General features: G+C 60.3%; 55 protein-coding genes and 2 pseudogenes (1 of these 57 running past the window's edge). 31 read left to right on the top strand and 26 right to left on the bottom strand.

Features of this window, described 5'->3' with window-relative positions; all coding sequences use genetic code 11:
* Window positions 1–295, bottom strand: partial view of an anthranilate 1,2-dioxygenase large subunit gene (antA, locus tag DK871_RS14910; RefSeq protein WP_161905565.1) — the beginning only. Its footprint begins 1,097 nt before the window's first position; the window shows 295 of its 1,392 coding nt (coding positions 1–295); it begins with the start codon at window positions 293–295; the stop codon falls past the left edge of the window.
* 311 nt (window positions 296–606) lie between these two features.
* Between antA and DK871_RS14905 the strand changes: the two genes are divergently transcribed.
* The gene (locus DK871_RS14905; protein WP_161905564.1) at window positions 607–1,599 is read left to right on the top strand and encodes a helix-turn-helix domain-containing protein; all 993 of its coding nucleotides are present in this window, start codon (window positions 607–609) and stop codon (window positions 1,597–1,599) included.
* A gap of 146 nt (window positions 1,600–1,745) precedes the next feature.
* Here DK871_RS14905 and DK871_RS14900 read toward each other — a convergent pair whose 3' ends face one another.
* Window positions 1,746–2,621 (bottom strand): LysR family transcriptional regulator, encoded by an 876-nt coding sequence (locus DK871_RS14900; protein ID WP_161905563.1) that lies wholly within the window; start codon window positions 2,619–2,621, stop codon window positions 1,746–1,748.
* 114 nt (window positions 2,622–2,735) lie between these two features.
* On the opposite strand from DK871_RS14900, the gene DK871_RS14895 reads away from it, so the two are divergent.
* The 3 genes from DK871_RS14895 to catA are packed head-to-tail and all read left to right on the top strand — an operon-like array spanning window position 2,736 to window position 5,135.
* On the top strand, window positions 2,736–3,863 hold the full coding sequence (locus tag DK871_RS14895; RefSeq protein WP_161905562.1) for a muconate cycloisomerase family protein: 1,128 nt from the start codon (window positions 2,736–2,738) through the stop codon (window positions 3,861–3,863).
* Window positions 3,864–3,875: 12 nt separating this feature from the next.
* On the top strand, window positions 3,876–4,166 hold the full coding sequence (gene catC, locus DK871_RS14890; protein WP_161905561.1) for a muconolactone Delta-isomerase: 291 nt from the start codon (window positions 3,876–3,878) through the stop codon (window positions 4,164–4,166).
* Between the two features lie 39 nt (window positions 4,167–4,205).
* Window positions 4,206–5,135, top strand: coding sequence for a catechol 1,2-dioxygenase (gene catA / locus DK871_RS14885; RefSeq protein WP_032895323.1), 930 nt, complete (start codon window positions 4,206–4,208; stop codon window positions 5,133–5,135).
* A gap of 94 nt (window positions 5,136–5,229) precedes the next feature.
* Here catA and DK871_RS14880 read toward each other — a convergent pair whose 3' ends face one another.
* Entirely contained in the window at window positions 5,230–5,703 is a 474-nt protein-coding gene (locus tag DK871_RS14880; RefSeq protein ID WP_005791350.1) for an Lrp/AsnC family transcriptional regulator, read from the bottom strand.
* Between the two features lie 144 nt (window positions 5,704–5,847).
* Here DK871_RS14880 and kynU point away from each other — a divergent pair, with 144 nt between their 5' ends.
* Window positions 5,848–7,098, top strand: a complete 1,251-nt coding sequence (gene kynU, locus DK871_RS14875) for a kynureninase (RefSeq protein ID WP_161905560.1) — start codon at window positions 5,848–5,850, stop codon at window positions 7,096–7,098.
* Between the two features lie 132 nt (window positions 7,099–7,230).
* Window positions 7,231–8,658, top strand: coding sequence for an amino acid permease (locus DK871_RS14870; protein ID WP_161905559.1), 1,428 nt, complete (start codon window positions 7,231–7,233; stop codon window positions 8,656–8,658).
* Window positions 8,659–8,673: 15 nt separating this feature from the next.
* On the opposite strand, the gene DK871_RS14865 is transcribed toward DK871_RS14870, so the two are convergent.
* Window positions 8,674–9,585, bottom strand: a complete 912-nt coding sequence (locus DK871_RS14865; RefSeq protein WP_161905558.1) for a LysR substrate-binding domain-containing protein — start codon at window positions 9,583–9,585, stop codon at window positions 8,674–8,676.
* A gap of 185 nt (window positions 9,586–9,770) precedes the next feature.
* Here DK871_RS14865 and DK871_RS14860 point away from each other — a divergent pair, with 185 nt between their 5' ends.
* The 4 genes from DK871_RS14860 to DK871_RS14845 all read left to right on the top strand — a co-directional run bounded on the left by DK871_RS14860 (window position 9,771) and on the right by DK871_RS14845 (window position 14,114).
* Window positions 9,771–10,535, top strand: a complete 765-nt coding sequence (locus tag DK871_RS14860; protein WP_161905557.1) for a sulfite exporter TauE/SafE family protein — start codon at window positions 9,771–9,773, stop codon at window positions 10,533–10,535.
* A gap of 42 nt (window positions 10,536–10,577) precedes the next feature.
* Entirely contained in the window at window positions 10,578–11,474 is an 897-nt protein-coding gene (locus DK871_RS14855) for a LysR family transcriptional regulator (RefSeq protein WP_161905556.1), read from the top strand.
* Window positions 11,475–11,577: 103 nt separating this feature from the next.
* The gene (locus DK871_RS14850; RefSeq protein ID WP_161905555.1) at window positions 11,578–12,471 is read left to right on the top strand and encodes an NAD-dependent epimerase/dehydratase family protein; all 894 of its coding nucleotides are present in this window, start codon (window positions 11,578–11,580) and stop codon (window positions 12,469–12,471) included.
* A 197-nt stretch (window positions 12,472–12,668) separates the two neighbouring features.
* Window positions 12,669–14,114 carry a SulP family inorganic anion transporter gene (locus tag DK871_RS14845; RefSeq protein WP_161905554.1) on the top strand — a complete coding sequence of 482 codons (1,446 nt, stop codon included), beginning with the start codon at window positions 12,669–12,671 and terminating at the stop codon, window positions 14,112–14,114.
* Window positions 14,115–14,255: 141 nt separating this feature from the next.
* Here DK871_RS14845 and DK871_RS14840 read toward each other — a convergent pair whose 3' ends face one another.
* The gene (locus DK871_RS14840) at window positions 14,256–14,630 is read right to left on the bottom strand and encodes a lysozyme inhibitor LprI family protein (protein ID WP_161905553.1); all 375 of its coding nucleotides are present in this window, start codon (window positions 14,628–14,630) and stop codon (window positions 14,256–14,258) included.
* 189 nt (window positions 14,631–14,819) lie between these two features.
* On the opposite strand from DK871_RS14840, the gene DK871_RS14835 reads away from it, so the two are divergent.
* The 4 genes from DK871_RS14835 to DK871_RS14820 are packed head-to-tail and all read left to right on the top strand — an operon-like array spanning window position 14,820 to window position 18,965.
* Window positions 14,820–16,223 carry a gluconate:H+ symporter gene (locus tag DK871_RS14835; protein ID WP_161905552.1) on the top strand — a complete coding sequence of 468 codons (1,404 nt, stop codon included), beginning with the start codon at window positions 14,820–14,822 and terminating at the stop codon, window positions 16,221–16,223.
* 20 nt (window positions 16,224–16,243) lie between these two features.
* The gene (locus DK871_RS14830; protein ID WP_161905551.1) at window positions 16,244–17,104 is read left to right on the top strand and encodes a MurR/RpiR family transcriptional regulator; all 861 of its coding nucleotides are present in this window, start codon (window positions 16,244–16,246) and stop codon (window positions 17,102–17,104) included.
* 1 nt (window position 17,105) lies between these two features.
* Window positions 17,106–18,569, top strand: a complete 1,464-nt coding sequence (locus DK871_RS14825; protein ID WP_161905550.1) for an amidohydrolase family protein — start codon at window positions 17,106–17,108, stop codon at window positions 18,567–18,569.
* A gap of 27 nt (window positions 18,570–18,596) precedes the next feature.
* The gene (locus DK871_RS14820) at window positions 18,597–18,965 is read left to right on the top strand and encodes a glyoxalase superfamily protein (RefSeq protein ID WP_161905549.1); all 369 of its coding nucleotides are present in this window, start codon (window positions 18,597–18,599) and stop codon (window positions 18,963–18,965) included.
* Window positions 18,966–19,593: 628 nt separating this feature from the next.
* Here DK871_RS14820 and DK871_RS29690 read toward each other — a convergent pair.
* The 5 genes and pseudogenes from DK871_RS29690 to DK871_RS14800 all read right to left on the bottom strand — a co-directional run.
* A pseudogene (locus DK871_RS29690) lies at window positions 19,594–20,190 on the bottom strand (methyl-accepting chemotaxis protein); the annotation flags it as partial.
* A 306-nt stretch (window positions 20,191–20,496) separates the two neighbouring features.
* Window positions 20,497–21,513, bottom strand: a pseudogene (locus tag DK871_RS29685) (methyl-accepting chemotaxis protein); the annotation flags it as partial.
* Window positions 21,514–21,678: 165 nt separating this feature from the next.
* The gene (locus tag DK871_RS14810) at window positions 21,679–23,508 is read right to left on the bottom strand and encodes a CocE/NonD family hydrolase (RefSeq protein ID WP_161905547.1); all 1,830 of its coding nucleotides are present in this window, start codon (window positions 23,506–23,508) and stop codon (window positions 21,679–21,681) included.
* A gap of 19 nt (window positions 23,509–23,527) precedes the next feature.
* A complete protein-coding gene (locus DK871_RS14805) occupies window positions 23,528–24,955 on the bottom strand; it encodes a YfcC family protein (protein ID WP_161905546.1) in 1,428 nt (475 codons plus the stop codon).
* Between the two features lie 107 nt (window positions 24,956–25,062).
* The gene (locus DK871_RS14800) at window positions 25,063–25,959 is read right to left on the bottom strand and encodes a LysR family transcriptional regulator (RefSeq protein ID WP_161905545.1); all 897 of its coding nucleotides are present in this window, start codon (window positions 25,957–25,959) and stop codon (window positions 25,063–25,065) included.
* Between the two features lie 184 nt (window positions 25,960–26,143).
* Between DK871_RS14800 and DK871_RS14795 the strand changes: the two genes are divergently transcribed.
* On the top strand, window positions 26,144–27,367 hold the full coding sequence (locus tag DK871_RS14795; RefSeq protein ID WP_178116056.1) for an OprD family porin: 1,224 nt from the start codon (window positions 26,144–26,146) through the stop codon (window positions 27,365–27,367).
* Window positions 27,368–27,470: 103 nt separating this feature from the next.
* On the top strand, window positions 27,471–28,088 hold the full coding sequence (locus tag DK871_RS14790; protein WP_003194089.1) for an FKBP-type peptidyl-prolyl cis-trans isomerase: 618 nt from the start codon (window positions 27,471–27,473) through the stop codon (window positions 28,086–28,088).
* A gap of 123 nt (window positions 28,089–28,211) precedes the next feature.
* Here the strand turns inward: DK871_RS14790 and DK871_RS14785 are convergent, their stop codons facing one another.
* The 3 genes from DK871_RS14785 to DK871_RS14775 all read right to left on the bottom strand — a co-directional run bounded on the left by DK871_RS14785 (window position 28,212) and on the right by DK871_RS14775 (window position 30,110).
* Window positions 28,212–28,469: a hypothetical protein gene (locus tag DK871_RS14785; RefSeq protein ID WP_003194088.1), complete on the bottom strand. Its 258-nt coding sequence runs from the start codon at window positions 28,467–28,469 to the stop codon at window positions 28,212–28,214.
* Window positions 28,470–28,629: 160 nt separating this feature from the next.
* The gene (locus DK871_RS14780; RefSeq protein WP_161905544.1) at window positions 28,630–28,971 is read right to left on the bottom strand and encodes a zinc ribbon domain-containing protein YjdM; all 342 of its coding nucleotides are present in this window, start codon (window positions 28,969–28,971) and stop codon (window positions 28,630–28,632) included.
* Window positions 28,972–29,141: 170 nt separating this feature from the next.
* On the bottom strand, window positions 29,142–30,110 hold the full coding sequence (locus DK871_RS14775; RefSeq protein WP_003194086.1) for a polyprenyl synthetase family protein: 969 nt from the start codon (window positions 30,108–30,110) through the stop codon (window positions 29,142–29,144).
* Window positions 30,111–30,349: 239 nt separating this feature from the next.
* On the opposite strand from DK871_RS14775, the gene rplU reads away from it, so the two are divergent.
* From rplU to DK871_RS14740, 7 genes are all read left to right on the top strand, one after another.
* Window positions 30,350–30,664: a 50S ribosomal protein L21 gene (gene rplU, locus DK871_RS14770; RefSeq protein ID WP_161905543.1), complete on the top strand. Its 315-nt coding sequence runs from the start codon at window positions 30,350–30,352 to the stop codon at window positions 30,662–30,664.
* A gap of 34 nt (window positions 30,665–30,698) precedes the next feature.
* Complete coding sequence (gene rpmA, locus DK871_RS14765) at window positions 30,699–30,956, top strand: 50S ribosomal protein L27 (protein WP_003176049.1); 258 nt, start codon at window positions 30,699–30,701, stop codon at window positions 30,954–30,956.
* A gap of 192 nt (window positions 30,957–31,148) precedes the next feature.
* Window positions 31,149–32,372, top strand: a complete 1,224-nt coding sequence (gene cgtA, locus DK871_RS14760) for an Obg family GTPase CgtA (protein ID WP_003194084.1) — start codon at window positions 31,149–31,151, stop codon at window positions 32,370–32,372.
* Window positions 32,373–32,481: 109 nt separating this feature from the next.
* Window positions 32,482–33,600 (top strand): glutamate 5-kinase, encoded by a 1,119-nt coding sequence (proB, locus tag DK871_RS14755; protein WP_003194083.1) that lies wholly within the window; start codon window positions 32,482–32,484, stop codon window positions 33,598–33,600.
* Between the two features lie 16 nt (window positions 33,601–33,616).
* On the top strand, window positions 33,617–34,081 hold the full coding sequence (locus DK871_RS14750) for a CreA family protein (protein ID WP_003194082.1): 465 nt from the start codon (window positions 33,617–33,619) through the stop codon (window positions 34,079–34,081).
* 102 nt (window positions 34,082–34,183) lie between these two features.
* Window positions 34,184–34,666, top strand: coding sequence for a glutathione peroxidase (locus DK871_RS14745; RefSeq protein ID WP_161905542.1), 483 nt, complete (start codon window positions 34,184–34,186; stop codon window positions 34,664–34,666).
* 218 nt (window positions 34,667–34,884) lie between these two features.
* A complete protein-coding gene (locus tag DK871_RS14740; RefSeq protein WP_161905541.1) occupies window positions 34,885–35,988 on the top strand; it encodes an NADH:flavin oxidoreductase in 1,104 nt (367 codons plus the stop codon).
* On the opposite strand, the gene DK871_RS14735 is transcribed toward DK871_RS14740, so the two are convergent.
* Window positions 35,957–37,159 carry a glycosyltransferase family 1 protein gene (locus DK871_RS14735; RefSeq protein WP_161905540.1) on the bottom strand — a complete coding sequence of 401 codons (1,203 nt, stop codon included), beginning with the start codon at window positions 37,157–37,159 and terminating at the stop codon, window positions 35,957–35,959. The genes DK871_RS14740 and DK871_RS14735 overlap by 32 nt on opposite strands.
* A gap of 54 nt (window positions 37,160–37,213) precedes the next feature.
* Complete coding sequence (cysZ, locus tag DK871_RS14730; protein WP_019817478.1) at window positions 37,214–37,978, bottom strand: sulfate transporter CysZ; 765 nt, start codon at window positions 37,976–37,978, stop codon at window positions 37,214–37,216.
* 294 nt (window positions 37,979–38,272) lie between these two features.
* Here cysZ and trxB point away from each other — a divergent pair, with 294 nt between their 5' ends.
* Window positions 38,273–39,235, top strand: coding sequence for a thioredoxin-disulfide reductase (gene trxB / locus DK871_RS14725; protein ID WP_003194076.1), 963 nt, complete (start codon window positions 38,273–38,275; stop codon window positions 39,233–39,235).
* A 185-nt stretch (window positions 39,236–39,420) separates the two neighbouring features.
* Here the strand turns inward: trxB and DK871_RS14720 are convergent, their stop codons facing one another.
* The 9 genes from DK871_RS14720 to DK871_RS14680 all read right to left on the bottom strand — a co-directional run bounded on the left by DK871_RS14720 (window position 39,421) and on the right by DK871_RS14680 (window position 46,191).
* Entirely contained in the window at window positions 39,421–39,759 is a 339-nt protein-coding gene (locus DK871_RS14720; RefSeq protein ID WP_161905539.1) for a HopJ type III effector protein, read from the bottom strand.
* Window positions 39,760–39,851: 92 nt separating this feature from the next.
* Entirely contained in the window at window positions 39,852–40,628 is a 777-nt protein-coding gene (locus DK871_RS14715; RefSeq protein WP_161905538.1) for a TorF family putative porin, read from the bottom strand.
* Window positions 40,629–40,734: 106 nt separating this feature from the next.
* Window positions 40,735–42,477, bottom strand: coding sequence for an amidohydrolase (locus tag DK871_RS14710; RefSeq protein ID WP_161905537.1), 1,743 nt, complete (start codon window positions 42,475–42,477; stop codon window positions 40,735–40,737).
* A gap of 179 nt (window positions 42,478–42,656) precedes the next feature.
* On the bottom strand, window positions 42,657–43,541 hold the full coding sequence (locus DK871_RS14705) for a helix-turn-helix domain-containing protein (RefSeq protein WP_161905536.1): 885 nt from the start codon (window positions 43,539–43,541) through the stop codon (window positions 42,657–42,659).
* Window positions 43,542–43,598: 57 nt separating this feature from the next.
* Window positions 43,599–43,895: a DUF1244 domain-containing protein gene (locus DK871_RS14700; RefSeq protein WP_161905535.1), complete on the bottom strand. Its 297-nt coding sequence runs from the start codon at window positions 43,893–43,895 to the stop codon at window positions 43,599–43,601.
* Between the two features lie 15 nt (window positions 43,896–43,910).
* Window positions 43,911–44,282 (bottom strand): dihydroneopterin triphosphate 2'-epimerase, encoded by a 372-nt coding sequence (gene folX / locus DK871_RS14695; protein ID WP_003194073.1) that lies wholly within the window; start codon window positions 44,280–44,282, stop codon window positions 43,911–43,913.
* Window positions 44,283–44,284: 2 nt separating this feature from the next.
* Entirely contained in the window at window positions 44,285–44,845 is a 561-nt protein-coding gene (folE, locus tag DK871_RS14690) for a GTP cyclohydrolase I FolE (RefSeq protein WP_003194072.1), read from the bottom strand.
* A gap of 20 nt (window positions 44,846–44,865) precedes the next feature.
* Window positions 44,866–45,576, bottom strand: a complete 711-nt coding sequence (folM, locus tag DK871_RS14685) for a dihydromonapterin reductase (protein ID WP_161905534.1) — start codon at window positions 45,574–45,576, stop codon at window positions 44,866–44,868.
* 57 nt (window positions 45,577–45,633) lie between these two features.
* Window positions 45,634–46,191, bottom strand: a complete 558-nt coding sequence (locus DK871_RS14680) for an antibiotic biosynthesis monooxygenase (protein WP_032895348.1) — start codon at window positions 46,189–46,191, stop codon at window positions 45,634–45,636.
* 213 nt (window positions 46,192–46,404) lie between these two features.
* Between DK871_RS14680 and DK871_RS14675 the strand changes: the two genes are divergently transcribed.
* On the top strand, window positions 46,405–47,373 hold the full coding sequence (locus DK871_RS14675) for a MerR family transcriptional regulator (protein ID WP_161905533.1): 969 nt from the start codon (window positions 46,405–46,407) through the stop codon (window positions 47,371–47,373).
* Here the strand turns inward: DK871_RS14675 and DK871_RS14670 are convergent.
* Together DK871_RS14670 and DK871_RS14665 are read right to left on the bottom strand one after the other, a co-directional pair.
* Window positions 47,364–47,969 carry a hypothetical protein gene (locus DK871_RS14670; RefSeq protein ID WP_161905532.1) on the bottom strand — a complete coding sequence of 202 codons (606 nt, stop codon included), beginning with the start codon at window positions 47,967–47,969 and terminating at the stop codon, window positions 47,364–47,366. The genes DK871_RS14675 and DK871_RS14670 overlap by 10 nt on opposite strands.
* A gap of 58 nt (window positions 47,970–48,027) precedes the next feature.
* A complete protein-coding gene (locus DK871_RS14665; RefSeq protein WP_161905531.1) occupies window positions 48,028–48,495 on the bottom strand; it encodes a PAS domain-containing protein in 468 nt (155 codons plus the stop codon).
* 129 nt (window positions 48,496–48,624) lie between these two features.
* Here DK871_RS14665 and DK871_RS14660 point away from each other — a divergent pair, with 129 nt between their 5' ends.
* The 6 genes from DK871_RS14660 (at window position 48,625) to DK871_RS14635 (ending at window position 55,627) form a co-directional block, all read left to right on the top strand.
* Complete coding sequence (locus tag DK871_RS14660; RefSeq protein WP_161905530.1) at window positions 48,625–49,080, top strand: flavodoxin; 456 nt, start codon at window positions 48,625–48,627, stop codon at window positions 49,078–49,080.
* A 175-nt stretch (window positions 49,081–49,255) separates the two neighbouring features.
* A complete protein-coding gene (locus DK871_RS14655; protein ID WP_161905529.1) occupies window positions 49,256–50,038 on the top strand; it encodes a class II aldolase/adducin family protein in 783 nt (260 codons plus the stop codon).
* The gene (locus DK871_RS14650; protein ID WP_161905528.1) at window positions 50,038–50,940 is read left to right on the top strand and encodes an alpha/beta fold hydrolase; all 903 of its coding nucleotides are present in this window, start codon (window positions 50,038–50,040) and stop codon (window positions 50,938–50,940) included. The genes DK871_RS14655 and DK871_RS14650 overlap by 1 nt, the downstream gene beginning before the upstream one ends.
* A gap of 118 nt (window positions 50,941–51,058) precedes the next feature.
* Entirely contained in the window at window positions 51,059–51,970 is a 912-nt protein-coding gene (locus DK871_RS14645; RefSeq protein ID WP_161905527.1) for an SDR family oxidoreductase, read from the top strand.
* A gap of 480 nt (window positions 51,971–52,450) precedes the next feature.
* Window positions 52,451–54,241 (top strand): DUF1302 domain-containing protein, encoded by a 1,791-nt coding sequence (locus DK871_RS14640; protein WP_047711749.1) that lies wholly within the window; start codon window positions 52,451–52,453, stop codon window positions 54,239–54,241.
* 27 nt (window positions 54,242–54,268) lie between these two features.
* Window positions 54,269–55,627, top strand: a complete 1,359-nt coding sequence (locus tag DK871_RS14635; protein ID WP_161905526.1) for a DUF1329 domain-containing protein — start codon at window positions 54,269–54,271, stop codon at window positions 55,625–55,627.
* The last annotated feature ends 175 nt before the right edge of the window (window positions 55,628–55,802 follow it).

Here is a 55,802-nt window from a genome sequence, read left to right as displayed (position 1 = left end):
TACCGCGATGCTGGCAGGCGTTGATCAACGCGTTGAGCCGGCCTTCGCCGTCACGGGTAATGATCATCGGCTGGCGCCCGGCGCGCATCGTCACGAAGTCGTGGTTATTGGCCAGTTCGCTTTCGTGGCAGGCGTAGATCCAGTTCTTCTCGAAGATCAGCTCCATCTCCAGGTCAAACAACTCGGGCTCGGTGAACATGTCCCGGGCGATGCGGAACACTGCATCCGCCGGGCGAAAGTCCAGGCAGCTTTCGATAAAGGCTTTCCACTGCTCGACGGTTCTTGCACCACTCATGGGAGGCACCTTTTGATCATGGCTAAACGGTGAGCCATTAAGCGGCTGCGATGCGGTGGCGGGCTATCCGCTTAATGGGGGAACGTAGGCCGCAAAGTTGGGCAGCAAATACCCATGGCGGTGCGCGCCGGTGACGGCATGCGCTACTGTGATGGCAGGCGATGGTGGTAAAACCTTGGGGTTTATCCACATAGTCGACTGTTGCTATCCACCCAGTGAGCACTGCGCTGGCGTGGCCTGGAACTTGCTGTCGAGGTTCAACGACGCGCCGTCAGAGCGCGCAAACGCCTAACCGCCGTGGGTGCACCCTGATGACTAGTCAGACACGCGATATTCATATTCAACGCTTCGACCTGGAAGGCGCGCGCAGCTGGATGTCCGGCATCTGCGGGCCCCATCGCCTGGCGACGGCCACCCCCGAGCGCCTGCGCTTTCACCACAGCGCCAACGTGTTCAAATCCCGCGCCACCACCCTGGGCGTGATCGAGTACGGCACCGACGTGACCATCGACATCGAAGACGCCGAGCACTTTCGCAGCTACAGTTTGAGCCTGCCGTTGGTGGGCGAGCAGGAGCTGAGCAAGAACGGCGAGCGTCTCAGCTCCAACCGCGATCAGGGCGTGATCATTTCACCCAATGAGCATCAGGTGCTGGCGATTTCCGGTGATTGCCGCAAGTTGCAGGTGGTGATCACCCGCGCGGCGATGAGCGAGTCGCTGGAAGGTTTGCTGCAACGGCCCATCGATGCACCGCTGCGCTTTGAGTCGGTGATGGATGCGGTGGACGGGGCCCCGGCCTCGTGGTGGCGCATGGCGCGTTACTTCATCGCCGAACTGGAATGCAGCAGCGAACTGTACGAACAGGCGGCGTTTACTCGCGACCTGGAAAGCTCGCTGATCAAGGGCCTGATCCTGGCGCAACCGAATAACTACTCCGAAGAACTGCGCGACGTGCTGGGGGTGAAACTGCCGCACTACCTGATCCGCGCGCGGCAATTTATCCATGACAACGCCCGTGAAGCGCTGCACCTGGAAGACCTGGAAGCGGCGGCGGGGGTGTCGCGGTTCAAACTGTTCGATGCGTTTCGCAAGTACTTCGCGCTGTCGCCCATGGCGTATCTGAAGAAGCATCGGTTGGGGGCGGTGCGCCAGGAGATTCTGGAACAGGGCTCGATCCGCACCATCTCTGAAATCGCCCTGGGTTGGGGGTTTACGCATTTGGGGCGGTTTTCGGCGGAGTACCGCAAGCTGTTCGATGAATCGCCCAGCCAGACATTGCAGCGCAAGCGCCTGCGCAGCCTCTGAAACCAAATGTAGGAGCGAGGGGGACGCCTAGTTCTTGCTCGCGAAAAACGTCAACGATAACGCGTGCTTGCTGAATGAACGCGGTGCCTGTGAGTTTTTCGCGAGCAAGCTCGCTCCTACAAGGGAATTGCGGTGTTTGGGAAAATTCAGATCAACTCTTCAACCAGTTGCAGGCAATGAGTCAGCCCCGGCGACCGGTCATTCACCCGCCGGCTGAGGATGATCGGCGAACTCGCCGTCGTCTCCACCACCGGCGTATAGCCAATATCCGCCCGATGCAGCACCTGCACCGACGCCGGCACCAGCGTCACACCCATGCCTGCACCCACCAGGCCGATAGCGGTCTGCAATTCGTTGGTCCACTGCACCACCTTCAGGCTCAAGCCATGGGCGTCGAACAGCGCGATCACATGGTCGGCATAACTGGGGCGCGGGTTGCCGGGGTAGAGCACAAAGGGTTCGGCGGCCAACTGGGCGAGGGTGGCCGGGGCGTCCAACAACGGGTGACCGCTGGGCAGCACTGCCACCAGACGGTCTTCCACCAATACACGCTGGACGATGGCCGGGTCGTCGATGCGAATACGCCCGAAACCCACGTCAATGCGCCCGGCCTTGAGCGCTTCGACCTGCTGCAAGGTGGTCATCTCCGACAAACCCAACTCAAGCTCCAGCGCTTCGTGAGTGCGCAGGCGCCGAATCAATTCCGGCAGCACGCCGTACAAGGTCGAAGGCGCAAAGCCGATACCCAGCCAGGTTTTCTCGCCTTGGCCAATGCGCCGGGTGTTGTCGCAGACCTTGCCCAGTTGTTCGAGCAACACATTGGCATGCTCATAGAAAAACCGCCCGGCCTCGGTCAGGCGCAAGGGGCGGCTGCGTTCCAGCAACACCACCCCGAGTTCATCCTCCAGTTGCTGGATCTGCCGGCTCAACGGCGGCTGGGCGATGTGCAAGCGTTCGGCGGCGCGGGTGAAGTTGAGGGTCTCGCCCAACACCTGGAAGTAGCGCAGGTGACGCAGTTCCATATCGACTCCTTTTATACCTTGAGGGTATTGCTTGAGACCAATTCTATATTGGAAGCCCGAAAAAATGCGGCACAGAATCGGCGCAAATCTATAAAGAACCCAGCGGGTATTGCCATGCCGATTTGCGCCATCGAGTCGATCGAAACCATCATCGTCGATCTGCCCACCATTCGCCCGCACAAGCTGGCAATGCATACGATGCAAAACCAGACCCTCGTCATCATCCGCCTGCGTTGCACCGACGGCATCGAAGGCATCGGTGAAGCCACCACCATCGGTGGCCTGAGTTACGGCAACGAGAGTCCCGACAGCATCAAGGTCAACATCGACCGCCACTTCGCGCCGCTGCTGATCGGCCAGGACGCGAGTAACGTCAATGCCGCCATGTTGCGCCTGGAGCGTAGTATTCGCGGCAACACCTTTGCCAAGTCCGGTATCGAAAGCGCCTTGCTCGACGCCCTCGGCAAACGCCTCGGGCTGCCGATCAGCGAGCTGCTTGGCGGGCGTGTGCGTGATGCGTTGCCGGTGGCCTGGACCCTGGCCAGCGGTAATACCGAACAAGACATCAACGAGGCCGAGAAGATGCTCGACCTGCGCCGTCACCGCCTCTTCAAATTGAAGATCGGCGCGGGCGAGGTCGACCGCGACCTGGCCCATGTGATCGCGATCAAAAAAGCCCTGGGTGAACGCGCCAGTGTGCGCGTTGACGTCAACCAGGCCTGGGATGAAGCCGTGGCCCTGCGGGCGTGCAAGGTGCTCGGCGACCACGGTATTGACCTGATCGAACAACCGATCTCACGCAATAACCGTGGCGGCATGGCCCGGCTCAACCTGTCGAGCCCGGTGCCGATCATGGCCGATGAGTCCATCGAATGCGTCGAAGACGCCTTCAACCTGGCGCGTGAAGGTGCGGCCACGGTGTTCGCCCTCAAGATCGCCAAAAACGGCGGCCCTCGCGCCGTGTTGCGCACGGCGGCGATTGCCGAAGCGGCTGGCATCGGCCTGTACGGCGGTACCATGCTTGAAGGTGGCATTGGCACCCTGGCCTCGGCCCATGCCTTTCTCACGCTGAACACCCTGGCGTGGGGCACCGAATTGTTCGGCCCGCTGCTGCTTACCGAAGACATCCTCACCGAGCCACCGGTGTACCGCGATTTCCAGCTGCATGTGTCCACTGCGCCGGGCCTGGGCCTGACGCTTGATGAAGAGCGCCTGGCGTTCTTTCGCCGTGACAAACACTAAGAGGCCCTTGCCATGTTGTTCCACGTAAAAATGACCGTGAACCTGCCCCTCGACATGCACCCCGAGCGCGCTGCCAGCCTCAAGGCCGAGGAAAAAGCCTTGGCGCAACGCCTGCAAGAGGAGGGCAAATGGCGCCACCTTTGGCGCATTGCCGGGCACTACGCTAACTACAGCGTGTTCGATGTCGATAGCGTGCAGGACCTGCACGACCTGCTGATGCAACTGCCGTTGTTCCCCTACATGGCCATCGAAGTGAATGCGCTGTGCCGCCATCCGTCGTCGATCCATGCGGGCGACCGCTGAGCCGACTTGCACCTATAACTACAAGATGAGGAATGCACCATGTCCATCCGCCTGTCCCAGACTGCCCACGCCCAACAGTTTCTCGAAGAAGCCAGCGGTAACCTCAATGACGCGGGCAACCCACGCACCAAGGCGCTGATCTATCGGATCCTGCGCGACACCGTGAACATCATCGAAGACCTGGAAGTGACCCCGGAAGAGTTCTGGAAGGCGGTCAATTACCTCAATGAACTGGGCAAAAACCAGGAGGCTGGCCTGCTCGCCGCCGGCTTGGGCCTGGAGCATTACCTGGACCTGTTGATGGACGCCGCCGACGAGCAGGCCGGCAAGTCGGGCGGCACGCCGCGCACCATCGAAGGCCCGTTGTACGTGGCCGGTGCGCCGCTGTCCAAGTACGAGGCACGGCTGGATGATGGCAAGGACGACGCGGTGCCGTTGTTCATGCGCGGCCAAGTACGCGATACCGAGGGCAAGCCGTTGGCAGGGGCGATTGTGGATGTGTGGCAGGCCAACACGGGCGGGACCTATTCGTGGTTCGACCCGAATCAGTCTGAGTTCAACCTGCGCCGGCGCATCGAGACCGACGCCCAGGGCAACTACCGTTTTCGCAGCATCGTGCCTTCGGGCTACGGCTGCCCACCGAGCGGGCCGACGCAACAGTTGCTCGACCAACTGGGGCGCCATGGGCAGCGGCCGGCGCATATCCACTTCTTCATCTCGGCGCCGGGGCACCGGCACCTGACCACGCAGATCAACCTGTCGGATGACCCGTACCTGCACGATGACTTTGCCTATGCCACCCGGGATGAACTGATTGCCGAGATTCGCTTCAGCGACGACCCACAACTGGCGCGCGAATTTGGCGTGCAAGGGCGGTTTGCGCAGATTGATTTTGACTTTGAGTTGCAGGTGGCGGATGCGCCAATAGAGCAGCAGCGCATGCAACGAGTGCGTGCTCTGGAAGACTGATCTGTGGGAGCTGGCTTGCCTGCGATAGCGGTGGAACATTCACCACCGCTATCGCAGGCAAGCCAGCTCCCACATTGGTTTTGGGGTGTTTGTGTTATTTGCGCACGACCAGGTCCAACACCTCATCCCGGTCCTTGATCTTCTGCAGCACAATCTCCGAACGGATATCCATCACCCCCGCCGTGCGGTTCAGGTGATTCACGATAAAGTCCGAGAAGTGCTTGAGGTTGCGCGCCTGCACTCGCAGCACATAATTGCTGGCGCCGGTGATCACATAGGCGCTCGCCACCTCCGGCCAGCCTTGCACCTTCTTGATGAACGTCTCATGCCAGTCCTCGATATCCTGGCGCAGCGACAGGTGCACGATGGCTTCAAGCTCGATTCCCAGCTGCTCGGCATTCAATACCGCGCGGTAACCGCTGATGATTCCCTCGCTCTCCAGCAGGCGCAAACGGCGCAGGCATGCAGACGGCGACAGCGCGACTTTTTCCGCCAGTTCCTGGTTGCTGATGCGGCCATCCTGTTGCAAAAAATGCAGGAGGCGCAGGTCGGTGGCGTCGAGAATCATGCTTGGAAGATATCCGCGTGTTTGGAGGTTTAATTCGAATTTCCTACAGCTTAAATAGCCGTTTACCCACCACTTTGCACGAAAATTCTCTAAAAGTTCGTTCATTATTTGGTCCATCCTCACCTATAAAAATCAGGACGACCCATGACCACTAAAAGCCATTGCCAAGCCCTCGACGCCCAGGACCCGTTGGCCCCCCTGCGTGCCCAGTTCGCCTTGCCTGAGGGCGTGATCTACCTCGACGGCAACTCCCTCGGCGCGCGCCCGGTGGCGGCGCTGGAGCGGGCACAACAGGTGATCGCCGAAGAGTGGGGCAATGGCCTGATTCGTAGCTGGAACAGCGCCGGCTGGGCGGATTTGTCCCAGCGCCTGGGCAATCGCCTGGCGCCATTGATCGGTGCGCGTGACGGCGAGGTGGTGATCACCGATACCACCTCGATCAACCTGTTCAAAGTGCTCAGCGCCGCCTTGAGTGTGCAGCGCCAGCGTAAGCCGGCGCGTAAGGTCATCGTCAGTGAAGCGAGCAATTTCCCGACCGATTTGTATATCGCCGAAGGCTTGGCCGAACTGCTGCAACAAGGCTATTCCCTGCGCCTGGTGAACAGCCCGGCCGAACTGCCCCAGGCCATCGATGCAGACGTGGCGGTGGTGATGCTCACCCACGTCAACTACAAGACCGGCTACATGTACGACATGGCGGCACTGACCGCACTGAGCCACGAGTGCGGCGCGCTGAGCATCTGGGACCTGGCGCATTCAGCGGGCGCGGTGCCTGTCGACTTGCACCAGGCCAATGCGGATTATGCGATTGGCTGCACTTACAAATACCTCAACGGCGGCCCGGGCTCCCAGGCGTTTGTGTGGGTCAACCCGGCGTTGGTTGACGTGGTGCGCCAGCCGTTATCCGGATGGTTCGGGCATACCCGGCAGTTCGCCATGGAGTCCACCTACGCCCCCAGCGCCGGCATTGGTCGCTACCTGTGCGGTACTCAGCCGATTACCTCGCTCGCCATGGTGGAATGCGGCCTGGAGATCTTTGCCCAGACCGACATGGCCCGCCTGCGGACTAAATCCCTGGCCTTGACCGACCTGTTCATCGCGTTGGTCGAAAGCCGCTGCGCCGCCCACGGCCTGGAGCTGATCACCCCGCGTGAACACGCCCGGCGCGGCAGCCACGTCAGCTTTGAACACCCCGAAGGCTACGCGGTGATCCAGGCCTTGATCGCCCGAGGCGTGATCGGCGATTACCGTGAACCACGGATCATGCGCTTTGGCTTCACGCCTTTGTACACAAGCTTTACCGAGGTATGGGACGCCGTGGAAATCCTCGGTGAAATTCTCGACAAGCGCACCTGGGACCAGGCGCAATTCAAAGTGCGCAACAGCGTCACTTAAGAGCAACACAGATCAAATGTGGGAGCTGGCTTGCCTGCGATAGCGTCGGTGCATTCACTACCGTTATCGCAGGCAAGCCAGCTCCCACAGGTTTAGCGTCAGCCACCACCACAATAATAAAGGGGCACACCAGTGACCACGCCAGACAACGGCTTTGCAGAGATTACCCACCGTGAACTGGGCCTGAGGCGCCAGCTCACTTCCGGCCAGATGAGCATGATCGCCATCGGTGGCGCCATCGGCACCGGGCTATTCATGGGCAGTGCCTACGCCATCGGCTATGCCGGGCCGAGCGTGCTGGTGAGCTACGCCATCGGCGCGTTGATCACCTTGCTGCTGATGGGCTGTCTGACGGAGATGACGGTGGCCCATTCCACCTCCGGCTCCTTTGGCGCTTACGCCGAGTTCTACATCAGCCCATTGGCCGGGTTCCTAGTGCGGTATGCCTACTGGGCGGCGATTGTGCTGGCGGTGGGCGCCGAGGTCACGGCGGTGGCGATGTACATGAAGTATTGGTTTGCCAACGTGCCGGAGTGGGTGTGGATCGTGTCGTTCTCCAGTGTGCTGATTGTGCTCAATGCGATCAGCGTGAAGACCTTTGGCAACTTCGAATACTGGTTCTCGACGATCAAGATCAGCGCCATTGTCGGTTTCATCATCCTGGCAGTGTATGTGGTGTTCGGCTCCGGCAACCCTGACTACGGCGTGCAGAACTACACGGCCCACGACGGCTTTTTCCCCCATGGCTTGAGTGGCATGTGGATCGCGGTGATCGTGTCGATCTTCAGCTACCTCAGCGTCGAGATGATCGCCGTGGCCGCCGGTGAAGCCGCCGACCCGGAGCAGGCAGTGAAGAAAGCCTTCCGCGCTACCATCGTGCGTTTGGTGGTGTTCTACCTGCTGACCCTGGCGCTGATGCTCGCCATCGTGCCCTGGAACCAGGCCGGCCAGGCCCAGAGCCCGTTTGTCACGGTGATGCAGACCATCGGCATTCCCGGCGCCACCGGGGTGATGAATTTCGTGATCCTGATCGCGGCGCTGTCGGCCATGAACAGCCAGCTCTACATCACCACGCGCATGATGTTCAGCCTGTCGCGCGCCGGTTTTGCGCCCAAGTCCATGGGCGCGTTGAGCAAGAACGGCATTCCGCTGAATGCGCTGCTGCTGTCCAGCTCGGGCATTGCCCTGGCGACGTTGCTCAACGTGGTGTACCCGGAAAGCTCGTTCACCCTGATGATGGCGATTTCGATGTTTGGCGCGATCTTCACCTGGTTCATGATCTTCCTCACACACCTGTTTTTCCGCCGCTATCGCAAGCGTCATGGCGGGGTGAAGTTGTCGTTCCAGTTGCGGTTTTTTCCCTACAGCACGCTGCTGGGGTTGGTGCTGATGGGGGCGGTGATGATCACCACCTATTTCACCGACGCGTTCAAGATGACCCTGGTATTCGGCGTGCCGTTTCTGTTCATACTGTCAGTGGTCTACTACACCTTCTTCCACAAACGCGCATCATCTGTAGGAGCGAGCTTGCTCGCGAAAAACCCGAGAGCGCCGCGATAAACCTGATAGCTCGCGTTATCGTTGACGATCTTCGCGAGCAAGCTCGCTCCTACAGGGGGCGGCGAGCGCAGCGAGCAAGGTGCTGGCGTAACCGGGCAATTGCTCGAACGAGCGTGCGCATAACAGCAGTTTGCGGCAGGCCCATTCTTCTTGCAGGGGGTGGGCCTTGAAGCGGCGCGCAGGTGGCCAACGGTCCAAAGCGGCCTTAGGTACGATGCCCATGCCGGCGCCGCCGGCGACCATGCGAATCACCCCGTCAAAGCTATCAGCGCGGATACGCGTGTGCAGGCGAAAGCCTGCGTGCAAGGCCTGTTCTTCCAAGTACACCGCCAACGCGCTGTTTGCTGCCAGGCTGACGTAGTCGTATTGCAAGCTCTCGATAAACCCCGCAGTAGTCAGCGGATGGTCGAGCGGCGTGATCAGCACCAGCGGGTCGTCGCGAAACGCCAGGGTCTGCAAGCCGTGGGTGTCTACCGCATCGGAAATAATCCCCAGGTCGGCCGTGCCCTGGCGCAAGGCGTGGGTGATGCGCAGGCTGGGCAACTCTTGCAGGTCGATATCGAGGTTGGGGTGCTCACGCAAAAACTGCGCGAGCAGCTCCGGCAGGTACTCGCTAAGGGCCGTGGTGTTGCACAGCAAGCGTACCTGGCCTTTGACGCCGTTGGCGTATTCGGCCAGGTCCTGTTGCAGGTGGTCGGCCTGCTGCAACAGCAGGCGAGCATGCCGGGCCAGGGCTTTACCCGCAGGTGTTGGGGTGACGCCACGACGGCCGCGCTCGAGAAACGCAATGCCCAGTGACGACTCCATCGCTCGGATACGTGCGCTGGCGGCAGCCAGGGACAGGTGGCTGCGGGCCGCGCCGGCGGTGATATTGCCGGTGTCCAGGATGTGCAGGTAGAGGCGCAGGTCGATGAGGTCAAAGTGCATGAAGTTTCCCAGTGACTGGAAGGGCCTCATCGCAGGCAAGCCAGCTCCCACACTTGAATGTATTCACACTTCCAAAGGTGGGAGCTGGCTTGCCTGCGATAGCGGTATCAGCCTCACACAAAACAAGAGGCTGCCTCAGTATATGGCGAATTTTCAGCCACTCTCCAGCCCTGCACAATCGGTGCATGAATACCTTCCTCGCCTTCTACCAAAACCTTGGCCCGGCCGTTACAGCGCTGGTCATTACCACTTTTCTGCTGGCCGGTACGGTCAAGGGCGTCATCGGCCTGGGCTTGCCCACTGTAGCCATGGGCATGCTCGGCCTGGCTATGCTGCCAGCGCAGGCTGCGGCATTGCTGATCATTCCTTCGACGGTGACCAACCTCTGGCAACTGTCCTTTGGCGGGCACTTGGGTGCCTTGCTCAAACGCCTGTGGCCGATGCTGTTGCTGATTTTTCTCGGCACCGGGCTGGGCACTTTGTGGCTGGGCATGGGTAGCGGGCCTTGGGTGGTGCGTGCCTTGGGCGCGGCTTTACTGGTGTATGCGCAGAGCGGGTTATTCCTGCCAACCTTTAAGGTCGCGCCCCGAGCCGAGCGCTGGCTGGGCCCCTTGTGTGGGGTGATCACCGGCATCATCACCTCGGCCACCGGTGTCTTCGTGATCCCTGCGGTGCCCTATCTGCAGGCGCTGGGCTTGAGCCGTGATCAGTTGGTGCAGGCGCTGGGGCTGTCATTCACCGTGTCGACACTGGCGCTGGCCGCCGGGCTGGCTTGGCGTGGTGCGTTGGGCGGCGCTGAAGTCGGTGCGTCGGTGTTGGCGCTGTTGCCGGCCTTGCTGGGGATGTGGTTGGGCCAGGTGGTGCGTCGGCGCATCAGTGCCTTGTGGTTCAAACGTGGATTTTTCACCGGCATGGCGTTGTTGGGAGGCCATTTGTTGCTGGCTGGTTAATAATGACCGGGCATTTGTCAGCCGTTTAATGAAGGACTGCCCGTGAAAGCCCGATCTGATGAGCTACAGATTTTTGTCAGCGTGATCGAGTGCGGCTCGATTTCCGCCGCCGCCGAAAAAGTCGGGCAAACGCCATCGGCGGTCAGCCGCACGTTGTCGCGCCTGGAAGCCAAGCTCGACACCACCTTGATCAACCGCACCACGCGGCGCATGGACCTGACCGAAGAGGGCAAATACTTCTTCGAACAGGCCAAGCTGATCCTGGCGCAGATGGACGAGCTGGAAGAGCGTCTGTCCTCGCGCCAGAAAAAACCGGCCGGGCGCCTGCGTATCAACGCCGCCGTGCCGTTCATGCTGCATGGGATCGTGCCGTACATCGCCGAGTTTCGCAGCCTCTACCCGGATATCCAGCTGGAGCTCAACAGCGACGACTTGATCATCGACCTGCTGGAGCAAAGCACCGACATCGCCATTCGCATCGGCGCCCTGGCCGACTCGACCCTGCATGCGCGCTTTTTGGGCAGCACGCCGCTGCATATCCTGGCCAGCCCCGGTTACCTCAAGCAGTACGGCACGCCGACGACCGTTGCCGAGTTGGCTGATCACACCTTGCTAGGCTTCACCCACACCGAAACCCTCAACCACTGGCCGCTTCGCCATGGCGAAGGTGACCGCTGGCTGATCCAGCCCGTCGTCAGCGCGTCCAGTGGGGAAACCTTGCGGCAATTAGCGCTGGAAGGGCAGGGCATTGCTTGCCTGTCTAATTTCATGACGGCCCAAGACCTCGACGCCGGACGCCTGGTGCCCTTGCTGGAGGCGTTCAACAGTGGCTATCGCCAGCCGATCCACGCCGTGTTCTACCGCAACTCGCAATTGGCGTTGCGCATCCAGTGCTTCCTGGACTTTATTCAGGCCAAGCTGGCGCGGTATGCGCGCTGATTCGTGATCTGAGCGCAAGAGTGAATTGGGCCGCACGGGCTTATTCGACAGCGGTGTGGGTTGGATACTGGGTGCATCACTTACCCAGTCAGGAGCAACCTCCATGAATGTATTCGTTACCGGCGCAGCAGGGTTTATCGGCGGTTCGATCGCTACCGGCCTGGTCAAGGCCGGCCACCACGTCACCGGCCTGGTGCGCAGCGCCGAACAATCCGCCGAAATGACCGCCCTGGGCATCACGCCGGTGGTCGGCACCCTCGACGACGCCGCCGTATTGACCGAGCAGGCGCACAAAGCCGATGCGGTAATCAATGCCGCCAGCAGCGACCACCGTGCCGCCGTGGAAGTCTTGTTGGCGGCCTTGAAAGGCTCGAACAAGCCGTTCCTGCACACCAGCGGTTCGAGCATCGTGGGCGATGCCTCAGGCGGCAAGGCCAGCGATGTCATCTACTTCGAGGACAACCTGCCTGAGCCGACCGTCGACAAGGCCGCCCGCGTGGCCATCGACAACCTGATCCTCGCGGCCGCCAACGACGGCGTGAATTCGGCGGTGATCTGCAACACCCTGATTTACGGCCACAGCCTGGGCGTAAAGCGTGACAGCGTGCAATTGCCGCGCTTGCTCAAGCAGGCACGCAAAAGCGGGGTGGTGCGCCATGTGGGCCCCGGCCAGAACATTTGGTCCAACGTGCATATTGAAGACGTGGTGGCCTTGTATCTGCTGGCGTTGACCAAGAACGTACCGGGCACTTTCTATTTTGTGGAAAGCAGCGAAGCGGCGTTCATCGACATGACCACTGCGATTGCCCAAGCGCTGGACATGGGCAAGCCGCAAGATTGGCCATTGGCCGAGGCTGAGGCCGAGTGGGGCTATGAAATGGCCAACTACGGGTTGGGCTCCAACAGCCGGGTGCGTGGCAAGCAGGCCCGTGAACTGTTGGGGTGGGCGCCTCAGCGCACGTCGGTGGTGGAGTGGATTCGCGACGAGATGGTGTGATGTTCCCTTAGCACTGCGGTGCGGCCATCGCAGGCAAGCCAGCTCCCACACTTGAATGTATTCACAATTCCAAATGTGGGAGCTGGCTTGCCTGCGAAAGGGGCGCCTCGGTGCATCGGAGCAGACACTTCACTAGCCCCACCCGCCGCAATTCCGTACCATTCCCCGCCTTATCCCCCGCAATTCCCTGGTACTCCATGAACCTCACCCGTCTGCGCGCCGACGCCCTGGCCGGCCTCACCACGTCTTTCGCCTTGCTGCCCGAATGCATCGCCTTTGCCCTGGTGGCCCATCTCAACCCGCTGATGGGCCTCTACGGTGCTTTCATCATTTGCACCCTCACCGCTTTGTTCGGCGGCCGACCCGGCATGGTGTCGGGCGCGGCGGGCTCGATGGCGGTGGTGATCGTCGCACTGGTGGTGCAGCACGGCGTGGAGTATTTGCTGGCGACGGTGTTGCTCGGCGGCTTGATCATGGTCGCTTTCGGCCTGCTGCGCCTGGGCAAGCTGGTGCGCATGGTGCCGCATTCGGTGATGCTCGGCTTCGTCAACGGCCTGGCGATCATCATTGCGCTGGCGCAACTGGAGCATTTCAAGAGCGGTGAAACCTGGCTCAGCGGCACGCCGCTGTACGTGATGGCCGGGCTGGTGGTGGCAACCATGGCCATTGTGTACCTGCTGCCGCGCCTGACCCGTGCCGTACCGCCCGCGCTGGTGGCGATTCTGAGTGTTGGCGTGGCGGTGTACCTGCTCGGTTTGCCGACCCGTACATTGGGGGATATGGCGCACATCGCCGGTGGCTTGCCGACCTTCGCGTTGCCGCAGATCCCCTGGACCCTGGAAACCCTCGGCATCATCGCGCCCTACGCGTTTTTGATGGCGATGGTCGGCCTGTTGGAAACCCTGCTGACCCTTAACCTCACCGACGAAATCACCGAGACCCGTGGCTACCCCGACCGCGAAAGCGTGGCCCTGGGCGCGGCGAATATGGTTTCGGGCCTGTTTGGCGGCATGGGCGGTTGCGCGATGATCGGGCAAACCGTGATCAACCTCAGCTCCGGCGGGCGTGGGCGTTTCTCCGGGGTGTTTGCCGGGGTGATGATTCTGTTGTTCATTCTGTTTTTGTCGCCACTGATCGAGCGGATCCCGCTGGCGGCGTTGGTCGGTGTGATGTTCGTGGTGTCGCAACAGACCTTCGCCTGGGCGTCGTTGCGGGTGATCAACAAGGTGCCGCTCAATGATGTGCTGGTGATCATGGCGGTGACGATCATTACGGTGTTCACCGACCTGGCCACCGCCGTGCTGTGCGGTATCGTCATCGCCGCGCTGAACTTCGCCTGGCAGCAGGCGCGGGAGCTGTACGCCGATGAACACCTGGAGGCCGATGGCAGCAAGCTCTATCGGCTGCACGGCACGTTGTTCTTCGCCTCGACCACGCCGTTTTTGAATCAGTTCGACCCAGCCAACGACCCGGCCCAGGTCACGCTGGATTGCCGTCACCTGAGCTTTGTCGACTATTCGGCGATTGCCGCGCTGATGACCCTGCGCGAGCGCTACACCAAGGCCGGCAAGCACCTGCGGGTGCTGCATTTATCCGAGCACTGCAAAAAGCTGCTCAAGCGCGCCAAGGTTCACCACGACTGAACCCCTTCCTCTGTAGGAGCGAGGGGGACGCCTAGTTCTTGCTCGCGAAAATCGTCAACGATTACGCGCGCATTCAGGATGTACGCGGCGCCTGCGAGTTTTTCGCGAGCAAGCTCGCTCCTACAGGGGGCGAGGTCGTTATTACGGGCCGACCAGGTCTTCCAGTTCCTGGGCACGGGCTTGGGTCATGTCCAGCACGCAGCCCGTGCCATTGACCTGATCAATCGTGCCGCCGGTAGCACTGCCGGCGAAGGCGCAATTGGCATCGCGGTATTTGATCCACAGGCGCTGCACGTCTTGCAGTTGTTGTTTGCGCGCGCCTTCCTGGGCGGCGAGGGCGGTCTTGTAGGCGCGGTTAAGGCGGTCGTCCTGCACCTTGGTTTGCTTGGCGTTGCAACTGACCATGTCTGCGGTGGTATTGGCGCTGTCCATGCATGTTTTCAAGGCAGGGTTGTCGGCGGCATAAGCGCTGCCGCACAAGAGCAGGACGCTGGCGGCAATTGTGGTGCGAATCATGAGCGGTTTCCTGGGCAATGGATGCGCAGTCTATGACTCGGGCGTGGCGTTTGAGTTTCCGCCTTCTCTGATCTTCATGTAAGAACACCCCCCGAATTTTCATCCACCCACGTCGGGCATATCCCCAAGCGACAGCGCTTATCCATGGACGAAAATTACTTTCATAAAAATTGAAAATGCTCCTCGGGAATGATTTATGAGTTTCACAACCAATTCGACGTGACCCTTTCCGAGGAGTACCGCATGGCCGCATTACCGGGCTTCGGGCTGTTGGCATACGCTGCCATCGCCATCATTGCATTGATCGTGCTGATTGCACGCTACCGACTCAACCCCTTTATCGTGATTACCCTGGTGTCCATCGGCCTGGCGCTGATGGCCGGGATGCCGGCGGACACCATCATGGGTTCGTACGAGGCGGGTGTCGGCAAAACCCTGGGGCATATCGCCCTGGTGGTGGCGCTGGGCACCATGCTCGGCAAGATGATGGCCGAGTCGGGCGGCGCCGAGCAGGTGGCGCGCACGCTGATCAACCGCTTCGGTGAGCGCAATGCTCACTGGGCAATGGTGTGCATTGCGTTCCTGGTGGGGCTGCCGCTGTTTTTCGAAGTCGGCTTTGTGTTACTGGTGCCGATTGCCTTTACCGTGGCGCGGCGCGTGGGCGTGTCGATCCTGATGGTCGGGCTGCCGATGGTTGCCGGCCTGTCGGTGGTGCATGCGTTGGTGCCGCCGCACCCGGCGGCAATGATGGCGGTGCTGGCCTATAACGCCTCGGTCGGGCAGACGGTGCTGTATGCGATCCTGATTGGCATCCCCACGGCGATCATTGCCGGGCCCATCTACGCCAAGTTCATCGTGCCGCATATTCATTTGCCGGCGGAAAACCCGCTGGAGCGCCAGTTTATCGAGCGTGAACCGCGTACGCGCCTGCCCAGTTTTGCACTGACCATGGGCACTATCCTGTTGCCGGTGGTGTTGATGATGATCGGCGGCTGGGCCAACGTGATTTCCACGCCGGGCAGCGGGTTCAACCAGTTCCTGTTGTTTATCGGCAACTCGGTGATCGCCCTGTTGGTGGCAACCCTGGTGAGCTTCTGGACCTTGGGCCTGGCCCAGGGCTTTAACCGCGAGTCGATTCTCAAGTTCACCAACGAATGCCTGGCACCGACCGCCAGCATCACCTTGCTGGTGGGCGCGGGCGGTGGGTTGAACCGCATCCTGGTGGATGCCGGGGTTACCCATGAAATCCTCGGCCTGGCCCATGCGTTCCAGTTGTCGCCGCTGGTGATGGGCTGGCTGTTCGCCGCGTTGATGCGCGTCGCCACCGGCTCGGCCACGGTGGCCATGACCACCGCGTCCGGGGTAGTCGCGCCGGTCGCCTTGGGCCTGGGTTATCCACACCCTGAGTTGCTGGTGCTGGCGACCGGTGCAGGCTCGGTGATCTTTTCCCACGTGAACGACGGCGGCTTCTGGCTGATCAAGGAATACTTCAATATGACGGTTATCCAGACCTTCAAGACCTGGACCGTACTCGAGACCCTGATTTCGTTGGTCGCCTTCGGCCTGACCTACGGCCTGTCCCTTGTTTTATGAGTCTGTAACCCGGAGCCCCTATGGACATCCTCTATCAGATCCGCGCCCGCCAGGCCGCTTTCAGTGCCGGCGAAGGGCGTATCGCCAAGCTGATGCTCGAGGATGTGGGCTTTGCCGCCTCCGCCAGCCTGGAGGAACTGTCTGCGCGGGCCGAGGTGAGTACCGCCACCTTGTCACGCTTTGCCCGCAGCGTGGGCTGCCGTGACTTGCGCGATTTGCGCCTGCAATTGGCCCAGGCCAGTGGTGTGGGCAGCCGCTTCCTCGACCCGGCGGGCAAGCCAGAACAGTCAGCGTTTCATCGGCAGATCCTGGGGGACATCGAGGCGACATTGCGTCAGCACCTGTCGGGCTTCAACCAGCGCAGCTTTGGCGATGCGGTCAAGCTGTTGGGCAAGGCGCGGATGATCCATGCGTTCGGTATGGGCGGGCCGTCGAGCCTGTGCAGCGATGAGTTGCAGGTGCGCCTGGTGCGGCTGGGTTATCCGATTGCCGCCAGCCATGACCCGGTGATGATGCGTGTCACGGCGGCGACCCTGGGGCCCGAACATGCCGTCATTGTCTGCTCGCTCACGGGCCTGACCCCCGAATTACTTGAAGTGGTGACGCTGGCGCGCAACTACGACGCGCGGATCATTGCCATCACCCTTGCCGATTCGCCTCTGGCGCAGTTGGCAGATGTCGTGCTGCCGCTGCAATCGGCGGAAACCAGTTTTATCTACAAGCCTACTGCGGCCCGCTACGGCATGCTGCTGGCTATCGACCTGCTCTCCACTGAGTTGGCGCTGGCCCTGCCGGACGACAACCAGGAACGCCTGCGCCGGATCAAACTGGCCCTGGACGATTACCGCGGCGGCCCTGGCAGCCTGCCGCTTGGAGACTGATATGAAGTACGACACGCTGATTCGCCAGGCGCTGATCATCGATGGCAGTAACAGCCCCGGGTATGTCGCCGATGTGGGCGTGCACGCAGGGCGCATCCGCACGATTGGCGACTTGTCCACAGCCCAGGCCGAGCAGGTCATCGACGCCCATGGCCGAGTATTGGCGCCGGGCTTTATCGATGTGCACACCCACGATGACACGGTGGTGATCCGCCAGCCGCAGATGCTGCCCAAGCTCAGCCAGGGCGTGACCACGGTGATTGTCGGCAACTGTGGCATCAGCGCCGCGCCGGTCAGTTTGCGCAGCGACCCGCCAGACCCGATGAACTTGCTGGGCACTCGCGAGGCGTTCTCTTATCCACGGTTTGCCGATTACCGCGCCGCGGTGCAACGGGCCGGCCCGGCGGTGAACGTCGCCGCGTTGATCGGCCACACGGCGCTGCGCAGCAACCATATGGACGACCTGCACCGCACCGCCACACCCTATGAAATTGCGGCCATGCGCGTGCAGTTGCAGGAAAGCCTGGAGGCCGGTGCCCTGGGTTTATCCACAGGCCTGGCTTACGCGAGCGCGTTCAACGCCGAGACCGATGAGGTGCTGCAACTGACCCAAGAGCTGACGGCCTACGGTGCGGTGTACACCACCCATTTGCGCAGCGAGTTCGAACCGGTGCTGGAGGCGATGGATGAAGCGTTCTTGATCGGCCGAGAGGCGAGGGTGCCGGTGATCATTTCCCACCTTAAATGCGCCGGAGCCGGTAACTGGGGGCGCAGCCCGCAGCTGTTGGCAGCGTTGGAAGCGACGGCAAAAGATCATCCGGTGGGCTGCGATTGCTACCCCTATGCCGCCAGTTCCTCGACCCTGGACCTCAAGCAAGTCACCGACGCCTTTCGCATCACCATCACCTGGTCCACGCCGCACCCGGACATGGGCGGGCGCGATTTGCAGGAGATTGCCGCCGAGTGGGGCGTTTCGCTGATGGATGCCGGCCGCCGTTTGCAACCTGCGGGCGCGGTGTACTACGGCATGGATGAGTCGGATGTACGGCGCATTCTTGCGCATCCGTTATCGATGGTGGGGTCGGATGGGTTGCCTGAAGACCCGTTTCCTCACCCGCGCTTGTGGGGCGCCTTCCCACGGGTGCTGGGGCATTTTAGCCGGGATGTCGGCTTGTTCCCGCTGCACACCGCGGTGCACAAGATGACCGGCTTGTCGGCGGCGCGCTTTGGGCTGGCCGAGCGTGGTGAGATCCGTGAAGGGCACTGGGCCGACCTGGTGTTATTCGACCCGCAGCGGGTGCGGGATGTGGCCGATTTCAAGACACCCCAGCGCGCCGCTGAAGGGATTGAAGGGGTGTGGGTCAATGGCGTATTGAGCTATCGCGAGGGGCAGGCCAACGGTGAGAGAGCAGGCCGGTTCCTGGCACGCAACGGGGATTTGCGTGGCGGGTTTTCGTCTCTATAGTTGGGGTTCTTTTAGATGGAGCTTGCCATGCACTTAGGAAAAGTCACCCCCATCCTGCGGATTTTCGACGAGGCCAAGGCGTTGGAGTTCTACGTCGATTTCCTGGGGTTCAAGGTTGATTGGCAGCATCGCTTCGAGGCGAATTTTCCGTTGTACCTGCAAGTGTCGCTTGGGGAGTGTGTGCTGCATTTGTCCGAGCATCATGGCGATGCTTCGCCAGGGGCGGTCGTGCGGATCCAGGCTCAAGGGGTCGACGTGTATCAGCAGCAGTTGCTGGGCAAAGCGTACCGTTATGCAAAGCCTGGGGTTGAAGACACGCCATGGGGGACGCGTGAGATGAGCATCAGAGACCCGTTTGGGAATCGGTTGGTGTTTGTTGAGGACAGCGAGGGCTGAGTGGCAAATTGCAGGCAATAAAAAACCGCCTTAGTAGGGCGGTTTTTCTTGCAAACCCAGTTAGTGGCTGGGGTTGCGGCTTCACAGGAGCACTGACGTGGTACCGATACTACTGTTGCTTTAGGGCTTTATGCAACACTCGACGACAAGCGGTTTTCCACCGCAGTACACATCTTTTTTATTAGTTAAATCTGCAAAAAACAGCAACAACTTTTAAGGCGAACTGAGGGGCGTTTGTCACACCTTGGCGCAGAGTGCTGAGCTAGTATCGCTCTCGTTCTAGGTACATCGTGAAGTAGGTTGACTGGGTTAGCGCGCAAATTTTGGACCGACCGCCACGGGCTAGTAATCCGTGCCGGATTCATGCGGGAGGACCATAAACCCAGCCGCCTCACAGGAGCACTGGCGTGCATCCAAAGGCTCACATGTTCCGGTAAGTGCGCTGGAGGTAAGGCCCAACTCACGGAGGGCCGAGTATGTCTAAGTTTGCACGACGTACATGGAACCTCGTAGTGAACTGCCTACGTGCTTATCACGTATGGAAGTTCCTGCGGGACAGCTTCGATGACCGTTAGGGTCTAAGAGGTGGGAGCCGCCTCGGTTCAGGCCGAGGCGGCTTTTTGGTGTCTTACACCCGGAAATGACTGACCATCTGCTGTAACTGGCTACCCAATCGAGCCAGTTCCACACTCGACTTGGCCGTCTCATCACTGGCCGTAGCGGTCTGCTCGGACACGTCCCGCACATTCACGATACTGCGGCTGATCTCTTCCGCCACGGCGCTTTGCTGTTCGGCGGCCGCTGCGATCTGCTGGTTCATCGACTGGATATTCGACACGGTGCGCGTGATATTTTCCAAGGATACCCCGGCCTTGCGCGTCAGTTCGACACTGCTGTCGGTCAGGCTGCGGCTGTTGTTCATCACGTTAGCCACTTGTTGGGTACCGTTCTGCAAACCGGCCACCAGGTCTTCGATTTCTTCGGTGGACTTCTGTGTACGCTGCGCCAGGCCACGCACTTCGTCGGCGACCACGGCAAAGCCACGGCCGGCTTCACCGGCACGCGCAGCTTCAATGGCGGCGTTAAGTGCCAGCAGGTTGGTCTGTTCCGCCACGGCTTTGATCACGTCCATCACGCTGCCGATCTTGTTGCTCTCTTGTTGCAGGTGCGTCATGGCGTCGGTGGAGCGGGCGACTTCGGCCGCCAGGCGTTCGATCTGTGCGATGGCTTCAGCCACCACTTTATCGCCTTCGCGGGCTTGGCCGTCGGCGTCGGAAGCGGCTTGGGAAGCCTGCTCGGCATTGCGCGCGACTTCCTGCACAGTGGCCGTCATTTCATGCATCGCGGTGGCGACCTGATCGGTCTCGATCTTCTGGCTGTTCACGCCAGCGCTGGTCTGCTCGGTTACGGCTGACAACTCTTCGGCGGCGCTGGCGATCTGAGTGACGCCGTCGCGGATGCCGCTGATCAGCTCGCGCAAAGTGGTGCCCATGCGCTGGATGCCTTGCTGCAACACGCCCAGTTCGTCACGACGGGTCACCTGGATGTTGTGGCTCAGGTCGCCCGAAGCGATGCGTTCCACCACGGCCAGCGTTTCCTGGATTGGACGGGTGATCTGGCGCGTGATCACCCACGCGGCAATCACGCCGACCAACAGGGCCAGCAAGGTACTGATCAATTGCAGGCTGCGAGCCTGGGAGCTTTCAGCGTCGCGACGTTCCAGTTGGATGTCGTACAGCTTGTCGCTGATCGTCACGATATCGGCGCCCTGGGTGGTCATTTCGGCACGGGCGGTGACAATATTGGCGTTGGCCGCTTTGTAGCTCTGCACGGCACTGCGGTAGTCACCGAGTGCGGTTTCCAGGGCAGTCAATGCGGTTTGCTGGCCCGAACCGAATGCGGTACCGAGGCCCTTCAAACCCTCGACTGCATTCTCCAGTTGCGCGGCAGCGCGGGCTTCGGTTTCTGCGTTGGGGCTATTGGTATAGCCGCGCACTTCGTAGCGAGCCTGCAGGAACTCGTTCTTAGCGTGAGTCACCGCCAGGAACTGCGTGAAGCGCTCCGGGCTATCGGCTGACTGCTGCACACTGGTTTCCAGCGCATTGATTTGTGCGTTGGCGATGTCGGCCTTGGCGCCCATGACATCGCGCGCAGCGTTGCCATTGCGATAAGCCTCGCGCATTTTGCTCAGGGACTGGCGGTAAGCGGTAATCACGTCTTTCTGCTCATTGAGCAGCTTGAGGTTTTCCGGGCTCTTGAAGCTGTCCAGCAGCTTCTGTTGCTGGGCGGCGAAGGCATCGAGGCTGGTCTGCACGTTCTGCGCCACGGCTTCGTCGCCATTGGCCAGCATGTATTGCAAGCGCACGATACGCAGCTTGGTCAACGAGGCGTTGAGTTGAGTGATGTCGCTCATCCAATTGCTACGGTCGATCAAGCCGCCCAGGCTGGTCCAACCCGTGAGTGCCAGGACCGAAGTGAGGACCAACACCAGGCCGAAGCCCAGGCCGAGTTTGAGATTGACACTGATGTTACCGAACCAGCTGTTCATCGAAAGCTCCTTGAAGAGTGATGTCTGTCTGCTGGACGGTGTGTTTTTGTTTGAGCCAGCCAAGATGTGTAGGGCTGTATCGGCGGGAAAGGACGATTCTGAAATACTTTTATTGCTGAGCGACGAAGGGGCGCCATCCCCCAAAAGGGATGGCGATCCAGCGGGTCAGAACATAGTGGTGTCGGGCACCACGGTAAGCCTGAGGCATGAGGCGGCGGTGAGGTTCAGATGCACACGATTATGGGCAACCTGGGGGTGGTTGGCTTGGCCTGAGGGCTCGCCGCTGTTGGGGTTGATGTCAAACCTTGGAAAGTTGCTGCTGGCGATGTCCAGGCGCAGCCGATGGCCGCGCTTGAACAGATTGCAGGTGGCAAACGGCTCGATCAGTACCTTGACCCGTTCACCGGGCGTTAGCGGCGTCGGTTGTTCCCACGAGTCGCGATACCGACAGCGGCGGATGCCATCGGTGATGTTCATCGCAAAACCTTCAGGGTAATCGGCACTGGGCGGATACACGTCCACCAGCTTGGCGGTGAAATCGGTGTCGGGCGCATCGCTGTCGATCCACAGCTCGATCTGTACGTCACCGGCGACGATCAGGTCCTCGTCGAGCGGCTCGGTCTCGAAACTCAGCACGTCATCACGCAGGTTCAGGGGGCGGTTGTCACCCAGGGTGCCGAAAAAGTCCGGGCGTTCCCGTTGATCAAATGCCCCGCCGACAAACACCGGAGCGCCAGACGTCAGCGCGCCGCCGATAGTGGGAACGGGGTGGGCCGGGTCGGCGCGGTAACTCAAACTGGCATCAGTCTCGACAGGCGGGGTGCGGCTCAATTGCCTGCATGCATTGAGGTAAAGGGTGAGTGTCTGGCTGCCGGGCAACGGCCATTGCGTGCTATGCAGCCAGCGGCCACCATGTTGCAAGCGCCCGTTTTGGTCGCGATGACCGCTGCCACCGCCCATCAAAAATACCTGCACGTTGGCCGGTGTGGCGCGGGGTGAGGGCTTGAGGGAGTGTTCGAACCAGGCCAGGCGGCAACTGAGCCAGTCCTGATCGACCTGCCCGTCGAAGGCAGCTTGCGGGCCGAACTCTACATCTCCACTGTGGCTGATATTGCGGTCGCCATGCAGCCAGGGGCCCATCACCAACCGCTGGCGGGCCGTGCCGTTCTGGGTGAAGGCCCGGTAGTTGGCCAGGGTTGAACTGACGTAGGCGTCGTACCAGCTGGACATGAACAGTACCGGGATATCGGGCAGTTGCGCGTAGTGGCCTTCGGCGTAGATGCCGGACTGTTGCCAATATTCACTGAAGGTGCCCTGGGCCCATTGGTCCAACACATAGGTTTCGTATTCCGGCACGTGGCGAAGCGGCGATTGGCCGGGTTGCCATGGCATGCGTGTGAACCACTGATAGATATCCTCTTGCTCTAACGCCTCACGAATCTGAGGGTTGGCCAGGGCCGCCGGGCTTTCCTTGGCCTGGCGAAAGGCCCAGGTCGCTTGCTTGAGTTCGAAGGCGCCGCCCTGACGAATCCCGCACTGGTAGGCGTTGGCGAAGCCGCCGCTGTCCAGCACCATGCTGCCCAGGCCCGGTGGGTGCAGGCAGGCCATCGCCAACTGCGTGTGGGCCGCGTAGGACAGGCCCATGCTGCCGATCCTGCCGTTGCACCAGGGCTGTTGGACGATCCAGGCCAGGGTGTCGAAACCGTCCTCACCCTCGGCCGTGTATTTGGTGAACGTGCCTTCGGAGGCGTAACGCCCACGGCAGTCTTGGAAGATCGCGACAAAGCCTTGCTCGGTAAACCGTGCGGCCATTTGTGCACGGGAAATGTGTTGGCCGTCGAGCTGTTTTTCCGAGCGCGAGGGCTTGCTTTTGTCGTAGGGCGTGCGTTCGATCACCACCGGAAACGGCCCTGTGCCGCCCGCTGGCAGGTAGATATCGGTGGCCAGGTGGATGCCGTCACGCATCGGGATCATTTGGTCAGGCAGAATGTGCATGCAGATAACGCTCATCGATTCAGTACCCGCTCGTTACTGCGATGGCCAGCAACACCATCGCCAGCGCAGCGTAGATCAGGAACAGTGGCAGGATGTAGCGCGCCCACTGGCCCCAGCCGACATTGGCGGTGGCCAGCAGTACCAGCAGGCCGCTGGAGGTGGGGGTGATCATGTTGGTCAGGCCGTTGCCTAGCAAAAAGGCGAACACCGTGGTCTGCGGGCTGACGCCGGACAACTGGCCCAAGGGCCCGAAAATCGGCATGGTCACTGCCGCCTGGCCAGAGGTAGAGGGAATCAGTACATCGAGCCCCAGTTGCGCGAAGAACATGCCATAGGCCGACACGATCGGGCCGTGGTCGCCCACCAGGTTGGCCAGGCTGTTGACGATGGTGTCCAGTACCTGGCCGGTACTGAGGATGATCTCTACGGCGGTGGCCAGGCCGATCAACACGCCGGCGATCAGCACCTTCTTCATGCCATCGACAAAGGCGCTGGCCGCCACGCTTGCGCCCAGCCCTGCGATCACGCTGAAGGCGACTGTCAGCAGCAGGTAAAACGCCGACAGCTCATGGTACTTCCAACCCCAGCGGTTGGAGGCGTAGACCAGAAACGCGATACCTGTGAGCAGCACGATCAGGTTGATCAAGTGGCGCAAAGGCAGCGGTGTACTTTCGAAGGTGACCTTGGCCGTGGCATCGAAACCGTGCTTGCGAATACTCCACAGCACGAAGGCAATCCCCACCAGCAGGAAACTGCAATAAGCGAGTACGCGCATGCTCAGGCCACTGAAAATCGGCAGCCCCACCATCGGCTGGGCGACGGACAGCGCCACTGGATTGGAGATGGAGGCCAGGTAGCCGATCTTCACCGAGATGGTGACGATGGCCAGCCCGATCAGGTTAGACAGCCCCAGCCGGTTGGCCATGGCGACCATCAACGGCACGATCAGGATAAATTCCTTGGCCAGCCCCATGAAGGTACTACCGGCGGAAAACACCAGCATCAGGCAGGGCACCAGTACGTAGATATTGCCCCGGGTCAGCCCCAGCATGCGTTCCAAGCCGGCGTCGATCACCGAGGCTTTGTTCAGGACTCCGAACATGCCACCAATGAATAGCACCATGAAAATCAGCCCCGCACGTTTTTCGATGCCCTGGGGAATGGCCATGAAACCTTCCACCAAGGACACCGGGCGCGCCACGCTGTCGCCGGCTTTACGCGGCTCCAGGGCAAATAGCTGGCCCAGGGAGCCGTGTTTTTCCAGTACCTGGTAAGAGCCCGGTATCACCAGGCCATTTTGGCGCTCGAAGGTGCCGGAGTTCACTGCATAGGTAAATGCCACTGCGAGCAGGACGATGCTCAGCAGGATAATGGCGGGGTTGATTTGTTTGCGTTGCGTGGTGTCGCCCAATGCTTTCTGGGTTGGTATGCTCTGCGATTCGCTCATGCTGGTGGCCCCGGCGTGTGCCGTTGTTGTTATAGGGGTGACATGTGTGGGGCGGACACTAGGGCAAAGTTTTCGCGGCGACAACGTTATGCGAGAGGTGGGTCGGGCTATGCGTTTTGTGCACCCAGGCGCTGCTTGAGATGCTCGGCAAACGCGTTCACCAACTGCGACCTGGGCTCATTGGCGCGAAACGCCAGGCCGAATGCGTAGGGCAGTGTCGGGCGAAACGGGCGGGTGACAATCGGCAAATGCAGGAAGTGACTGGCCAGCAGTCCATTGACGATCGACACCCCCAGCCCCTCGGCCACAAAGCTGCACGCAGCGCCGACCGAGTGCACCTCGATCCGCACCTGCGGCGTGAGGTTGGCGGCACGAAACACCTGGTTCAGCTCGGCCCGCAGGGCGCGTTGCCGGCCTAGCATGACCAGCGGTACGTTGCGCAGGTGCTGCACCTCGATGCAGGCATGACGGCTGAGCGGATGCTCGGCGGGCATCACGCAGACGCCTTCGGTTTGCAGCACCGGCTCTACGTCGAAGTCGGGAATTTCCGTGGGCAGGCGCACAAAGCCCAGGTCGGCGGAACGGTCCAGCACGGCGCGCTCAATCATGTCGTAAGAGCCAGTCAGCAGTTCAACGACCGTGTCGTCATGGGCCTTGAGAAACTGCGCCACGATGCGTGGCAACAGCTCCTGGGTCATGCTGGTGGGTACCGCGACCTTGAGCAGGCTTTTGCGCGAACGCCCCACACGCATCTCGTCAGCCAGGCGCTGGATACGCTGCATCCCATCGACCAGTCCGGCGACTTCGGTGAGCAGTTCCTCGGCCTCTGGCGTGGCCATCAGGCGGCCTTTCTTGCGCAGGAACAAGGCAAAACCCACATGCTCTTCCAACTGGCTCAGCAGGCGGCTGACCGCCGATTGCGAGAGGCCCATGCGCGTCGCGGCACCGATGGTCGAGCCGGTGGACATGATCGCCTTGAAAGCTTCGAGTTGCTTGAGATTCACCGTGTTTTTCCTGTCGGTTGGGAAGGGCGGCGGGTGCTTCACGCATAGCCTGATGCGCTTCTCGCATAACGTTGTGGGGCCGTTGACGAGCCGTTAGTGTCCGCTGCAACGCGACATGCCGTCCAGCCTGTCGCGCTGCGCAACTGCCCATAAAAAAACACAACACGGCATTGAGGAACGGTTTATGTGTGAGTTTTTCACGAAGGGGGGAATAGTCTCGGCGGGGTTGCTGGCGAGCTTGTCACCGGCATTGATGGCCCAGGGCTTCTGGGAGGATGCCCAGGGCCGATTGACCTTGCGCAACTTCTACTTCAACGACGGCTACCGCGACGGTGGCGAAGACCGCAAGGAGTGGGCCCAGGGCTTTCTGCTCAATCTGCAGTCAGGTTATACCGAGGGCACTGTTGGGTTTGGCCTGGATGCCCTGGGGCTGGCGGGCTTGCGTCTGGACTCCAGCCCGACCCACGCCGGCACGGGTTTGCTGCCGGTGCATGACGATGGTCATGCGGCCAGCGAGTTTTCCAGCCTGGGTGTCACGGCCAAGCTGCGCTGGGGCGACGCGGTGGTGAAAACCGGCACGTTACTGCCGAAGATCCCGGTGCTGGTGTACAACGATGGCCGCCTGTTGCCGCAGACTTTCCAGGGTACCCAAGTGGAGTACGCCGGCATTCGTGACTTGTACCTGCACGCCGGGCACCTGGATCAATTCAAGCTGCGTAACTCCACCGACAGCGTGGATATTTATCCCCAGGGCTACAGTGGCAAAAAGGGCAGTGACTTCGATTTCGCTGGCGCCACTTATGCCTTTACACCGAAGCTCAGCGGCACCTGGTACTACGGCGAAATGCGCGAATTCTACCGCCAGCAATTCTTCGGCCTGGTGCATAAGCAGCCGTTGGGCCGGGGCACGCTGACCAGCGACTTGCGCTATTTCATCAGCAGTGAAGCCGGTGAGGCACGTAACGGTGCAGTCGACAGTGACATGTTCAGCGGCCTGTTTACCTATCGCCTGGGTGCGCAGGCGCTGGGTGTGGGCTATCAGAAAGTCAGTGGCGAGACGGCGTTGCCCTATGCGAGTGTGTCGACGGTGTATTCCTTTAGTAACGCGGGTGTGGGCAAGTTCATCCAGGCGGGTGAGCAAACCTGGATGCTGCGCTACGACTATGACTTGGCGGCGGTACTGCCTGGCTTGAGTTTCATGACCCGCTACTACAAAGGGCAAAACGGCGACTTCAAAGGGCGTGAGGCTCGGGAGTGGGAGTCCGACACGAATCTGCGGTACGTGGTTCAGGACAGCACCTTCAAAGGCCTGGGGGTGGAGGTGCGCAAGGCCACTTATCGCTCGACCTATGCCAGTGACCGGGACAACTACCGGTTGTACCTGACCTATGATCTGGCGCTTTGGTAGCCGGGGTGGGGCTGATCACGGCCCGCTCATGTGTGCTAGTCTGCGAGCCCTTTTAGTTCTGGGCGGCGCGGGAAACTGTGGCGTCCTACAGCGGAGCCTCTTCATGTCCGAAGTTAATCTGTCCACCGACGAAACCCGCGTCAGCTACGGTATCGGCCGTCAGTTGGGCGACCAACTGCGCGACAACCCGCCGCCGGGCGTCAGCCTGGACGCGATCCTGGCCGGCCTGACCGACGCGTTCGCAGGCAAGCCAAGCCGTGTTGACCAAGAGCAGATGGCTGCCAGCTTCAAAGTGATCCGCGAAATCATGCAAGCCGAAGCCGCTGCCAAGGCTGAAGCCGCAGCGGGTGCCGGCCTGGCTTTCCTGGCGGAAAATGCCAAGCGTGATGGCATCACCACCCTGGCTTCCGGCCTGCAATTTGAAGTGCTGACGGCCGGTACCGGCGCCAAGCCGACCCGTGAAGACCAAGTGCGTACTCACTACCACGGCACCCTGATCGACGGCACTGTGTTCGACAGTTCCTACGAGCGCGGCCAGCCTGCAGAATTCCCGGTTGGCGGCGTGATCGCCGGCTGGACCGAAGCCCTGCAACTGATGAATGCCGGCAGCAAATGGCGCCTGTACGTGCCGAGCGAACTGGCTTACGGCGCTCAAGGCGTTGGCAGCATCCCGCCGCACAGCGTTCTGGTATTCGACGTCGAGCTGCTCGACGTTCTGTAAGCCCCGTACCTGTAGGAGCTCGCTCGCGAAGAACCTCAACGATAACGCGTAAAACATGGTTTAACGCGGTGCCTCTGATATCTTCGCGAGCAAGCTCGCTCCTACAGTATTGGCTGTTGTCTCTCATGGATGGAACTTGCCATTGAGCTCCGTCGCCGGGCGCAACGCTCGTGCATAGCAGAATAGAAACAGATTCCTTACTACTTCCTTCAGCACCCCAGGCTCACTGGAACTCAGGCCATTGACGTCCAGATCGCCCTGGTCCTGCAGCTCGTTCAGCGCTTCTTCTTCGAGCACCGCACAGACTTCACCGGTTTCCCGATGCAGGATTCGCAGGTAAGGGTGTGGACGGTCCAGCCAGGCATCTATCAAATAAGTCATGGTCGTTCTCCTTGATGGGTTTCAATGAGAATAATTCTTATTCGTAGAATAGCAAGCGTCTATTGGCAGTTTCTGGTTTTTTCTGTGTGGGTATTGCGTTCGATCAACGCAGAGGGCAAAACGCCACCCCGCGGCGGGCGCGGGATGGAATGCAGCAGGATCAGACTTTGCGCACGAACTCGGACTTGAGCTTCATCGGGCCGATACCGTCGATCTTGCAATCGATGTCGTGGTCGCCGTCGCACAGGCGGATGTTCTTGACCTTGGTGCCGACTTTGACCACCAGGGAAGTGCCCTTGACCTTGAGGTCCTTGATCACGGTGATGGTGTCGCCGTCCTGCAGGACGTTGCCCACAGAGTCTTTCTTCACGGCTTCATCACCAGCCACTTCGACCTCGCCAGTGGCGGACCATTCATGGGCGCATTCCGGGCAGATCAGCTGGGCGCCGTCTTCGTAGGTGTATTCGGAATTGCATTTGGGGCAGGGAGGCAACGTGCTCACTAAAGCTCCTAGAAAGTCAGGGATGGCTAAAAGTCGCACATTATATAGGGTTTTAAACGCGGGTGGGGTTGGACTCGTCCTAATGTGGGAGCTGGCTTGCCTGCGATAGCGGCAGTGAATTCACTACACTCATCGCAGGCAAGCCAGCTCCTACATTAAACAGCGCGGAATCAGTGAGTACGGGCCACCGCAAACTCACTCAGCTCAACCAGGGCATCCCGGTATTCACTGGCCGGCAGGGCTTCCAGACACGTAATTGCACGGGCCACGTAGTCACGCGCCAGTTGCGCGGTGTACTCCAGGGAACCCGAGGCTTCCACGGCGGCACGGATGGCTTCCAGGTCTTCGATCCCGCCTTTCTGGATCGCCTTGCGCACCAGGGCGGCCTGTTCCGGCGTGCCTTCGCGCATGGTGTAGATCAGCGGCAAGGTCGGCTTGCCCTCGGCCAGGTCGTCACCGACGTTCTTGCCCAGGGTTTCGGCGTCGCCCTTGTAATCGAGCAGGTCATCCACCAGTTGGAACGCCACGCCCAGGTGGTCACCGAACGTGCGCAGCGCCTCGGCCTGTTCGGCGGTGGCGCCACACAGCGCGGCGGCACTGTGGGTAGAGGCTTCGAAGAGCATCGCGGTTTTGCCGCGAATCACTTCCATATAGGTTTCTTCGGTGGTGCTGGCGTCGCGGACTTTGGACAGCTGCAACACTTCGCCTTCGGCGATGATGCGTGTGGCCTGTGAAAGAATCTTCATCACGGGCATCGAGCCCAGCTCGACCATCATTTCGAACGAACGCGAATACAGGAAATCGCCCACCAACACGCTGGGCGCATTACCCCACATGGCGTTTGCGGTCTCGCGACCACGGCGCATGCCGGACATGTCGACCACGTCGTCATGCAGCAGGGTGGCGGTGTGCAGGAATTCGATGGTGGCGGCCAGCAGGCGCAGGTCATCGCCTTGACGGCCCAGGGCCTTGCCACACAGCAACACTAATAAAGGACGCAGGCGTTTGCCGCCCGCCGACGTAATGTAGTCGCCAATTTTGGAGACCAGCGGCACTTTAGACGTCAGCTGCTGCTTGATGATGCCGTCGACGGCGCTAAAATCGTCCGCGACCGCGCGGTAGAAAGCTTGGGGTTGCATCAGCGACAGTCGCTCCAGAAGGGTTGCGCGGCATGCTAGGACCCTCACCCCGCAGTGTCAAGGCGCGATAGACGGCCCCTTGCAAGCCTCCCATAGCTTGCGTACAATCGCGCACCCTGAACTTCCTGGGCAGCACCTGCCTTACGCAATTGCATTCGGGACGTCCATCCCATGCAGCCATGCCAGCCAATACCTCTTCTTATAAAGCGCTGGGTGAGCAGGATTATCGGAGAAATACCATGTCGTACGCAGTAATTGTTACTGGTGGCAAGCAATACAAAGTCGCCCCAGGTGAATACCTGAAGATCGAGAAACTGGAAGTCGCTACTGGCGATTCCGTTACTTTTGATCGCGTTCTGTTGGTCGCCAATGGCGATGACGTGAACATCGGCGCTCCAGTTGTTGCTGGCGCTACCGTTGTGGCTGAAGTGATCTCCCAAGGTCGTCACGATAAAGTCCGCATCATCAAGTTCCGTCGTCGTAAGCACCACATGAAGCGTATGGGCCACCGCCAGTGGTACACCGAGATCAAAATCACCGGTATTCAGGCTTAATTTCAGCCTAATTCCTCACTAGGAGAATTGACTCATGGCACACAAAAAAGCTGGTGGTAGTACCCGTAACGGTCGCGACTCAGAAGCCAAACGCCTTGGCGTGAAGATGTATGGCGGCCAGAAAATCATTCCGGGCAACATCATCGTGCGTCAGCGCGGCACCCAATTCCACGCCGGTTACGGTGTTGGCATGGGTAAAGATCACACCCTCTTCGCTAAAATCGAAGGCGTGATCAAGTTCGAAGTAAAGGGCGCGTTCAACCGCCGTTACGTGAGCGTTGTCGCAGCTTAATTGCGAGATCGCTGGAAAAGCCCTGTCTTGCGACGGGGCTTTTTCGTTTGTGGAGTGAGTCTCTTGCAAAGCTGTCTGTGATGAGCTCAGGCGCTGGTTTGCGGTCGCTGATTGAGGTCGCTGCGCTCATTTTTGCAAGAGTCTTATGTCTTGGTTTCTTAAGCTCGTCCATGCGGCGAGAGGCGTTTTGTTATGAAGTTCGTTGATGAAGTTTCAATCCGAGTAAAAGCAGGCGACGGCGGTAACGGTTGCATGAGTTTCCGTCGCGAAAAATTCATCGAAAACGGTGGCCCGAACGGCGGTGACGGCGGTGACGGCGGTTCCATCTACATGATGGCCGACGAGAACCTCAACACCCTGGTCGACTACCGTTACACCCGGCACTTCGATGCCGAGCGTGGCTCCAACGGCGGCAGCACCGACTGCACCGGTAAAAAAGGTGAAGACCTGGTACTGCGCGTACCGGTCGGCACCACGATCATCGACTCTGCGACCCAGGAAGTGATCGGCGACCTGACCAAGGCCGGCCAGAAGCTGATGGTTGTGCAGGGCGGCTGGCACGGTCTGGGTAACACCCGATTCAAGTCCAGTACCAACCGCGCACCGCGCCAGACCACGCCGGGCAAGCCAGGCGAGCAGCGTGACCTCAAGCTGGAAATGAAAGTATTGGCGGACGTGGGCCTGCTGGGCCTGCCGAACGCGGGTAAAAGTACCTTCATCCGCTCGGTATCGGCCGCCAAGCCGAAAGTCGCCGACTACCCGTTCACGACCCTGGTGCCAAACCTGGGTGTGGTCAGCGTAGACCGCTGGAAAAGCTTCGTGGTTGCCGACATTCCTGGCCTGATCGAAGGCGCTTCCGACGGCGCAGGCCTGGGTATCCGCTTCCTCAAGCACTTGTCCCGCACCCGTTTGCTGCTGCACCTCGTCGACATGGCGCCGCTGGATGACACCAGTGCTGCCGATGCCGCCGAAGTCATCGTCAGCGAGCTGACCAAGTTCAGCCCGGCCCTGGCCGAGCGCGATCGCTGGTTGGTACTGAACAAGTGCGACCAGATCCTGGAAGAAGAGCACGAAGAGCGCGTCAAGGAGATCGTTGATCGCCTGGAGTGGGAAGGTCCGGTCTATGTCATCTCGGCCATCGCCAAAGAAGGCACCGAGCGCCTGACCCGCGACATCATGCGTTACCTGGAAGACCGTGCCGACCGCCTGGCGGCCGACCCGGTGTACAAGGCCGAACTCGCCGAACTCGACCAGCAGATCGAAGACGAAGCCCGCGCCCAGTTGCAGGCCCTGGACGACCAGCGTGCCCTGCGCCGCAGCGGCGTGAAGTCGGTCCACGACATCGGCGACGATGATTGGGACGAAGAAGACGTGGATGATGAAGACGGTCCGGAAATCATTTACGTGCGTGACTGATCCGTTGCGATAAACTTGAACGCCGCTCCCTGGAGCGGCGTTTTGGTATCCGGGTATAACGTTATGGGCAGCGCTGGGTCGCGCGGCCCTCACTCTAAGGTTGAAGATGATGCGGAGCAAAGTGACAGGTGCGCAGCGCTGGGTCGTGAAAATCGGCAGTGCGCTGTTGACGGCGGATGGCAAAGGTCTGGATCGCGCAGCCATGAGCGTCTGGGTCGAGCAGATGGTGGCCTTGCATGAAGCAGGCGTCGAGTTGGTACTGGTGTCGTCCGGAGCGGTTGCCGCCGGGATGAGCCGCCTCGGCTGGACCGCGCGACCCAGCGCGATGCACGAACTGCAAGCCGCCGCCGCCATCGGCCAGATGGGCCTGGTGCAAGCCTGGGAGTCCAGCTTTGCCGAGCACGGCCGCCACACGGCGCAGGTGCTGCTGACCCACGACGACCTGTCCGACCGCAAGCGCTACCTCAACGCCCGCAGCACCTTGCGCGCGCTGGTGGAGCTCAAGGTCATCCCGGTCATCAACGAAAACGACACCGTGGTCACCGACGAAATCCGCTTCGGTGACAACGACACCCTGGCCGCCTTGGTGGCCAATCTGGTAGAGGCCGACCTGCTGGTGATCCTCACCGACCGCGATGGCATGTTCGACGCCGACCCGCGCAACAACCCCGATGCCCAGCTTATCTATGAAGCCCGCGCCGATGACCCGGCGCTGGATGCGGTCGCCGGCAGTGTCGGCGGAGCCCTGGGCCGCGGTGGCATGCAGACCAAGTTGCGCGCCGCGCGCCTGGCGGCGCGTTCGGGGGCCCACACCATTATCGTCGGCGGGCGCCTGGAGCGCGTGCTCGATCGCCTCAAGGCCGGTGAGCGCATCGGTACGCTGCTGTCGCCGGAGCGCGGCATGCTGGCAGCGCGCAAGCAATGGCTGGCCGGTCATCTGCAAACCCGTGGCACCCTGGTGCTGGACGCAGGCGCAGTAGCGGCGTTGTCCCAGGGCAACAAGAGCCTGCTGCCGGTGGGGGTGAAGTTGGTGCAGGGCAGCTTCCGTCGTGGCGAGATGGTGGTGTGCGTCGCCCCAGACGGTCGCGAGATTGCGCGCGGCCTGGCCAACTACAGCGCCCTGGAAGCACAGAAGATTATTGGACAACCCTCCGACGCCATTGTCGGACTCTTGGGTTATATGGCAGAACCGGAACTGGTTCACCGCGACAACCTGATCCTGGTCTAACCATAGGAAATACACGATGCGCGTGATGAAGGGATTGCTCGGCCTGCTGTTGGCCATGCCGCTGCTGGCCTCGGCCGAAGAGGTCGGCCAGGTGTCGACGGTGTTCAAGTTCGTCGGCCCCAACGACCGGATTGTGGTCGAAGCGTTTGACGACCCCAAGGTCGATGGCGTGACGTGCTACCTGTCGCGTGCCAAGACCGGCGGCGTAAAGGGCGGCCTGGGCCTGGCCGAAGACCGTGCCGAAGCCTCGATCGCTTGCCGCCAGGTGGGCCCGATCCACTTCAAGGGTGAGCTCAAGGACGGCGACGAAGTGTTCAAGGAGCGCACCTCCCTGGTGTTCAAGACCATGCAGGTCGTGCGTTTCCTCGACAAGAAGCGCAACACCCTGGTGTATCTGGTGTACAGCGACCGCCTGATCGAAGGCAGCCCACAGAATGCGGTGACGGCGATTCCGATTTTGCCCTGGCCGACCGCTCAGTAACCTGCAGGCGAGTTTCGTCACCGGCGTCTATGATTGCAGCTTTGCCGGTTGTAAGCTCCGAAGGGCTGCAATGCAAAGAACATGGGATATCTGGAGTTCGTCATGAGTGCTTTCCACGATCTGAAACTCAAAGCCTTGGACGGACAAGCGCTACCGCTGGCGCCTTTCAAGGGCCAGGTTGTGCTGGTGGTCAATGTGGCGTCCAAGTGTGGTTTGACCCCGCAATACGCGGCGTTGGAGAACCTCTACCAGCAGTACAAGGCCCAGGGGTTTACCGTGCTTGGCCTGCCCTGCAACCAGTTTGCCGGTCAGGAACCGGGCAGCGAGGAAGAAATCCGCGAGTTCTGCAGCCTGAGCTACGGCGTAACCTTTCCACTGGGCAGCAAGATCGAGGTCAACGGCCCTGGTCGGCACCAGTTGTACCGCTTGCTGGCGGGCGAGGGCGCTGAATTCCCCGGGGATATCACCTGGAACTTCGAGAAATTCCTGTTAGGTAAAGATGGCCGCGTACTTGCGCGCTTCTCACCCCGTACGCCCCCAGAAGATCCCTCCATCATCCAGGCCATCGAAAAAGCCCTGGCCTGACTCCCATCCACTGTAGGAGCGAGCTTGCTCGCGAAAATCGCCAACGATAACGCGTGCTTCCTTAAGTACGTGGCATCCTCGGGTTCTTCGCGAGCAAGCTCGCTCATACAGGTATTTGGGCGCTTTTGTACCTTAATCATTTAGATCAATAGTGCTATGAGTGGCGCTGTGGTCTGCATATTATCCACGTCATAAATTCCTTTGCCGTGGAGCGTTCCATGCCCGTCCAAGCCTTGTTCAAACCCTTCCAGCTCGGTGCATTGCAACTGTCGACCCGCGTGGTCATGGCGCCCATGACCCGCTCGTTCTCCCCAGGTGGCGTACCCAACTCCAAAGTCATTGAGTACTACCGTCGCCGTGCGGCTGCCGGTGTGGGCTTGATCATCACTGAAGGCACCGTGGTCGGGCACCAGGCTTCCAACGGCTACCCCAACGTGCCGCATTTCTACGGTGAAGCCGCCTTGGCTGGCTGGAAGAAAGTGGTCGATGCGGTCCACGCTGAAGGCGGCAAGATTGTCCCGCAGCTGTGGCATGTGGGCAGTGTGCGCCGTATCGGCACGGAGCCTGATGCCAGCGTGCCGGCTTATGGCCCGATGGAAAAGCTCAAGGACGGCAATGTCGTTGTGCACGGCATGACCAAACAGGACATCAAGGAGGTGATCAACGCCTTCGCCCAAGCCGCCAAGGATGCCCAGGCCATCGGCATGGACGGCGTGGAAATCCACGGTGCCCACGGCTACCTCGTCGACCAGTTTTTCTGGGAAGGCAGCAACCAGCGCACCGACGAATACGGTGGCAGCCTGGCCAACCGTTCGCGCTTTGCCATTGAACTGATCCAGGCGACCCGCGCCGCTGTCGGCCCGGACTTTCCGATCATCTTGCGTTTCTCCCAGTGGAAGCAGCAAGACTACACCGCGCGGCTGGTACAAACCCCTGAAGCGTTGGGTGAGTTCCTCAAGCCACTGTCGGACGCCGGCGTGGATATTTTTCACTGCTCCACCCGCCGTTTCTGGGAGCCGGAATTTGAAGGCTCCGACCTCAACCTGGCCGGCTGGACGCGTCAGCTCACCGGCAAGCCAACCATCACGGTGGGCAGCGTGGGCCTGGATGGCGAGTTCCTGCAGTTCATGGTCAACACCGACAAAGTCGCCCAGCCTGCCAGCCTGGAGAAACTGCTGGAGCGCCTGAACAACGATGAGTTCGACCTCGTGGCTGTAGGCCGTGCGCTGCTGGTGGACCCGGATTGGGCCGTGAAGGTGCGCGAAGGGCGCGAGGGTGACATCTTGCCCTTCAGTCGTGAGGCGCTGATGACCCTGGCGTGAGCGGTGAGAGGGCAGGCACCGGTTGACCGTCCTCGCATACCCCACGCAACTGGCGCTCGAATTGCTCGATAATTGCCGGCCAGCCCTGGCGGCTGGCATGTTGTCGGGCATTCAAGCGCGCTCTGCGTAGCGTTTCACGCTCCTCCAGCAGCCAGATGGCCGCATCGCAAAACGCGTTTTCATCCCCAGGCATTGCCAGTGCGCCGCTATAGCCATGACGCAGATGCTGGCTTGCGGCTGCTTGATCATAAGCCACCACTCCCAGGCCTGAAGCCATCGCTTCAAGTACCACATTGCCGAAGGTTTCGGTCAGGCTTGGGAACAGGAACAAATCCCCTGAGGCGTAATGCTTTGCCAACTCCTCGCCGCGTTGAGCTCCGCAGAACACCGCATCGGGCAAGTCACGTTCCAGTGACGAACGTTGGGGGCCATCACCGACGATAATCAGCTTCATGCGCCGCCTTGGGTAGGTAGCTTGCAATGCCTCAAAGCAGCGCTTGAGCAGCCCCAGATTCTTCTCCTGGGCCAGGCGTCCCACATGCAGGACGGCAATATCGTCGTTCTCCACGCCCCAATCATCACGCAAGGCATTATTGCGTTTGGCTGGATGGAACAGTTGGCTGTCCACACCCCGCGACAACATGCCCAGACGCTCGAAATGTCGACGCTCCAACTCCAGGCGCTGACTGGCACTTGGCACCAGGGTCAGGCTTGAGCGGTTATGAAACCAGCGCAGGTAATGGGTGACCACGCGGCTCAACAGGCTCAAGCCATACTGGTTCGAATACTGCTGGAAATTGGTATGAAAGCCGCTGACCACGCTGATGCCCAGGCGCCGCGCGGCGCGCAACGCCGAAAGCCCCAGCGGCCCTTCGGTGGCGATATACAGCACATCGGGGCGCTGGCGCGTCCAGCGGCGCAGCAACTTGCGCATTGACGATTGGCCCCATTGCAGCCCTGGATAGCCGGGCAATGGCCAGCCGCGGCACAGCAGCAGTTCATCGTCGCTGGGGCGGCTTTGGTCGGCATTCTGGCGTGGGCGTACCAGCTCGACCTGATGGCCGCGTGAGCGCAAACCTTCGCACAGGCGGCCAAGGGTATTGGCCACCCCGTTGATTTCCGGCGGGAAGGTTTCGGTAATGAGGGTGATGTGAAGCGAGGCTGTCGTCATGACCCACAGTGTCGGCGTGGGCCATGTCGCCATTGTGTCAGTGCGATGATGGATTTATGACTTGGCCACCGCTTGCTGCGCCATCGCTTCGGCGCCTTGCTCACGCACCCAGAACAACGTCGCCCCGGCCACCGCCGCTGGCATCATTAACAGGTTGACCACCGGCACCAGCAGCACCAGGTAAACAATGCCGCCAAAGCTCATGCTCTGCCAGCGCTTCTGGCGCAGCCAGGCGAGCATTTCGTTCCAGCCCAGCTTGTGGTTGTCGGCCGGGTAGTCGATGTACTGGATCGCCATCATCCACACGCCAAACAACAGCCACAACGGCGCCGCGATCAGGTTGACCACCGGGATGAACGACAGGATAAACAGGCCGATGGCACGAGGCAGGAAGTAACCCAGCTTACGCATCTCCCGCGCCAGGGTGCGCGGGACCATGGCGGCCAGTTCAGCCCAACTGAACGGCGGGAAGTCATCGGTGCCACGTACCACGACCTCGACTTTCTCGGCGAGAAACCCGTTGAACGGCGCGGCGATGATATTGGCGAGCATCGTGAACGTGAAAAACACCATCAGCACCACCAGCACGACAAACAGCGGCCACAACAGGTAATTCAAAAAACCTAGCCAGTGGGGCAGCGTTGGCATCAAGCTGTCGACCCACAGGCTGAACTGATGGCCGGCAAAATAGATCAACCCGACGAACAGCACCAGGTTGATCGCCAACGGCAGCAACACAAACAGGCGCAGGCCAGGGCTCAACACCAGTTTGAGGCCTTCACGCAGGTATTGCGGGCCGGAAAGAGCAGGGGCGGGCATGGAATACTCCGAGCAGAATGGCGAACGCGCCGACCTTACCGGCTTTGCACCTGATGTGAAAGCTCCGGCAGGTAGGCGACATCCAGGGTTACAAAGGGGTCGATTAACTCAATCGCGCGCATAGAGAACACCTATGAGCTGGATTGTTAATGCGTATTTCCTTAATCTTGCCCCCCTCGATACGCTGCACCCATTATTTTTCAGGACCTGGCGAGTCAAAGCCTTCCCCAAGTGCTTCGCCGTCCTTTTTTATTCCCGCCGCCCTGTAGTCTGGGCGGTCGGTAGGAGTGAGTCATGTCTGATACCCGTCATTCCCGAGTGATTATTCTCGGTTCCGGCCCTGCCGGTTACAGCGCCGCTGTCTACGCTGCCCGGGCCAATCTCAAGCCGCTGCTGATCACCGGCATGCAGGCGGGCGGTCAGTTGACCACCACTACTGAAGTCGACAACTGGCCGGGCGATGTCCACGGCTTGACCGGCCCGGTGCTGATGGAGCGTATGAAAGAGCACGCCGAGCGCTTTGAAACCGAGATCGTCTTCGACCATATCAACAAGGTCGACTTCTCGAAAAAGCCTTACAGCCTGACCGGTGATAGCGGTGTGTACACCTGCGACGCACTGATCATCGCCACCGGCGCCAGTGCACGTTACCTGGGCCTGCCGTCGGAAGAAGCGTTCATGGGCAAGGGCGTTTCGGCCTGCGCCACCTGCGATGGTTTCTTCTACCGCAACAAGCCGGTTGCCGTGGTCGGCGGTGGCAACACTGCCGTGGAAGAGGCGCTGTACCTGGCCAACATCGCCAGCACCGTGACCCTGGTTCACCGCCGCGAGACCTTCCGCGCCGAGAAAATCCTGATCGACAAGCTGCACGCCCGTGTTGCTGAAGGCAAGATCATCCTCAAGCTCAACGCCACCCTGGATGAAGTCCTGGGCGACAACATGGGTGTGACCGGTGCCCGCCTGAAGAACAACGACGGCAGCTTCGACGAGCTGAAAGTCGACGGTGTGTTCATCGCCATCGGCCACACGCCGAACACCTCGCTGTTTGAAGGTGTGCTGGAAGCCAAGGACGGGTACCTGGTGGTGCAGGGCGGCCGTGAAGGCAATGCGACTGCGACCAACATCGAAGGTATCTTCGCTGCCGGCGACGTGGCAGACCACGTCTACCGCCAGGCCATCACCTCGGCCGGCGCCGGTTGCATGGCGGCCCTGGATGCTGAGCGTTACCTCGACGGTTTGAAGGATGCGTCCTTCTAAATCGCTGAAATAAAAAAACCGGCTGCGAGGCCGGTTTTTTATGCCTGCGATTCAAGCAGCACCGCAATCCTGAGGTGTTAACCCAATCGCTGTGGGAGCTGGCTTGCCTGCGATAGCGGTGTGTTAGTCGCCAACGCCATCGCGGGCAAGCCCGGCTCCCACATTGATCGGGTTTTCACATCGAATCAGCGGCGAGTCAAAGGTTGTTGGGCAAACTTCACACCTGCCAAACCCTGCGCAATCAACGCCCGAATATTGCCATGGTCACTGCCGTCCGGAGTGGCCACCACCGACCGGTAATGCTCACCAAACGCCAGCAGTGCTTCCTGATCACTCAACCCTTCCAGCAGCGCCAGACCCAAGGTCTTGCACGACCCTTCATTTTGCCCGGCGGCATTTTCCACACTGCCGTTGGTGAAGGCTTGCGGCTGGTAGTCGTAACCGGCGGCGATAAAGGCCAGGGTGTCGGCAAAGACATGTTCGCCGCTGTTGAGGCTGGCGCGCAGGGTATTCAAATCTGTCATCGGTTCTGGCTCTTTCTTAACGGGTGTATGTGAGATTACCTATAGTAACTTTTTCAAGGTTATTTCGAACCACATGCAAGCTGACGGGCGGGTTAGAACGGCTTGCTCGCGCCGGCCACTATTGTTGCGCTGCACAGGTTATCGAAGCCGGTAAAGCTGGTGCATTCGGCTTTCGAGAGGTCGGTGTCGATATAGCTCAGCGACCAGTTAACGCCGACCAACTCTCGGCTGAACTTGATTTCCCAGTTGTGATAATCGGCACGGCCGTTGCCGTTGTTACTGAAAAATACATCGTCTTTGTAGTCGACGTATTCATAGCGAGCTTCCAGGCCGACCTCTGCGGGCAGCACGGTGTGGTAACCGATGAACCACGACGACAGGTCCTCGTCTTGTTTACCCTTGTGGAACTGGCCATGTTCATCCTCGTAGTCGGGGCCTTTCATGTTGCGCACGTATTTGCCGCCGAGCAGAACGCCGTAAACATCAAGGACAGTCTTGAGTTCACCCTGGTTGTAATCGCTTTGGCGCGGGTACTCATACTGCGTGTAGAAAGTGTCCAGGCTGATGCCTTCATGGATTTGCCAAAAATAGCCGGCGAAATATTCGATTTCCTGGCGCGTTTTGGAGCCATTGCCAAAATCGACATTCGAGGTCCAGACGCCGGCGTACAAACCACTGGCGTGGTTGAGGGTAATCCCCAGTTGTGCGGCAGGGTCACCCAGGGTTTGCGAGAGGCCACTGGTGCGATAGTCGCTGACCAGCGCGGGGTTGATGATGAGCTCGAAGCTGTCGTTGAGCTCGACGGCTTGAGCGTTGGCCAGTGGGGTCAAGGCGAGCGCTGCAAGCGTGAAGACGCAAAGTGCGTTCATAGGAGTCTCTTATTGTTATGAGTGTGTGAGTTATTCCAGGCGCGACCATGCCCAGCGCCGCTGTGGGGGCGGCGCCAAGTGTTTTGTGTGATGTTGAGCGAGTGAGTCAGGCGCCGGGGGCGTAAACCTGTTTGCCGGAGAAGAAGGTGTTCAGGACCTTGGTCTCGAATAGCTCGTCGTCACTGACCTTGAACACATCGCGATCAAGGACGATCAGGTCAGCCTGCTTGCCGGGTTCCAGCGAGCCGATCTGTTGATCCAGGCGCAGAGTCTTGGCGGCGTTGAGGGTGTAGGCGTAGAGCATGGTCTGGCGATCAAGGCTTTCCTTGGCGTTAAGCACTCCCAACGGGCCCTTACGCGTGCTGGCCTGAGCAATGGCATTCCACGGGTTGGGGCCAGAGACGGGCCAGTCACTGCCGCCCGCGATGGTTGCACCCGCGTCATGCAGGGATTTGGCGGGGTACAGGTGATCGTAGGCAGACGTACTGATGTAAGGCTTGACCAGTTCTTCGGTGTAACTCTCGCTGGTGGCCCACAGCAATTGCATGGAGGCAATGACCCCCAGTTGCTTGAAGCGAGGGAAATCGTCTGGGTTGACCACTTGCAAGTGGGCGAGGCTATGGGCCACAGGCGTCGGGTTGAGGCGGCGCGCATAAGCAACGCCATTGAGGGCTTCACGTACGGCGCGGTCACCGTCGGCGTGCACATGCATGATCCAGCCGCGCTTTTCCGCAGCCACCACCAACTCACCGAAATGCTTCGGATCAATCAGCAACTGACCGCGTTTATTAGTGTTTTTGTAGGGGACGATGACCGCTGCGGTCTGCCCTGGAAACTCCATGATGCCGTCAGCAAAGATCTTGATGCCGGGGAATGTCAGGTTGGGCACGCCCTCGAATTTTTTCATCACCTTGGCCACGGCTTCCAGGTCGGCCGGCTTGCTTTTGGAGTTGGTCAGCATCAAGGCGGCGACGTGGGCACTGAGTTCGCCCTTCTCGGCCAGTTCGCGGTAGAACGGCAGCACGCCGTAGCTCTGCTCCGTTGCGGTGAAGTCGAACAGCGAGTCGCCATTGCCGGCGTTTGATGCCGCATCCATCCACGCGGTGACGCCATAACCATTGTTGACCTTCACCGCTTCGCGGGCAGCCTTGAGCATGATCTCTTTGCTCGGTGCAGGAACCTTATTGCGGACCTGATCCCAGCGAGACTCGGCAAAATAGCCGGTGGGGGTGAAGTCGTTTTCGTGACCGATGTAGTCACGCTCGTTCGCAGGCAGGCCTTTTACCAGTGCCGCATCGACTTTCACACGCTTGAGCATGGCGTTGTTGGCCCAGCCGGTGTGGCCGTCGATGCCACTGAGCACCAGCGGTTGGTCGGCCCAGCGACCCTGGTTGAAGATCTTGCCCAGTTCGCGGCTTTTATCCCAATAGGCCGAGCTGGTGCCGGCAATTAAGATGACGTCCCCGGATCTTGCCCGGCCTGCCTTATCTTGCTCGATGATCCATTGCTCAAGCTCGGGCAATGGCTTTTCTTCATCCAGCAAGTTGGCACCCAGGCTCGCGAGACCTGCAGACACCGGATGGCTGTGAGTATCAATCATGCCGGGCATCAAGACCTTGCCCGCAAGGTCGAACCGTTGAGTGTTGGCATCGGCGAGGGCATTGATCTGTGCGTCGCTGCCGACTTCGAGGATCTTTCCGTTTTCCACCGCCACCGCTTGAACCAGCGCTTGGCCGGGGACACCGGTGAAAACCTTGCCATTGGTGAATACCAGATCGGCTGCTGCCATGGCCTGCAGTGAGGGGACCGTTAATATCGCGGCCAGAACACAGGGGGTAAATCGCTTCATTCAAACGCCCTTTTATTGATTTTGTTCTATTGAGGTTTTAGCGACGCAGCACATCAATGGCCGGCGAACGCACGGTTCCTTGTTTGAAGTAGATAATGCGGGCGCAAGAAGGCTGGCCTCTATCCGATTTACGCTTGCGTGCGAGCCTCATTTTGGTGCGCAAGCGCTTGGGGGCCGATTCAGCGGGGACGTAAGAGTGTGCGGCTGGGGAGTTCACCAAAAAGCTGGTAATAGGCCTGGGAGAAACGGCCCAGGTGCCAGAATGACCAGCGCATGGCGACTTCCGCCACGGTCGTCTCTGCTGGCACCCTGCGCAGTAAGTCGCGGCGGGCAAAGTTCAATCGGCGTAACCGCTGCCATTGGCTGGGTGATACACCGATAGAAGACGTGAAGCGTTGTTGCAACTGACGAACAGACACCCCGGCGCCGTTGGCCAGTTGCAACACATTGAAGTGTTCTTGCGGGCTGGCCATGACCAGGTCGAAAACCCGTTGGATAAGACGGCGGTCATGGGCTCGGTGTTTCAGGCTTGCCAGGTCCGGCGTCTGGCTCGGGCAATCGAGGATATACAGGCAATCGTCGACCAGCTGTTGTGCCAGCCCTTCTTCAGGCACCGGGGATTGCCCCACGGCCAACCGTTGGAGCGTACTGCTCAACCAGTGGCCAAAAACCTGGCTCTGCCGGGAAACCAGCGGGGTGAGGAACATGCCATCCAGGTTGCTCATATTCAGGCAATCAAGTTGCTTGAGGTAGTGAGGGCCAATCACCACCGCGACTTCTTTATAGTTTTGCGGGGTGACCCACGTGTTCTGACTGTCCTCGTTGAGCAGGTACAGCGATCCGTCACCCGTATCAAAACTGAAGACCAATGAACCAGCGGGCGCATGGAAATGCTGCTCCACCCGCGTGTTCATCTGCTCTTCATACACCTCGATGCCGTCCAACTGCATGTAGACAACTTTGCCCCGAAAATACCCTGGGGACATTTGCTGGTAGTGCTCCTGCCAGCCGGAAATCGCCAGTTGCTGATCCACATCCGCAGTATCAAAGGTTTGAATCTGCATGCTTTTGCTTTCCTGGTTTTTCCCGCGGGCTGGCCCCACGTCGTGAGGGCTTAGCGCCTAACCCTGGGGGTTGCCTTTGGCAAACGCGGCCTGTTGCTCGGCGTTGGCTTCTTGCTGGTATTGGGCTTTCCACTCGGCGTACGGCATGCCGTACACCACTTCACGGGCGTCATCGAGGCTGAGCTCGATCTGGCGTTCGTCGGCTTCGGCCTTGTACCACTTGGACAGGCAGTTGCGGCAGAAGCCGGCAAGGTTCATCAGGTCGATATTCTGCACATCCTTGCGGCTGTCCAGGTGGGCCACCAGTCGGCGAAAGGCGGCGGCTTCGAGTTCGAGGCGTTGTTGGTCGTTCATAGGGCTCACTTGCTATCAGCGGCTGGCGGCCAGAGTGATCGAAACCGACTCGGCAAAGCGCAGCGCGTGGGGTTTGTCGACTTCGACTTCGGCGTACAGCACCGATTCGTTGCTCATCACCAGGTCCAGCAGTTCCTGGGTCAGGCGCTCCAGCAGGGCAAAGCGATTGCCTTCGACGTGAGCGATGATGGCCTTGGTGATGGTGCGGTAGTTCAGGGCGTGGTCGATGTCGTTGTCACGTACGGCTTCCTGGGCGGCATACAGGATGGTCAGGTTGATCAGCACATCCTGCTTGTTGAGGATCTCGTCCTCGTTGATGCCGATAAAAGTGCGCAGGCACAGGTCCTTGACCCGGATACGCGCCATGCCTGGTTGAAGTTGTGGCATTGCTACTTGCTCCGTCCAATCAGTTGCAGGAACTCCATGCGAGTGGTGTTCGACTCGCGAAAGGCGCCGAGCATCACCGAGGTGTTCATGGTTGAATTCTGTTTCTCCACGCCGCGCATCATCATGCACATGTGCTTGGCTTCGATCACCACCGCCACGCCGGCGGCTTGGGTCACGTCCTGGATGGCGTCGGCAATTTGCCGCGTGAGGTTTTCCTGGATCTGCAGGCGCCGGGCGAACATGTCGACAATGCGCGCCAGTTTTGACAGGCCCAGCACCTTGCCGGTCGGAATATAGGCCACGTGGGCCTTGCCGATGAAGGGCAGCAAGTGATGCTCGCACAACGAATACAACTCGATGTCCTTGAGGATCACCATCTCGTCATTGTCAGACGCAAACAGCGCGCCGTTGACGATTTCTTCCAGGTTCTGCTCATAGCCATGACACAGGTACTGCATGGCCTTGGCGGCACGCTTGGGCGTATCGAGCAGGCCCTCGCGCTGTGGGTCTTCGCCCAGGCCCTTGAGGATCTCGCGGTAGTGGTGGGGCAGGGATAAGGTCATACAACATCCTCAAAAACGGCTTACTTGATATGCCGCCCACCGTTGACGGTCAGGGTGGTACCGGTGACATAGGGGTTGTCCAGCAGGTAACGCACGCTCTGGTAGATCACCTCGGGGCCGGGCTCGATGCCCAGGGCCGACTTGGCCAGGACCTTGGCGCGATAGGCCGCGTCATCGCCTTCGTTGAACATCACCATCGCCGGGGCGATGCCGTTGACCTTGATCAGCGGCGCGAACTGCGCGGCAAACGATAGCGTGAGGCTGTCGAGCCCGGCCTTGGTGGCGCAATAGGCGATGTGCTGCCGGCTGCCCTTGCGCACCACGTCATCGCTGATATGCACGATATCGGCGGGTGTCGAGCGTTGCAGCAAAGGTGAACAATGCAGGTTGATCAGGTACGGCGCAAGCATGTGCACACTGAACATGTCGATAAAGGCACGGCTTTCGGCGCCCGGGGTTTCGGCGACCCAGGCTGAAGCGTTGTGGATGATTGCACGCAGGCTTTGGGTATGGGTCTGCAGCGCGGCAATAAAAGCCAGAATGCCGGCCTCGCTGGAGAAGTCGGCAAACACGCCGATGGCACCCCGATCACGTAGCGCCTGCACGCCGGGGCGTTCGCTGCGGTAGCTGAAAATCACCGCTTGGCCTTCATCCAACAGGCGCTCGGCGCAATGCAGGCCGACACGCTGGCCGGCACCGGTGATCAGGATCGGAGCGTTGGTTGCATTCATGGGGGGCTCAAGTCGCTGGCAGGCTCAAACTATACCAGCGCCCCGGCCTCCCTGTACTCAAGCGGCGGCTTCGGTGACTTTGCGAGGGGGCGAGGGGTGCAGCCAGTTCGCCAGCAGGTGGGTCGACAGCGGTATAAAAAGGTAAACCATCAGCGGGGTCAGGGCTGCGGTGCTCACCAGTACGCGGCTGAACAGGTCCAACTCGCTGAGCAGCGGCCCCAGGCCGAAGTTGAACAGCAGCGATACCGGGAAAAATGCCAACCAGATGGCTACCGCCTGTTTCCAGCGTGGCGGGCGGGCACCCACGGCACCAAACCAACCATCGATACCGCTGACACGGTGCTCCGACGGGTCGGCAAACAGCTCGCTGCCACGGCTCAGCCACGCGCTGCGCGAAGCGGAAAACTCCCATGCGTGCAGGGTTTTTTCATCGGCGAAGCGGAAGATGATCTGGAATTCATCATCATGGGGTGGTGGCGCCAGCACGCCGGAGCCCAGGTAACCGGGGAAGTCAGTCGCCAATTGCTCGCCTTCGCGCAGCCAGGCCATCAGTTCTTCGTAGCGACCTTTGGCCACGCGGCGCGCAACCATCAAGGTGACGGGTGAGGTAGACATCGTATATCTCCAAATCAGCAAGTGCGCCGAGCCGGGTAGGCGGCGCACGAACGAAGCTGCGGGGTGGTGCAGCGACGCAAAAGAACAGGCAAGGATTATTCCGGTTTTGCCCAAATACGCCAGAAACTTCGGATGGATCGCCGTAGATCTTGAATCATGCAGTTCAATCGGCGTTAAATAGGATCCAAATTCATACAAGTTTTTTGACTGCTGATGCCTGAAATCACTGCGCCTCTTCGCGAAACGACACCCGACAGCCACACTGACTGCGAGGGGCTGTTTCCGATTCGTGAAGTGGCAAGACTCACAGGCGTAAACCCGGTGACGTTGCGTGCGTGGGAGCGTCGCTACGGTTTGATCCAGCCTTTACGCACCGAAAGTGGGCACAGGCTGTACTCAAGCACCGATATCGACACCGTGCACCGCATCCTCGACTGGATCGAGCGGGGCGTGGCGGTGAGTAAAGTCGGCAAGCTCCTGGCGCGCGACCCACAGGCCAACGAACTGGCCTCGGCGTCACGCAGCGATACCGAACTGGAGTGGCGCCAGTGGCAGGCGCAACTGCGGCTGGCCATCAGTGCCTTTGATGATCGTGAGCTCGACCGGTTGTACGGCCAGATCTTCAGCGTCTATTCGACGACCGTGGTGTTCCAGGACATTTTGGTCCCGCTGTGGCAACAATTGTTACGTCACCAAGGCCGCTTTGGCCAAGCCAGCGAGTGGCTGTTCTTCGACAATTTCCTGCGCTCGCGCGTCGCACGGTGCCTGCAAGTGGCCTGTGCCTCGCTAGCGCCCAGGGTGTTGCTGTCAGCCATCGCCGGAGAGTGCCGTGAGCTGGAGTTACTGGTGGCGGGCTTGTTGATGTCGAGCGAGAAGCTGGCGGTCAAGGTCCTGGGCGTTGGCCAGCCACTGGATGAGTTGACGCTGATCTGCGAGCGCACCCGGCCGCAAGCCTTGGTGCTGTTTTCCAACCACGCCCCAGGGGCAGAGTTGGCGTCGCGGCTCAATCGCCTGGCCTTCACCCTCGATTGCCCGTTGCTGCTGGCTGGAGAAGCGTCGGACCTGGCAGAACACAGCCTGGCAGGGTCGTCGATTGGTTGCCTGGGCAATGACGGACGCTTGATGCCGCGCCGCTTGCAGCAACTGCTCAGCGGCCAACTGGGTACCGAGTCTCAGGCGTGAACGTGAGGATGGATCAGGCGGTGCTGGTGCAGGATGAACTGGCGTAGCCGTTCGATCTCATCGGCATCGCTCTGGCTCAGGCGATAGGCGAACAGGCCTCGGGCGGTTTCCCGCTCCAGCGTGCCGCGCAAGGCGATGCGTTCGTAACCGGAAGGGCTGAACCACAGCGAAAAGGTCTTGGGCGGTTTGACCCGGCCACGCACTTCTACCAAAACACCTTTGAATGACACTTCGTGCACCCACAATGCGCTGGGGTAGCCCTTGATGTTTTCCAGCGCCACCGGCGTTTCAAGGGCCAGGCGCCATGGGCGGATCATCGGCCCATCTTCAAAAATGCTCGGTACGCCCAGGCGCAAATGCACGGCATGAAACTCATCTTCCACCAGGTGCAACGGGAAGGTGAGTTGCTGGTTGTCGAACTGCGCCTGGATGGTGACCTGGTCGTGGGCGGCCAGTCGCGTGAGCAAATCGCGAATCTGTGCGCCGCCATTAACCGTCAGGCTCGACCATGCATCCCGCAGGTTGAGCTGCGGGTTGTGCTGCATGTCCTGGATAAAGTCCAGTTCGTCCTGCGTCAATAGCGTGTCGCGTTGCATTGATCTAGCTCAAGGCTGAGGCATTAAAAAGCCATTATCGCTCTAAAGACCGCGTTTTTTACAGTTTGTTAAATCCACTCGTCGCCTTGAGTGCCGCGAGCTCGCTCTTGAGCTCGGCTAACTGGGCTTCCAGTTGGGCGACGCGCTGTTGGGCTTTGACTTGAGTGGTGACGTCTTTTTGCACGCCGACGAAATACGTTTGCTTGTCGACCTCGTTGTACACGGTCGAAAGCGACAGCTCGTTCCAGAAATGAGTACCGTCCTTGCGATAATTACGCAGGATCTCGCGGCAGGCGCCGCCGTTGTCGAGCGCCTCACGAATGGCCATCAGAGCCGGTTGGTCGCGATCGCCCGACTGCAGGAAGCGGCAGTCCTGATACAGGATCTCGTCCAGGGTATAGCCGGTCAGCCGTTCGAAGGCCGGGTTGACGTAGATCAGCGGTTTATCTTTGCCTTCGCGTTCGGCAACGACAATCCCGTCGTTGGACGCATTGACGACCATTTGCAGCAGCTTGGCGTTAATCATTGAGCGGTCCCTGGCCTGGTTTTGACCTTGCCAGTTTATGGCAAGTCTGGAATGTTGCACGGTGCGCACTGAAATAGTGGCACAGCCTGCTAATATCCCACGCTTTCACTCAACTACAGGATCAGATTGATGAAAGTCGCCATCCTCTCCGGCTCGGTCTACGGTACGGCTGAAGAAGTCGCTCGCCACGCGCAAGAACTCCTCAAGGCCGCAGGTTTTGACGCCTGGCATAATGCGCGTGCCACGCTGGCAGACGTGCAGGCCTTTGCTCCCGAGGCATTCCTGGCAGTGACCTCAACCACCGGCATGGGCGAGTTGCCCGACAATCTGATGCCTCTGTATTCGACCATTCGCGACCAACTGCCCGCCGCCTGGCGCGGCCTGCCGGGTGCGGTCATCGGCCTGGGCGACGCCAGCTATGGCGATACCTTCTGTGGCGGCGGTGAGCAAATGCGCGAATTGTTCGCCGAACTGGGCATCCGCGAAGTGCTGCCGATGCTGCGCCTGGACGCCAGCGAGAGCGTCACCCCGGAAGCTGACGCCGAGCCTTGGCTGGCCGATTTGATTCCCGCGCTGCGCGGTTGAACACCCGAGAGCGCCGTCATTGACGGCGCTTGTTTGACACGTATTTGTACTATTCTCTTGACTGACTCGCTCAGTCATCAAGCTGGCTGCGAAGGCAACTCCTTCCACCTCGGCGTCTGACTAGACTGGCTCTCACTTTAGACACAATAAGAAGTGCGCCAAGGAGGTCATTGCCATGAGCCTAGCCCCTGCTCCATCGCCACAGAATGTCAAAAATCAGGTCAGCGCCGCCGAATGGCAAACCCGCGTGGACCTGGCGGCCTGTTATCGCCTGGTGGCCATGCACGGCTGGGATGACCTGATCTTTACGCATATTTCGGCCAAGGTGCCGGGTACTGAAGATTTCCTGATCAACCCCTATGGGTTGATGTTCCATGAGATCACCGCGTCGAGCCTGGTCAAGGTTGACCAGGCCGGCAATAAGCAAATGGACAGCCCCTACGAGATCAACCCTGCGGGCTACACCATCCACAGCGCCATCCACGAAGTGCGCCATGACGTGACCTGCGTGCTGCATACCCACACCGCTGCGGGCGTGGCGGTGTGTGCGCAAAGGCAGGGTGTATTGCCCATCAGCCAGCAATCGCTGTTCGTCCTGTCGAGCCTTGGCTATCACGCCTATGAAGGCGTGGCGCTCAATCACGAGGAAAAGGCCCGGCTGCAAGCGGATCTGGGCCAGAACAATTTCCTGATGCTGCACAACCACGGCCTGCTGACCTGCGCCGGCACCATCGCCGATACCTTCCTGATGATGTTCACCTTTCAGCGCGCCTGCGAGATTCAGGTACTGGCCCAGAGCGGCGGCACCGAGTTGATCGCCATCGAGCCGCAGATTCTTGCCGGTGCCAAGGCGATGGTGGCCGCTGTCACAAAAAGCGCCCAAGGTATGGGCGGTGCGCTGGCCTGGCCGGCACTGCTGCGCAAATTAGACCAACAGGACCCCGGGTATAAAAGCTGATGCCAATCGCCGAGATACCGCTCAGAGCCTGGCGCAAGCGCGGCCAGGACTTCGTCTTTCGTGGCCACACCGTGCGGTATTGGGTGGCCGGGCAGGGCGAGCCCTTGCTGCTGATTCATGGTTTCCCCACGGCCAGTTGGGACTGGCATTACCTGTGGCAACCCCTGGCCCAGCGCAACCTGGTGATCGCCTGCGACATGCTCGGCTTTGGCGACTCGGCCAAACCCTTGAACCACGAGTATTGCCTGTTGGAACAGGCCGATCTGCAACAGGCGCTGCTTGAGCACCTGCGGGTAGAGCGGCCGGTGCATGTGTTGGCTCATGACTATGGCGACAGCGTCGCCCAAGAGTTATTGGCCCGGCATTACGAGGGGCGGTGCCAGATGGCGAGCTGCGTATTTCTAAACGGCGGGCTGTTTCCGGAAACCCATCGGCCGGCGCTGGTGCAAAAGCTATTGCTTAGCCCTCTGGGCTGGATGATCGGGCGGGCCTTTGGGCGCAATGCCTTGGCCAGCAGTTTCAACCAGATCTTCGGCCCCCAGACGCGGCCCAGTGAAAGCGTGCTGGATGATTTCTGGAGTTTGATCAGTTGCAATGACGGCCCGCGTATCCTGCACAAACTCATCGCCTACATTCCCCAACGCCGCCGCCTGCGCGAGCGCTGGCTGGCGGCCATGCAGCAAGGCAAAGTGCCGCTGCGGGTGATCGACGGCGAGGTAGACCCGATTTCCGGGGCTCATATGGTCGAGCGCTATCGCCAACTGGTGCCCGAGCCCGACACGATAAGACTGGCCAATATCGGCCACTACCCGCAGATCGAGGCGCCGGTCCAGGTGCTCAAGCACTACCAGGCGTTTCGTGAGCGCATCGGCCAGCCTTCACCGCGTGCGGCCTATTCCTGAACCTGCGCATCATCCCGCTGCCTTATCAGGCACCATTCAGCCCTGGGCGTCTTTATTGTGACCAAAGGCTGCGTGCGTGACACTCTGCCTATTCCCATTGTCGCCAGCGGAGTTCGGTATGAGTGAGTCAGTGCAGTTCCAGGATAAGGTCGTGATCGTCACCGGCGCCGGTGGTGGCTTGGGCCAGGCCCATGCGCTGCTGTTCGCCAGGCACGGGGCCAAAGTGCTGGTCAACGACCTGGGTGGCTCAACCCAAGGCGAGGGCGCCAATGCCTCGGCGGCCGACCGGGTGGTGGCGCAGATTCGCGCGGCGGGCGGCATTGCCGAAGCCAACCATGACTCCGTCACCGACGGCGACAAAATCGTACAGAACGCCCTGGATGTTTTCGGCCGGGTCGACGTGGTGGTCAACAACGCCGGGATCCTGCGCGACAAGACCTTCCACAAAATGGACGACAGCGACTGGGACTTGGTTTACCGGGTGCATGTCGAAGGCGCTTACAAAGTCACCCGCGCCGCCTGGCCGCATTTGCGCGAGCAGGGTTATGGCCGGGTGATCTTCACGGCGTCGACGTCCGGTATCTACGGCAACTTCGGCCAGTCCAACTACGGCATGGCCAAGCTGGGCTTGTATGGCTTGACCCGCACCCTGGCGCTGGAAGGGCGCAAGAACAACATCCTGGTCAACGCGATTGCTCCTACCGGTGGCACGCGCATGACCGAAGGGCTGATCCCGCCGCAAGTGTTCGAGCGCCTCAAGCCGGAACTGGTCAGCCCGTTGGTGGTGTACCTGGGCAGTGAAGCCTGTGAGGAAACCGCAGGCTTGTTTGAAGTGGGGGGCGGCTGGATCGGCAAGACCCGTTGGGAGCGCAGCCTGGGTGTGGGTTTTGATCCCGAGGCCGGTTTTTCGCCAGAGGATGTGGCCGCGCACTGGCAGCAAATCTGCGACTTTGAAGGGGCTGCGCACCCCAAGGACAACATCGAGGCGTTGAAGGAAATGATGGCCAACTTGCAGAAGTTCAGCCTCTGATCATTGCCGGTAAATCAATGAATCCCACGGGGCGTCGATGACGCCCCGTTTTATTTGGGGCATAAAAAAGGCCGCTGCATAGGCAGCGGCCGAAGTAAGACGTTGGATCAAGGAGCGACAAATCAACGTCAGTGAACACCGGGAACAGACTGATTACTGGATCAATCCGTTAAAAATCAGCTTTTCCCCCCATGCGGAAGCGGGCCGTTTGCCCTGAAAGCCAGGCAAGAATAATCGGTTGTAACAGAATGAGTAATAGCAAATCGGGACAAGGACTATTACCAGATCGGCAATAATTACAAGGCACCATCGATTCTTCTGATAACCCTTCATCCATCGCATGCATGGCCCCGGGCCAACGCCCGGCCAGCGAACCCCGTCATCCTTTCGAGCGACAACACGAATACCTCCTTGGTGCGCTTATCGCTCCTCAAGGGCGGCAGTAGGGTGGGGCCTTCTGTCAATCACCGGGGAAGACGCATGACAAAAACAATAATGCGCGCCATCTTCACGCCACAGGCGCTGGCCACTGCGGTTGCGCTGGGCTGCTGTGCCCAGGCGCAGGCTGTTTCGTTCAATATCGGCGAGATCGAGGGGCAATTCGACTCCTCGCTGTCGGTCGGGGCCAGTTGGGGCATGCGCGATGCCGATAAAAGCCTGGTCGGCACCGTCAATGGCGGGACGGGCCAGGCGTCCACCGGGGATGACGGGCGTCTCAACTTCAAGAAGGGCGAGACCTTCTCCAAGATCTTCAAGGGGCTGCACGACCTTGAATTGAAGTACGGCGATACCGGCGTATTCGTGCGCGGCAAGTATTGGTATGACTTCGAACTCAAGGACGAAGACCGAGAGTTCAAGCCCATCAGCGACCACAACCGCAAGGAAGGCGCCAAATCCAGCGGTGCGCAGATCCTCGATGCCTTCGTCTACCACAACTACTCCCTGGGCGACCTGCCCGGCACCGTGCGCGCCGGCAAGCAGGTGGTCAGTTGGGGCGAAAGTACCTTCATCGGCAACTCCATCAACAGCATCAACCCGATCGACGTGTCGGCGTTCCGCAGGCCCGGTGCCGAGATCAAGGAAGGCTTGATCCCGGTGAACATGCTGTTTGCCTCCCAGAGCCTGACCAATCAACTGACCGTGGAAGGTTTCTACCAACTGGAATGGGACCAGACGGTGCTCGACAACTGCGGCACCTTCTTCGGCGGGGACGTGGCGGCGGACGGCTGCACCAATAACTACACCGTCGGCAGCCCGGCGATCCGGCCGCTGCAACCGGTGGCGGCGGCCTTTGGCCAAGGGTTTGGCGTGACCAATGAAGGCGTGATTGTGCGGCGTGCCGGTGACCGCGATGCGCGCGACTCCGGCCAGTTCGGCGCGGCCCTGCGCTGGCTGGGCGATGACACCGAATACGGCCTGTACTTCATGAACTACCACAGCCGCACACCGACCGTCGGCACCCTGACCGCCAATACCAACCTGGCGACCATCGGACGCATCATCAACACCGCCAACGCCCTGGCGCCTGGCTCTGGCGCCGGTTTGGCGCAAAGCACCATGCTCGGCCGTGGCCAGTACTACCTGGATTACCCCGAAGACATCCGCCTGTTCGGTGCCAGTTTCTCCACTACCTTGCCCACGGGCACGGCGTGGACCGGTGAAATCAGCTATCGGCCCAATGCGCCTGTACAACTCAATACCACCGACCTGACCCTGGCCCTGGTCAACCCCATCGCGGGCCAACTCGCTTCACCCATCCGCAGCAATTTCGGCGATGACAACAAAGGCTACCGCCGCAAGGAAATCACCCAGATCCAGAGCACCATGACCCAGTTCTTCGACCAGGTACTGGGCGCCGAGCGCCTGACCCTGGTGGGCGAAGCGGCGGTGGTGCACGTCGCCGGCCTGGAAGACAAAAGCAAACTGCGCTACGGCCGAGACTCGGTATACGGCGCCTATGGTTTTCAAGGTGACACCGACGGTTTTGTCACCTCCACCTCGTGGGGCTACCGGGCGCGGGCGATCCTTGACTACAACAACGCCATTGCCGGTGTGAACCTCAAGCCCAACCTGTCCTGGTCCCATGACGTCGCGGGCTACGGCCCCAACGGGTTGTTCAACAAAGGCGCCAAGGCCATCAGCGTCGGCGTGGATGCGGACTATCGCAGCACCTACACCGCAAGCCTGAGCTACACCGATTTTTTTGGCGGTGACTACAACACCCTGACCGACCGCGACTTCCTCGCCCTCAGCTTCGGCGTGAACTTCTGATCTGGCTTAAAAGAAGGACAAGACCCTATGCGTAAGATGATTGCAGTGTTGGCCCTGAGCGTATTGGCCGCCAACGTCATGGCGGCAGTATCGCCCGAAGAAGCCGCCAAGCTCGGCACCACCCTCACCCCGGTCGGCGCCGAAAAAGCCGGCAACGCCGATGGCTCGATCCCGGCCTGGACCGGCGGTATCCCGAAAAACGCCGGCGCAGTGGACAGCAAGGGCTTCCTGGCTGACCCCTTCGCCAACGAAAAACCGCTGTTCGTGATCACCGCCGCCACGGTGGACAAGTACAAGGACAAACTCTCCGACGGCCAAGTGGCGATGTTCAAGCGCTACCCAGAAACCTACAAAATCCCGGTATACCCCAGCCACCGTACGGTTAACTTGCCGGCGGATATTTACGAGTCGATCAAGCGCAGCGCCCTGAATGTAAAGGCGATCAACGATGGCAACGGCCTGGAGAACTTCACCGGCAACCGTTACTACGCATTCCCTATCCCCAAGAATGGCGTGGAGGTGCTGTGGAACCACATCACCCGTTACCACGGCGGCAACCTGCGGCGCATCATCACCCAGGCCACGCCCCAGACCAATGGCAGCTACACGTCGATCCGCTTCGAGGAGGAAGTCGCGGTGCCCCAGGCGATCCCGGATATCGATCCGGCCAAGGCCGCCAACGTGATCAACTATTTCAAGCAGTCGGTCACCGCCCCGGCGCGGCTGGCGGGTAATGTGCTGCTGGTGCATGAAACCCTCGACCAGGTGAAGGAACCGCGCCTGGCCTGGATCTACAACGCCGGCCAGCGCCGTGTGCGGCGCGCGCCGCAGGTGTCCTACGACGGCCCGGGCACCGCCTCCGACGGCCTGCGCACCACCGACAACTTCGACATGTTCTCCGGCGCACCCGACCGTTATGACTGGAAACTGGTGGGCAAGAAGGAGATGTACATTCCCTACAACAGCTACAAGCTCGATTCGCCGAGCCTCAAGTACGACGACATCATCAAGGCCGGGCATATCAACCAGGACCTGACCCGTTACGAACTGCACCGCGTGTGGGAAGTGGTCGGCACCGTCAAGCCCAACGAACGGCACATCTACGCCAAGCGCCACATGTACATCGACGAAGACAGCTGGCAAGTCGCCCTGGTGGACCACTACGACGGCCGTGGCCAATTGTGGCGTGTTGCCGAAGGCCATGCGCAGTTCTACTACGACCACCAGGTGCCGGCCTACACCGTGGAAACCCTGTACGACCTGATTGCCGGGCGCTATATCGCGCTGGGCATGAAGAACGAAGAGAAAAGCAGCTTTATGTTCGGCTTCGCGGCCAAGGCGGCGGATTACACCCCGGCAGCACTGAGGTCGGAGGGCGTTCGCTGATTGCGCATCGAAGTGAGGTTGAAAATGTGGGAGCTGGCTTGCCTGCGAAAGCGGCCTGACAGTCAACACAGTTGGACCGGGTACATATCCGTTATTTAGGTAACGGCCACTTATGGTTCCGCTTTTACAGCGGCTCACTTTTGAAAAGCGCAAAAGTAAGCAAAACGCTCTTGCC

It is taken from the genome of Pseudomonas sp. L13, assembly GCF_009935965.1.
GTDB classification, from domain to species: domain Bacteria; phylum Pseudomonadota; class Gammaproteobacteria; order Pseudomonadales; family Pseudomonadaceae; genus Aquipseudomonas; species Aquipseudomonas lactis.
This window is presented reverse-complemented; position numbering and strand designations above follow the sequence as displayed.

What these genes read in the sequence shown, in the direction of transcription:
- cysZ (WP_019817478.1), bottom strand. Translation starts at nt 37,978, where the DNA reads ATGCCCGCCCCTGCTCTTTCCGGCCCGCAATACCTGCGTGAAGGCCTC.
- DK871_RS14745 (WP_161905542.1), top strand. Translation starts at nt 34,184, where the DNA reads ATGAGTGCTTTCCACGATCTGAAACTCAAAGCCTTGGACGGACAAGCG.
- DK871_RS14840 (WP_161905553.1), bottom strand. Translation starts at nt 14,630, where the DNA reads ATGATTCGCACCACAATTGCCGCCAGCGTCCTGCTCTTGTGCGGCAGC.
- DK871_RS14790 (WP_003194089.1), top strand. Translation starts at nt 27,471, where the DNA reads ATGTCCGAAGTTAATCTGTCCACCGACGAAACCCGCGTCAGCTACGGT.
- folM (WP_161905534.1), bottom strand. Translation starts at nt 45,576, where the DNA reads ATGAATGCAACCAACGCTCCGATCCTGATCACCGGTGCCGGCCAGCGT.
- rplU (WP_161905543.1), top strand. Translation starts at nt 30,350, where the DNA reads ATGTCGTACGCAGTAATTGTTACTGGTGGCAAGCAATACAAAGTCGCC.
- DK871_RS14860 (WP_161905557.1), top strand. Translation starts at nt 9,771, where the DNA reads ATGAATACCTTCCTCGCCTTCTACCAAAACCTTGGCCCGGCCGTTACA.
- DK871_RS14735 (WP_161905540.1), bottom strand. Translation starts at nt 37,159, where the DNA reads ATGACGACAGCCTCGCTTCACATCACCCTCATTACCGAAACCTTCCCG.
- proB (WP_003194083.1), top strand. Translation starts at nt 32,482, where the DNA reads ATGCGGAGCAAAGTGACAGGTGCGCAGCGCTGGGTCGTGAAAATCGGC.
- DK871_RS14675 (WP_161905533.1), top strand. Translation starts at nt 46,405, where the DNA reads ATGCCTGAAATCACTGCGCCTCTTCGCGAAACGACACCCGACAGCCAC.
- DK871_RS14895 (WP_161905562.1), top strand. Translation starts at nt 2,736, where the DNA reads ATGCCGATTTGCGCCATCGAGTCGATCGAAACCATCATCGTCGATCTG.
- DK871_RS14635 (WP_161905526.1), top strand. Translation starts at nt 54,269, where the DNA reads ATGCGTAAGATGATTGCAGTGTTGGCCCTGAGCGTATTGGCCGCCAAC.
- folE (WP_003194072.1), bottom strand. Translation starts at nt 44,845, where the DNA reads ATGACCTTATCCCTGCCCCACCACTACCGCGAGATCCTCAAGGGCCTG.
- DK871_RS14665 (WP_161905531.1), bottom strand. Translation starts at nt 48,495, where the DNA reads ATGATTAACGCCAAGCTGCTGCAAATGGTCGTCAATGCGTCCAACGAC.
- DK871_RS14785 (WP_003194088.1), bottom strand. Translation starts at nt 28,469, where the DNA reads ATGACTTATTTGATAGATGCCTGGCTGGACCGTCCACACCCTTACCTG.
- DK871_RS14845 (WP_161905554.1), top strand. Translation starts at nt 12,669, where the DNA reads ATGAACCTCACCCGTCTGCGCGCCGACGCCCTGGCCGGCCTCACCACG.
- folX (WP_003194073.1), bottom strand. Translation starts at nt 44,282, where the DNA reads ATGCCACAACTTCAACCAGGCATGGCGCGTATCCGGGTCAAGGACCTG.
- DK871_RS14645 (WP_161905527.1), top strand. Translation starts at nt 51,059, where the DNA reads ATGAGTGAGTCAGTGCAGTTCCAGGATAAGGTCGTGATCGTCACCGGC.
- DK871_RS14680 (WP_032895348.1), bottom strand. Translation starts at nt 46,191, where the DNA reads ATGTCTACCTCACCCGTCACCTTGATGGTTGCGCGCCGCGTGGCCAAA.
- DK871_RS14810 (WP_161905547.1), bottom strand. Translation starts at nt 23,508, where the DNA reads ATGCACATTCTGCCTGACCAAATGATCCCGATGCGTGACGGCATCCAC.
- DK871_RS14710 (WP_161905537.1), bottom strand. Translation starts at nt 42,477, where the DNA reads ATGAAGCGATTTACCCCCTGTGTTCTGGCCGCGATATTAACGGTCCCC.
- DK871_RS14740 (WP_161905541.1), top strand. Translation starts at nt 34,885, where the DNA reads ATGCCCGTCCAAGCCTTGTTCAAACCCTTCCAGCTCGGTGCATTGCAA.
- DK871_RS14705 (WP_161905536.1), bottom strand. Translation starts at nt 43,541, where the DNA reads ATGCAGATTCAAACCTTTGATACTGCGGATGTGGATCAGCAACTGGCG.
- DK871_RS14830 (WP_161905551.1), top strand. Translation starts at nt 16,244, where the DNA reads ATGGACATCCTCTATCAGATCCGCGCCCGCCAGGCCGCTTTCAGTGCC.
- DK871_RS14850 (WP_161905555.1), top strand. Translation starts at nt 11,578, where the DNA reads ATGAATGTATTCGTTACCGGCGCAGCAGGGTTTATCGGCGGTTCGATC.
- rpmA (WP_003176049.1), top strand. Translation starts at nt 30,699, where the DNA reads ATGGCACACAAAAAAGCTGGTGGTAGTACCCGTAACGGTCGCGACTCA.
- DK871_RS14900 (WP_161905563.1), bottom strand. Translation starts at nt 2,621, where the DNA reads ATGGAACTGCGTCACCTGCGCTACTTCCAGGTGTTGGGCGAGACCCTC.
- DK871_RS14660 (WP_161905530.1), top strand. Translation starts at nt 48,625, where the DNA reads ATGAAAGTCGCCATCCTCTCCGGCTCGGTCTACGGTACGGCTGAAGAA.
- DK871_RS14795 (WP_178116056.1), top strand. Translation starts at nt 26,144, where the DNA reads ATGTGTGAGTTTTTCACGAAGGGGGGAATAGTCTCGGCGGGGTTGCTG.
- DK871_RS14805 (WP_161905546.1), bottom strand. Translation starts at nt 24,955, where the DNA reads ATGAGCGAATCGCAGAGCATACCAACCCAGAAAGCATTGGGCGACACC.
- DK871_RS14655 (WP_161905529.1), top strand. Translation starts at nt 49,256, where the DNA reads ATGAGCCTAGCCCCTGCTCCATCGCCACAGAATGTCAAAAATCAGGTC.
- DK871_RS14640 (WP_047711749.1), top strand. Translation starts at nt 52,451, where the DNA reads ATGACAAAAACAATAATGCGCGCCATCTTCACGCCACAGGCGCTGGCC.
- catA (WP_032895323.1), top strand. Translation starts at nt 4,206, where the DNA reads ATGTCCATCCGCCTGTCCCAGACTGCCCACGCCCAACAGTTTCTCGAA.
- DK871_RS14905 (WP_161905564.1), top strand. Translation starts at nt 607, where the DNA reads ATGACTAGTCAGACACGCGATATTCATATTCAACGCTTCGACCTGGAA.
- DK871_RS14835 (WP_161905552.1), top strand. Translation starts at nt 14,820, where the DNA reads ATGATTTATGAGTTTCACAACCAATTCGACGTGACCCTTTCCGAGGAG.
- DK871_RS14750 (WP_003194082.1), top strand. Translation starts at nt 33,617, where the DNA reads ATGCGCGTGATGAAGGGATTGCTCGGCCTGCTGTTGGCCATGCCGCTG.
- DK871_RS14700 (WP_161905535.1), bottom strand. Translation starts at nt 43,895, where the DNA reads ATGAACGACCAACAACGCCTCGAACTCGAAGCCGCCGCCTTTCGCCGA.
- DK871_RS14825 (WP_161905550.1), top strand. Translation starts at nt 17,106, where the DNA reads ATGAAGTACGACACGCTGATTCGCCAGGCGCTGATCATCGATGGCAGT.
- DK871_RS14715 (WP_161905538.1), bottom strand. Translation starts at nt 40,628, where the DNA reads ATGAACGCACTTTGCGTCTTCACGCTTGCAGCGCTCGCCTTGACCCCA.
- DK871_RS14775 (WP_003194086.1), bottom strand. Translation starts at nt 30,110, where the DNA reads ATGCAACCCCAAGCTTTCTACCGCGCGGTCGCGGACGATTTTAGCGCC.
- DK871_RS14880 (WP_005791350.1), bottom strand. Translation starts at nt 5,703, where the DNA reads ATGATTCTCGACGCCACCGACCTGCGCCTCCTGCATTTTTTGCAACAG.
- kynU (WP_161905560.1), top strand. Translation starts at nt 5,848, where the DNA reads ATGACCACTAAAAGCCATTGCCAAGCCCTCGACGCCCAGGACCCGTTG.
- trxB (WP_003194076.1), top strand. Translation starts at nt 38,273, where the DNA reads ATGTCTGATACCCGTCATTCCCGAGTGATTATTCTCGGTTCCGGCCCT.
- DK871_RS14865 (WP_161905558.1), bottom strand. Translation starts at nt 9,585, where the DNA reads ATGCACTTTGACCTCATCGACCTGCGCCTCTACCTGCACATCCTGGAC.
- catC (WP_161905561.1), top strand. Translation starts at nt 3,876, where the DNA reads ATGTTGTTCCACGTAAAAATGACCGTGAACCTGCCCCTCGACATGCAC.
- DK871_RS14720 (WP_161905539.1), bottom strand. Translation starts at nt 39,759, where the DNA reads ATGACAGATTTGAATACCCTGCGCGCCAGCCTCAACAGCGGCGAACAT.
- DK871_RS14820 (WP_161905549.1), top strand. Translation starts at nt 18,597, where the DNA reads ATGCACTTAGGAAAAGTCACCCCCATCCTGCGGATTTTCGACGAGGCC.
- DK871_RS14670 (WP_161905532.1), bottom strand. Translation starts at nt 47,969, where the DNA reads ATGCAACGCGACACGCTATTGACGCAGGACGAACTGGACTTTATCCAG.
- cgtA (WP_003194084.1), top strand. Translation starts at nt 31,149, where the DNA reads ATGAAGTTCGTTGATGAAGTTTCAATCCGAGTAAAAGCAGGCGACGGC.
- DK871_RS14650 (WP_161905528.1), top strand. Translation starts at nt 50,038, where the DNA reads ATGCCAATCGCCGAGATACCGCTCAGAGCCTGGCGCAAGCGCGGCCAG.